Source organism: Nitratireductor sp. ZSWI3 (assembly GCF_024655565.1).
Taxonomy (GTDB): Bacteria; Pseudomonadota; Alphaproteobacteria; order Rhizobiales; family Rhizobiaceae; genus Nitratireductor.
The window spans coordinates 1-54752 of the sequence record NZ_JANKOF010000019.1; the positions used below are offsets into that span (position 1 = coordinate 1).

General features: G+C 66.8%; 51 protein-coding genes (1 of these 51 running past the window's edge). 31 read left to right on the forward strand and 20 right to left on the reverse strand.

Going from position 1 to position 54752, the window contains the following annotated elements:
- Positions 1–420, forward strand: a 420-nt coding sequence (locus NUU27_RS08530) for an energy transducer TonB (protein WP_257761665.1), incomplete at its 5' end; no start/stop codon positions are given.
- A gap of 65 nt (positions 421–485) precedes the next feature.
- Here NUU27_RS08530 and putA read toward each other — a convergent pair.
- Positions 486–4103, reverse strand: coding sequence for a bifunctional proline dehydrogenase/L-glutamate gamma-semialdehyde dehydrogenase PutA (gene putA, locus NUU27_RS08535; protein ID WP_257761666.1), 3618 nt, complete (start codon positions 4101–4103; stop codon positions 486–488).
- A 160-nt stretch (positions 4104–4263) separates the two neighbouring features.
- On the opposite strand from putA, the gene NUU27_RS08540 reads away from it, so the two are divergent.
- Positions 4264–4716 carry an Lrp/AsnC family transcriptional regulator gene (locus NUU27_RS08540; RefSeq protein ID WP_257761667.1) on the forward strand — a complete coding sequence of 151 codons (453 nt, stop codon included), beginning with the start codon at positions 4264–4266 and terminating at the stop codon, positions 4714–4716.
- Here NUU27_RS08540 and NUU27_RS08545 read toward each other — a convergent pair.
- The 3 genes from NUU27_RS08545 to NUU27_RS08555 form a co-directional block, all read right to left on the reverse strand.
- Positions 4703–5929, reverse strand: a complete 1227-nt coding sequence (locus NUU27_RS08545) for a cytochrome-c peroxidase (RefSeq protein ID WP_257761668.1) — start codon at positions 5927–5929, stop codon at positions 4703–4705. The two genes, NUU27_RS08540 and NUU27_RS08545, sit on opposite strands and share 14 nt — an antisense overlap.
- Positions 5930–5945: 16 nt before the next feature.
- A complete protein-coding gene (locus NUU27_RS08550) occupies positions 5946–6401 on the reverse strand; it encodes a FixH family protein (protein ID WP_257761669.1) in 456 nt (151 codons plus the stop codon).
- Between the two features lie 274 nt (positions 6402–6675).
- On the reverse strand, positions 6676–8133 hold the full coding sequence (locus NUU27_RS08555; RefSeq protein WP_257761670.1) for an NAD-dependent succinate-semialdehyde dehydrogenase: 1458 nt from the start codon (positions 8131–8133) through the stop codon (positions 6676–6678).
- Between the two features lie 380 nt (positions 8134–8513).
- Here NUU27_RS08555 and NUU27_RS08560 point away from each other — a divergent pair, with 380 nt between their 5' ends.
- The 6 genes from NUU27_RS08560 (at position 8514) to NUU27_RS08585 (ending at position 14052) form a co-directional block, all read left to right on the forward strand.
- A complete protein-coding gene (locus NUU27_RS08560) occupies positions 8514–9065 on the forward strand; it encodes a histidine phosphatase family protein (protein ID WP_257761671.1) in 552 nt (183 codons plus the stop codon).
- A gap of 106 nt (positions 9066–9171) precedes the next feature.
- Positions 9172–9450, forward strand: a complete 279-nt coding sequence (locus NUU27_RS08565) for an acyl carrier protein (RefSeq protein WP_257761672.1) — start codon at positions 9172–9174, stop codon at positions 9448–9450.
- Positions 9451–9489: 39 nt separating this feature from the next.
- Complete coding sequence (locus tag NUU27_RS08570) at positions 9490–10677, forward strand: beta-ketoacyl-ACP synthase (protein ID WP_257761673.1); 1188 nt, start codon at positions 9490–9492, stop codon at positions 10675–10677.
- 82 nt (positions 10678–10759) lie between these two features.
- Positions 10760–11980, forward strand: coding sequence for a beta-ketoacyl-ACP synthase (locus NUU27_RS08575; protein ID WP_374566168.1), 1221 nt, complete (start codon positions 10760–10762; stop codon positions 11978–11980).
- A gap of 114 nt (positions 11981–12094) precedes the next feature.
- Entirely contained in the window at positions 12095–13123 is a 1029-nt protein-coding gene (locus NUU27_RS08580; RefSeq protein ID WP_257761675.1) for a zinc-binding dehydrogenase, read from the forward strand.
- 8 nt (positions 13124–13131) lie between these two features.
- Positions 13132–14052 (forward strand): lipid A biosynthesis lauroyl acyltransferase, encoded by a 921-nt coding sequence (locus NUU27_RS08585; protein WP_257761676.1) that lies wholly within the window; start codon positions 13132–13134, stop codon positions 14050–14052.
- 19 nt (positions 14053–14071) lie between these two features.
- Here NUU27_RS08585 and NUU27_RS08590 read toward each other — a convergent pair whose 3' ends face one another.
- Positions 14072–14503, reverse strand: coding sequence for a L,D-transpeptidase (locus NUU27_RS08590; protein WP_257761677.1), 432 nt, complete (start codon positions 14501–14503; stop codon positions 14072–14074).
- 185 nt (positions 14504–14688) lie between these two features.
- Between NUU27_RS08590 and NUU27_RS08595 the strand changes: the two genes are divergently transcribed.
- From NUU27_RS08595 to NUU27_RS08615, 5 genes are all read left to right on the forward strand, one after another.
- A complete protein-coding gene (locus NUU27_RS08595) occupies positions 14689–15972 on the forward strand; it encodes an acetylornithine deacetylase/succinyl-diaminopimelate desuccinylase family protein (RefSeq protein ID WP_257761678.1) in 1284 nt (427 codons plus the stop codon).
- Between the two features lie 82 nt (positions 15973–16054).
- Entirely contained in the window at positions 16055–17536 is a 1482-nt protein-coding gene (locus tag NUU27_RS08600) for an ABC transporter substrate-binding protein (RefSeq protein WP_257761679.1), read from the forward strand.
- 59 nt (positions 17537–17595) lie between these two features.
- Positions 17596–18543, forward strand: coding sequence for an ABC transporter permease (locus tag NUU27_RS08605; protein ID WP_257761680.1), 948 nt, complete (start codon positions 17596–17598; stop codon positions 18541–18543).
- Positions 18540–19412 carry an ABC transporter permease gene (locus NUU27_RS08610; RefSeq protein WP_257761681.1) on the forward strand — a complete coding sequence of 291 codons (873 nt, stop codon included), beginning with the start codon at positions 18540–18542 and terminating at the stop codon, positions 19410–19412. Before NUU27_RS08605 ends, NUU27_RS08610 begins: the two co-directional genes overlap by 4 nt.
- Positions 19409–21037: an ABC transporter ATP-binding protein gene (locus NUU27_RS08615; protein WP_257761682.1), complete on the forward strand. Its 1629-nt coding sequence runs from the start codon at positions 19409–19411 to the stop codon at positions 21035–21037. The genes NUU27_RS08610 and NUU27_RS08615 overlap by 4 nt, the downstream gene beginning before the upstream one ends.
- A 105-nt stretch (positions 21038–21142) precedes the next feature.
- Here NUU27_RS08615 and NUU27_RS08620 read toward each other — a convergent pair whose 3' ends face one another.
- A complete protein-coding gene (locus tag NUU27_RS08620; protein ID WP_257761683.1) occupies positions 21143–21568 on the reverse strand; it encodes a TerB family tellurite resistance protein in 426 nt (141 codons plus the stop codon).
- Positions 21569–22031: 463 nt separating this feature from the next.
- Between NUU27_RS08620 and NUU27_RS08625 the strand changes: the two genes are divergently transcribed.
- The 3 genes from NUU27_RS08625 (at position 22032) to NUU27_RS08635 (ending at position 23727) form a co-directional block, all read left to right on the forward strand.
- Entirely contained in the window at positions 22032–22817 is a 786-nt protein-coding gene (locus NUU27_RS08625) for a TSUP family transporter (RefSeq protein ID WP_257761684.1), read from the forward strand.
- A gap of 28 nt (positions 22818–22845) precedes the next feature.
- Complete coding sequence (locus tag NUU27_RS08630; protein WP_257761725.1) at positions 22846–23037, forward strand: hypothetical protein; 192 nt, start codon at positions 22846–22848, stop codon at positions 23035–23037.
- Positions 23038–23313: 276 nt separating this feature from the next.
- Positions 23314–23727: a VOC family protein gene (locus tag NUU27_RS08635; protein WP_257761685.1), complete on the forward strand. Its 414-nt coding sequence runs from the start codon at positions 23314–23316 to the stop codon at positions 23725–23727.
- Positions 23728–23729: 2 nt separating this feature from the next.
- On the opposite strand, the gene NUU27_RS08640 is transcribed toward NUU27_RS08635, so the two are convergent.
- Positions 23730–25199 carry a cobyric acid synthase gene (locus NUU27_RS08640; RefSeq protein WP_257761686.1) on the reverse strand — a complete coding sequence of 490 codons (1470 nt, stop codon included), beginning with the start codon at positions 25197–25199 and terminating at the stop codon, positions 23730–23732.
- A 126-nt stretch (positions 25200–25325) separates the two neighbouring features.
- On the opposite strand from NUU27_RS08640, the gene NUU27_RS08645 reads away from it, so the two are divergent.
- The 4 genes from NUU27_RS08645 to NUU27_RS08660 all read left to right on the forward strand — a co-directional run bounded on the left by NUU27_RS08645 (position 25326) and on the right by NUU27_RS08660 (position 32232).
- Complete coding sequence (locus NUU27_RS08645; RefSeq protein WP_257761687.1) at positions 25326–26495, forward strand: isobutyryl-CoA dehydrogenase; 1170 nt, start codon at positions 25326–25328, stop codon at positions 26493–26495.
- Positions 26496–26634: 139 nt separating this feature from the next.
- Positions 26635–27528: a 3-hydroxyisobutyrate dehydrogenase gene (mmsB, locus tag NUU27_RS08650; protein ID WP_257761688.1), complete on the forward strand. Its 894-nt coding sequence runs from the start codon at positions 26635–26637 to the stop codon at positions 27526–27528.
- A 381-nt stretch (positions 27529–27909) separates the two neighbouring features.
- A complete protein-coding gene (locus tag NUU27_RS08655; protein WP_257761689.1) occupies positions 27910–29478 on the forward strand; it encodes a trimethylamine methyltransferase family protein in 1569 nt (522 codons plus the stop codon).
- Positions 29479–29658: 180 nt separating this feature from the next.
- On the forward strand, positions 29659–32232 hold the full coding sequence (locus NUU27_RS08660) for an FAD-dependent oxidoreductase (protein WP_257761690.1): 2574 nt from the start codon (positions 29659–29661) through the stop codon (positions 32230–32232).
- Positions 32233–32485: 253 nt separating this feature from the next.
- On the opposite strand, the gene NUU27_RS08665 is transcribed toward NUU27_RS08660, so the two are convergent.
- A complete protein-coding gene (locus tag NUU27_RS08665) occupies positions 32486–33217 on the reverse strand; it encodes a phosphate/phosphite/phosphonate ABC transporter substrate-binding protein (protein ID WP_257761691.1) in 732 nt (243 codons plus the stop codon).
- 43 nt (positions 33218–33260) lie between these two features.
- Positions 33261–34277, reverse strand: coding sequence for a fatty acid desaturase (locus NUU27_RS08670; protein WP_257761692.1), 1017 nt, complete (start codon positions 34275–34277; stop codon positions 33261–33263).
- Between the two features lie 176 nt (positions 34278–34453).
- Between NUU27_RS08670 and NUU27_RS08675 the strand changes: the two genes are divergently transcribed.
- The 3 genes from NUU27_RS08675 (at position 34454) to NUU27_RS08685 (ending at position 38000) form a co-directional block, all read left to right on the forward strand.
- A complete protein-coding gene (locus NUU27_RS08675) occupies positions 34454–35305 on the forward strand; it encodes a helix-turn-helix domain-containing protein (protein WP_257761693.1) in 852 nt (283 codons plus the stop codon).
- A gap of 111 nt (positions 35306–35416) precedes the next feature.
- Positions 35417–36436 carry a betaine--homocysteine S-methyltransferase gene (gene bmt / locus NUU27_RS08680; RefSeq protein ID WP_257761694.1) on the forward strand — a complete coding sequence of 340 codons (1020 nt, stop codon included), beginning with the start codon at positions 35417–35419 and terminating at the stop codon, positions 36434–36436.
- A 154-nt stretch (positions 36437–36590) separates the two neighbouring features.
- Positions 36591–38000 carry an MATE family efflux transporter gene (locus NUU27_RS08685; protein WP_257761695.1) on the forward strand — a complete coding sequence of 470 codons (1410 nt, stop codon included), beginning with the start codon at positions 36591–36593 and terminating at the stop codon, positions 37998–38000.
- On the opposite strand, the gene NUU27_RS08690 is transcribed toward NUU27_RS08685, so the two are convergent.
- The gene (locus NUU27_RS08690; RefSeq protein ID WP_257761696.1) at positions 37966–38421 is read right to left on the reverse strand and encodes a hypothetical protein; all 456 of its coding nucleotides are present in this window, start codon (positions 38419–38421) and stop codon (positions 37966–37968) included. The two genes, NUU27_RS08685 and NUU27_RS08690, sit on opposite strands and share 35 nt — an antisense overlap.
- Before the next feature lie 219 nt (positions 38422–38640).
- On the opposite strand from NUU27_RS08690, the gene NUU27_RS08695 reads away from it, so the two are divergent.
- The gene (locus tag NUU27_RS08695) at positions 38641–39660 is read left to right on the forward strand and encodes a DUF1176 domain-containing protein (protein WP_257761697.1); all 1020 of its coding nucleotides are present in this window, start codon (positions 38641–38643) and stop codon (positions 39658–39660) included.
- Positions 39661–39666: 6 nt separating this feature from the next.
- Here NUU27_RS08695 and NUU27_RS08700 read toward each other — a convergent pair whose 3' ends face one another.
- Genes NUU27_RS08700 through NUU27_RS08730 form a run of 7 tightly spaced genes read right to left on the reverse strand, consistent with a single transcriptional unit; the run spans position 39667 to position 45925 of the window.
- Complete coding sequence (locus NUU27_RS08700; protein ID WP_374566148.1) at positions 39667–40563, reverse strand: alpha/beta hydrolase; 897 nt, start codon at positions 40561–40563, stop codon at positions 39667–39669.
- Positions 40560–42170: a molybdopterin-binding/glycosyltransferase family 2 protein gene (locus NUU27_RS08705; RefSeq protein WP_257761698.1), complete on the reverse strand. Its 1611-nt coding sequence runs from the start codon at positions 42168–42170 to the stop codon at positions 40560–40562. The genes NUU27_RS08700 and NUU27_RS08705 overlap by 4 nt, the downstream gene beginning before the upstream one ends.
- On the reverse strand, positions 42167–42871 hold the full coding sequence (locus tag NUU27_RS08710) for an XdhC family protein (RefSeq protein WP_257761699.1): 705 nt from the start codon (positions 42869–42871) through the stop codon (positions 42167–42169). The genes NUU27_RS08705 and NUU27_RS08710 overlap by 4 nt, the downstream gene beginning before the upstream one ends.
- Positions 42871–43209: an XdhC family protein gene (locus tag NUU27_RS08715; protein ID WP_257761700.1), complete on the reverse strand. Its 339-nt coding sequence runs from the start codon at positions 43207–43209 to the stop codon at positions 42871–42873. Before NUU27_RS08715 ends, NUU27_RS08710 begins: the two co-directional genes overlap by 1 nt.
- The gene (locus tag NUU27_RS08720; RefSeq protein WP_257761701.1) at positions 43202–44479 is read right to left on the reverse strand and encodes a VWA domain-containing protein; all 1278 of its coding nucleotides are present in this window, start codon (positions 44477–44479) and stop codon (positions 43202–43204) included. Before NUU27_RS08720 ends, NUU27_RS08715 begins: the two co-directional genes overlap by 8 nt.
- A gap of 1 nt (position 44480) precedes the next feature.
- On the reverse strand, positions 44481–45395 hold the full coding sequence (locus NUU27_RS08725; RefSeq protein WP_257761702.1) for a MoxR family ATPase: 915 nt from the start codon (positions 45393–45395) through the stop codon (positions 44481–44483).
- Positions 45396–45430: 35 nt separating this feature from the next.
- Positions 45431–45925, reverse strand: coding sequence for a flavin reductase (locus tag NUU27_RS08730; protein WP_257761723.1), 495 nt, complete (start codon positions 45923–45925; stop codon positions 45431–45433).
- Positions 45926–46171: 246 nt separating this feature from the next.
- On the opposite strand from NUU27_RS08730, the gene NUU27_RS08735 reads away from it, so the two are divergent.
- The 5 genes from NUU27_RS08735 to purB all read left to right on the forward strand — a co-directional run bounded on the left by NUU27_RS08735 (position 46172) and on the right by purB (position 50902).
- Positions 46172–47242 carry a branched-chain amino acid ABC transporter substrate-binding protein gene (locus NUU27_RS08735; protein ID WP_257761703.1) on the forward strand — a complete coding sequence of 357 codons (1071 nt, stop codon included), beginning with the start codon at positions 46172–46174 and terminating at the stop codon, positions 47240–47242.
- Complete coding sequence (locus NUU27_RS08740) at positions 47239–48270, forward strand: P1 family peptidase (RefSeq protein ID WP_257761704.1); 1032 nt, start codon at positions 47239–47241, stop codon at positions 48268–48270. Before NUU27_RS08735 ends, NUU27_RS08740 begins: the two co-directional genes overlap by 4 nt.
- Complete coding sequence (locus tag NUU27_RS08745; protein ID WP_374566155.1) at positions 48267–48995, forward strand: DUF2259 domain-containing protein; 729 nt, start codon at positions 48267–48269, stop codon at positions 48993–48995. The genes NUU27_RS08740 and NUU27_RS08745 overlap by 4 nt, the downstream gene beginning before the upstream one ends.
- 37 nt (positions 48996–49032) lie before the next feature.
- Positions 49033–49533, forward strand: a complete 501-nt coding sequence (locus NUU27_RS08750; RefSeq protein WP_257761706.1) for a hypothetical protein — start codon at positions 49033–49035, stop codon at positions 49531–49533.
- Positions 49534–49594: 61 nt separating this feature from the next.
- Positions 49595–50902, forward strand: coding sequence for an adenylosuccinate lyase (gene purB / locus NUU27_RS08755; RefSeq protein ID WP_257761707.1), 1308 nt, complete (start codon positions 49595–49597; stop codon positions 50900–50902).
- 146 nt (positions 50903–51048) lie between these two features.
- On the opposite strand, the gene NUU27_RS08760 is transcribed toward purB, so the two are convergent.
- Positions 51049–51864, reverse strand: coding sequence for a VOC family protein (locus NUU27_RS08760; protein WP_257761708.1), 816 nt, complete (start codon positions 51862–51864; stop codon positions 51049–51051).
- 352 nt (positions 51865–52216) lie between these two features.
- Here NUU27_RS08760 and NUU27_RS08765 point away from each other — a divergent pair, with 352 nt between their 5' ends.
- Entirely contained in the window at positions 52217–52765 is a 549-nt protein-coding gene (locus NUU27_RS08765; RefSeq protein WP_257761709.1) for an alpha/beta hydrolase, read from the forward strand.
- 73 nt (positions 52766–52838) lie between these two features.
- Here NUU27_RS08765 and NUU27_RS08770 read toward each other — a convergent pair whose 3' ends face one another.
- Positions 52839–53612: an HpcH/HpaI aldolase/citrate lyase family protein gene (locus NUU27_RS08770; protein WP_257761710.1), complete on the reverse strand. Its 774-nt coding sequence runs from the start codon at positions 53610–53612 to the stop codon at positions 52839–52841.
- Positions 53613–53619: 7 nt separating this feature from the next.
- The gene (locus NUU27_RS08775; protein WP_257761711.1) at positions 53620–53940 is read right to left on the reverse strand and encodes a DUF1476 domain-containing protein; all 321 of its coding nucleotides are present in this window, start codon (positions 53938–53940) and stop codon (positions 53620–53622) included.
- Between the two features lie 274 nt (positions 53941–54214).
- Here NUU27_RS08775 and purC point away from each other — a divergent pair, with 274 nt between their 5' ends.
- A protein-coding gene (gene purC, locus NUU27_RS08780; protein WP_257761712.1) for a phosphoribosylaminoimidazolesuccinocarboxamide synthase crosses the window boundary here: on the forward strand, positions 54215–54752 show its 5' portion. Its footprint extends 251 nt past the window's final position; only the first 538 of its 789 coding nucleotides appear in the window; it begins with the start codon at positions 54215–54217; its stop codon lies beyond the right edge, outside the window.

Here is a 54752-nt window from a genome sequence, read left to right on the forward strand (position 1 = left end):
CCCAAGCAACGCAGCGCCGGCTCGCAGGGACGCGACCGGCAGGATGCGCGGCGCGGCACCGCCAGCAACCGCAACACCGACGGCGAGGCGACGCAGGGCCGGCAGACGGCCCGCGCGACCCGGTCGGGCAACGCAAAGGTGTCCAACTATCCAGGCAAGGTCGTCGCCAAGCTGCGGCGTTCCCTCCGCTACCCGAGTGCCGCCAAGCGCGAGCGGCTGCGCGGCGAGGTCCAGGTCCGCTTCACCGTGGCCCGCAACGGGTCGGTGAGCGGGATCAGCGTCGTGCGCAGCTCCGGATCGCCGGTGCTCGACCAGGCGGCGCTCGAAACGGTGCGCCGCGCAGCGCCCTTCCCGCAGATTCCCTCGGAAGCGGGGCGCGCCTCCTGGCCGTTCACCGTCCCACTCGCCTTCATCCGCTGATCGCGTTCAAAAAGTCAGAGCGGGATGCGGACGGAAAACCGCTTCACACTTTTCCTCATCCCGCTCTATACGGCGGCGAGCAGGCTGGCGTTGCCGCCGGCCGCCGTCGTGTCGACGCAGATGGCCCGCTCGTGCGCATAGGCGGCCGGGTAGAGCGTCTCCGTCACCAGCGGCACCACCGCCCCTTCCCGGCCGGCAAGCGCGCCGCGTAGCACCTTGAGCCAGGCAGTGCCGCCGGACGCCGCCACCAGATCGAGCGGAAGCCGTGTGAGCCCCTCCGGCGATGCGACCCCGTCGGCCGCGGCGAGCGGCAACCCCTGCCCGAGAAGCGGCTTCAGGATCCGCGATGCATCGGGATGGACGGCCAGCACTGCATTGCCGGTGGCAAGCGCCTGGATAACCTCGGCCAGAAGAGCGTCCTCGTCGCCGCCAAGGCATAGAACCCGCCCGCGCGGCGCCAGCATCAGCGTGTTGGCCTCGCCGGTCGGTCCCGGCAGGTCGATCGGCCCCTGGTCGAGCGCCGCGGCGGCCGCCATCGCCTCCTGCCCCTTGCCGCGCAGAAGCTTGCGCAACACACCCAGCCGGTCCGCACGCTGCGCCCAGCCTTCGTCCAGCATCGGCATCAGGGGCTCAAGCACCTCCGCCGACAGAGCCGCACCGCCCGGCGCGGCCTGGTGCGGCGTCTCGGCAGCGCGGCGGAACCGGCGCAGATAGTGCGGGCCGCCGGCCTTGGGGCCGGTGCCGGACAGGCCTTCGCCGCCGAAAGGTTGCGAGCCGACCACGGCACCGATCTGGTTGCGGTTGACGTAGATGTTGCCGGCATGGACGTGATCGACCACATGCTGGGCGCGTGCATCGATGCGTGTGTGGAGCCCGAAGGTCAGGCCATAACCCTTTGCGTTGACGGCAGAAATGACATCGTCGATGGCATCGGCCTCGAAGGTCGCCACATGCAGGATCGGACCGAACACCTCGCGTTCGAGCTCACCGATGCCCGACACCTTGAAAGCCGCGGGGGCAACATGGCGCCCCCCGTTGGGGGCTTCGAGCGCGGCGATCAGACGACCCTTCGCGGTCATCTCCTGCGCATAGGCGCTGATGTTTCGCAGCGCCTCGTCGTCGATGACGGGACCGACATCCGTCGCCACCCGCCACGGATCTCCGACGGTCAGGGCACGCATCGCCCCTTCAAGCATCTCCGTCACGCGCTTTTCGACATCCTTCTGCACGTAGAGCATGCGCAGCGCCGAGCACCGCTGGCCGGCGCTTTGGAAGGCGGAGGCGACGATGTCGCGCACCGCCTGCTCGGGCAGTGCCGTGGAATCGACGATCATGGCGTTGAGGCCGCCGGTCTCGGCGATCAGCATGGCATCGGGATCGGCATTGGCGGCGAGCTGCCGCTCGATCAGCCGCGCCACCTCGGTGGAGCCAGTGAAGCAGACGCCGGCGATGCGCGGATCGGCCGTCAGCGGCCCGCCGACAGACGGGCCGTCGCCGGTCAGAAGCTGGATCACGTCGGCCGGCACGCCCGCCTCGTGCATCAGCGCCACGGCGCGGGCGGCGATGAGCGAGGTCTGCTCGGCCGGCTTGGCGATCACCGCATTGCCGGTGACGAGCCCGGCCGCGATCTGCCCGGTGAAGATGGCGAGCGGAAAGTTCCAGGGCGAGATGCAGACGATGACGCCGCGGGCCTCGGTGCCCTTCTCGGCGTGCCGCGCCTCCTGCGCGTAGTAGCGCAGGAAATCCACCGCCTCGCGCACCTCGGCGATGCCGTCGGCGAGCGTCTTGCCGGCCTCGCGGGCGGCCAGCGCGAAGAACTCGGGCGCCTGCCTCTCATAGAGGTCGGCAATGCGCCGGAGGATCGCGGCGCGCTCCGACACGGGCCTTGCCGCCCAGGAGGGCTGCGCGGCAAGGGCGAGGCCGACCGCCTCGTCCACCTGCCGGCGCGTCGCATCGCGAACGCTGCCGACGCTCTCACTGATGTCGGCCGGGTTCACCACCGGTCGCTCGGCACCATCGCCCGCAGCGCGAGTCATCGGCCCTGCCCGCCAGCGGTGCGGCGCCGAGAACGGCGCCCGCGCCTCCTCGATAGCTGCGAGCGTGACCGGATCGGTGATGTCCCAGCCCCTGGCGTTCAAGCGCGCCTCGCCAAAAATGTCCGCCGGACGCTGGATCGCCGGATTTGCGGCAACGGCCTGCCGCTCGACGGCCGCGAAGGGATCGCTGGCGATGGTCTCGGCGCTGACCGACGTGTCGACGATCTGGTGCACGAAGGACGAGTTGGCGCCGTTCTCCAGGAGCCGGCGGACCAGATAGGCGAGCAGGTCCTGATGCGCACCGACCGGCGCGTAGATGCGGCAACGCGTGCCGGCGCGCTTGCGCACCGCCTCGTGCAGCGCCTCTCCCATGCCGTGCAGCCGCTGGAACTCGAACGCCGCGCGTTCGGGCGCCATGGCGAGAATCGCCGCCGCCGTGTGCGCATTGTGGGTGGCGAACTGCGGATAGATGCGGTCCGTCATGCCGATCAGCTTGCGGGCGCAGGCGATGTAGCTGACGTCGGTGTTGACCTTGCGCGTGAAGACCGGGAATCCGTCGAGCCCCATCACCTGGGCGCGCTTGATCTCCGTGTCCCAGTAAGCGCCCTTGACGAGGCGGACCATGATGCGCCGGTCGAGCCTGGTCGCCAGATCGTAGAGCCAGTCGAGCACGAAGGAGGCGCGCAGCCCGTAGGCCTGGACGACGACGCCAAACCCGTCCCAGCCGGCAAGTGCGGGATCGGACAGCACCTGTTCGATGACATCGAGCGACAGGTCGAGCCGGTCGGCCTCCTCCGCGTCGACATTGAGCCCCATCTGCGCGTCGCGCGCGGCGAGCGCCAGGCTTTTCAGCCGCTCGACCATGACCGGCAGCATGGTCGCCTTCTGGGTTTCCTCGTAGCGCGGGTGCAGGGCCGACAGTTTTACCGAAATGCCCGGATTGGCACGGATATCGTCCCGGCCGGCACTGCGCCTCAAGGCGGCGATCGCATCGGCATAGGCCTTGTGGTAGCGCAGCGCATCGGCCTCCGTGCGTGCCGCCTCGCCCAGCATGTCATAGGAATAGGAATAGCCCTTGGCGATCAGCAGCTGGCCGCGCTTCATCGCCTCCTCGATGGTGCGGCCGAGAACGAATTGCTCGCCCATCTCGCGCATCGCTTTCGACACCGCCTTGCGGATCACCGGCTCGCCGAGGCGGCGCACCAGGCCGCGCAGCGTCGCCTCGACGCCCTCGCCCTCGTCGTCGAGCACGCGCCCCGTGAGCATCAGCGCCCAGGTCGAGGCGTTGACGAAGATCGAGGCGGAGCCGCCCGAATGGGCCGACCAGTCGTGCGGCGAAATCTTGTCGCGGATCAGATCGTCCATCGTCTCGGCGTCCGGCACGCGCAGCAGCGCTTCGGCAAGGCACATCAGCGCCACGCCCTCGCGCGTCGACAAGCCGTATTCGGAGAGGAACGCCTCCATCAGATGCGTGTCGCCGGAGCCGCGCACCGCCCGCACGAGATCGGCGGCATCGCGCGAAATCCCCTCGCGGGCGGAAGGCGAAAGGTCCGCCAGCCCGACCAGCCTTTCAAGCACCGTCGCCTCGTCGGCAAGATAATGGGCGCGAATGTCGGTCCTGAGCGATGCGGACGCGGGTCTGGGCATGATGTCCTCGATTGTCGATTGGCGAAAGACTGCCGGCACCTGCCGGCCTTGTTGAATCATAGCACAGGCGATCTGGATTTTTGGGCTGTTTGGAGCGCGTCGATGGTGTAAATGTCCTATCGTTGCCCGCCATAATGACGATCAAGGACTATTCTAGCGCATGTCGACAGAACGAGTGGACCGCATAGACCGCAACATCCTGAACGCGCTGACCCAGGACGGCCGCCTTTCGATCGCCGAACTGGGGCGGCGCGTCGGGCTTTCCAAGACGCCGGTGCAGGCCAGGCTGCGACGCCTTGAGAAGGAGGGCTACATCCGTGGCTATGCGGCGATCATCGACCGGGCGCGCATCGGCGAAGGCCACATCGCCTTCGTCCAGGTGGAGCTGTCAGACACCCGGTCCTCGGCGCTCGCCGCCTTCAACAAGGCAGTGCTTGGCGTGCCGGAGATCGAGCAATGCCACATGACGGCGGCGGATTTCGACTATCTTCTCAAGGTGCGCACGCGCGACATCGCCAGCTACCGCAAGGTCCTCGGCGAGAAGATCTCCTCCCTGCCGCATGTGGCGCGCACCTCCACCTTCGTCACCATGGAAACGGTCAAGGATCGCTAGCTCTCTGCGGATCGAGCGTTTTTAAGAATGCGACGAGCGCCTTGCGGCCGCGTTCGGTGAGCACCACGCCGCGCAGTTCCGTGCGGCCGGAAACGGCCGCCGGGGCGCGGCTGTAATGGTCGATCACCTCGTCCAGCGAGGCGAACTGCCCGGCATGCATATAGGGCGGACGGCTCGCCGCGCCGCGCAGTGACGGCGTCTTGTAGGCGCGCTGCATGGCCGCCCGGTCGCGCCGCATGAAGCGCAGCGCCGTGCAGGCATCCGGCTCGGCGTCGCTGTAGGTCCCCAGGCAGTTGAACGGGTCGGCGAGCACCTCGGCGATGCCGTCGGCGCGGCCGGCATCGTCGGCACGCCCGGCGACCGGCGGCACGCCGGTGTTGTGGAAATGATCGTCGGTGAAGCGCGGGCCGTTATGGCATTCCAGGCAATTCGCCTTGCCGATGAAGAGCTTCAGCCCCTCCCGCTCCAGGTCGGAAAGATCGTTGCCCGCCTCGGGCTCCCGCCCTTCCAGCATGGCGGCCGCAAACCGGTCGAACCGCGTCTGCGGCGGCCGAAGCGTCTCCTCGAAGGCGGCGAGCGCCTTGCCGAGATTGGAAAACACCCGGTTCACCGCCTCGCGGTCGTCCGGCGACATCGCCGCCCAGGCGGCGCGCTCGGCCGGCGTTCCCTTCGGTCCGGCATCGGCGGGAAGATGATCGAGTGCCGGCAGCGGGCCGAAGAGCTCCGCATAGCGCCGTGCATGGCGGGCTGCCAGATGATGCGCGAAGGCGGTGCGGTTGCCGGCATGCTCGCGCGCGTCCTCGAGCGGTGCCAGCGCCTGCGCCCAGAGGCTGTCGCGGCGCCCGTCCCAGAACTGCCAGGGGCTCCAGGCGACGCCGGCAAGCGGCATGGTCCGCCGGTCCGTCTCTGCGGCGCCCACGCCGCGCGGCAGGTCGTCCTGGAACTGCCGCTCCGGCTTATGGCAGGTGGCGCAGGACATGCTCGCGTTGCCGCTCAGCCCGGTGTCCGTGAACAGGAGAGCGCCGAATGCGGCCGCCCGCGGATCGCCCGAGACGCGGTTGCTTGGGTCGATCGGCCGTTCGGGCAGAGCGGCGAGCGACAGAGACCGGATGGCCTTCTTCTCGTTCTCGTCGAAATCGTCCGCGCCGCAAGCGGCCAACAGCAGCAGGCTTCCCGAGGCAAGGAGAAAAGCGGCTGCCCGGCGCGCCTGCATGGCGAGGGTCCTGACCCTAGAGATCGATGTTGAACTTGGCTTCGTCGAGGCCGGGCGTCGCGCTGATCCCGACACGGATTTCCCAGTGCCCGCCCATGTTAAAGCGCATGCCTTCGACGCGGTAGCGACCCTCCCCGAGGTTTTCGGTGACCTTCGGCTCGGTCGGCAGCCCGTGCCCGTGCGCCGGCATGCCGCCGTCAACGGCGATCTCGGCGTCGCTGACCGGCGCCCCGTCGGGCGTCGTCACAGTCAGAATCCACGCATGGGTCTCGCCGACGGGAACCGGCTGCAGATCGGTTTCGAACGTGACCTGGTAGAGCCCGTCGGCGCTGACCGTGTTGTAGGTGACGTCGATCTGCGGCGGAGGCGGCGCGAGAAGCCGGTAGCCGGCATAGACCGCGACCGCCGCGATCACCAACCCGAACAGGGCGAGGATGAAGCGGTTCTTTCCGGTTTCGGCCTGTGACGACATTCTGTCCCTCCGACTCGTTGGGCATATCTAGAGCGGGATGAGGAAAAGTGTGAAGCTGTTTTACGCCTGCGTCCCGCTCTAATTTCTAGAATCGATCGCGTTTATGATTTTGGATTGCTTCAATCCAAAATCATCACGATCTCGCGCAGCCCGGCGGGCAAGCGCCACCGAAATGGATAGCACCGCCTCCTCCCGCAGGGGCCCGCGACAAATGCGCCGGTGCTGGGCACCGGCGCCGGATCGTGCTGGACTTCAAGATGGATGGGCGCGCTCCCTACAACCCAAGCCCGCCGATGCAGACATATTTGGTGTCGAGATAATCCTCGATCCCCTGATGCCCGCCTTCCTTGCCAAGGCCGGATTCCTTCAGGCCGCCGAAGGGCGCCTCGACGGTGGTGATAATGCCCTCGTTGACGCCGACAAGGCCGTATCTCAACCCTTCCATGACGCGGAAGGCGCGGCCGAGATCGCCGGTGTAGAAGTAGCAGGCAAGGCCGAATGCCGTGTCGTTGGCGAGCCCGACCCCTTCCTCTTCCTTGTCGAAGCGGAAGACCGGGGCGACGGGCCCGAAGATCTCCTCCTGCATGAAGCGCATCTGCGGGGTGGCCTCGGCAATGACCGTCGGTTCGAAGAAGGTGCCGCCCAGCGCATGCCGGGCACCGCCGGCAGCCAGCCTGCCGCCCTTCCCGGTTGCGTCGGCGATCAACTCCTCCACCTTCTCGACGGCCTTGCCGTCGATCAAGGGGCCCTGCTGCGTGCCCTCCTCCAGGCCCGGCCCCACCTTCAGCGCCTTGGCCGCGCCGGCGAGCTTCTCGACGAATTTGTCGTAGATGCCCGCCTGCACGAAGAAACGGTTGGTGCAGACACAGGTCTGGCCGGAGTTGCGGTATTTGGCGGCGACGGCGCCAGCCACGGCGCGATCGAGATCGGCATCGTCGAAGACCAGGAACGGCGCGTTGCCGCCGAGCTCCATCGACACCTTCTTGACCGTCCCGGCCGCCTTCTGGATCAAGAGCTTGCCGACCTCGGTCGAGCCGGTGAAGGTGATCTTGCGCACCAGCGGGTTGCCACACAGCTCGTCACCGATCTCGGAGGCCGAGCCGGTGACGATGTTGACCACCCCTTTGGGAAAGCCGGCCTCTTCGCACAGCACGCCCCAGGCAAGCCCCGAATAGGGGGTCTGCGAGGCCGGCTTGGCGACCGCGGTGCAGCCCGAGGCGAGCGCCGGGCCGAGCTTGCGGGCGAGCATCGAGGACGGAAAGTTCCAGGGCGTGATGGCGCCGATAACGCCGACCGGCTCCTTCGTCACCAGGATGCGGCGGTCGGCCCAGGGGGACGGCACGACGTCGCCATAGACGCGCCGGCCCTCCTCCGCGTACCACAGCACATAGGCCGCCGACATGCCGACCTCGCCCTTGGCCTCGGCAAGGGGCTTGCCCTGCTCCATGACGAGAAGCTCGGCGAGCGCATCCTGATTGTCCATGATCGCATCGTGCAGCTTGCGCAGCAGCTTTGCCCTGTGGTCGGCGGAGGTCCGCTTCCAGGACTGGAAGGCCGTTTCCGCCGCCTCGATGGCGCGCCGCGTTTCAGCCGTCCCCGAGCGGGGCACGGTGCCGATTTTCGAGCCGGTGGCGGGGTTGATCACGTCGATGGTGTTGCCGGAATCAGCCTCCACCCAGGCACCGTCGATGAAATTCGCCTGACGCAGGAAATGGCTGGTTTTTTGAAGCATGTCCTTCTCCTCTCATTCGCGGCAACCTGAAGGTCAGATCCCCGGGCAAGTGTCGGGTTTGTCCACTAGCGCACTCGACCGCGGCCGCTAGAGGCTGTCTGGCTCCATTGATAGGCCCAATGGATCGCAGAACGCCAGAGCGCCGTGGGGATCAGGCAGGGACAAGGCCGGACCGCCCGGACGCTGCCGACGGGCAGCACGATCTGCTTCGCAGTCAGCAGAGCAACGGCCGGCATCGGGAAAAGTTTCAGGGCAATGAAACCGATGAGGACTGCTTGCAAAGAGCTCTGCGCGAGCGGCGATCCGCCCCCGGCGGTTGTGCCTTTCATGATCCACCGAACAGCCTATATGCTATGAAGCCTTGGTTTTAGGATTTCCGCATGCTTCGTTTGCTTCTTGCCATTGCCCTTTTCCTCAGCGCCGTTCCGGCGCAAGCGACGGAGGCCGGTTGGGCCTTGCTGCGCAATGGCGGACAGGTCGTCCTGATGCGCCATGCCGATGCCCCCGGCAGCGGCGACCCCGGCAATTTCGACATCGAAGCATGCGGCACCCAGCGCAATCTGTCCGACCGCGGACGGCAGCAGGCGCGCCGCATCGGGGCTTTGTTCCAGGCGCGCGCCGCGCCGATTGAACGGGTGTTGACCAGCCGCTACTGCCGCACCCGCGATACCGCGGTCCTTGCCTTTGGCGCCGATCTGGTCGAGCCGCTCGCGGCCCTCGACGTTCCCGCCGACGAGGCGGCGCTCAAAGCCCAGAAGGCGGAGCTGCTCGAGCGAATCGAGGGCTATTCCGGCTCCGGCAATCTGATCATGGTCACGCATCTTGCCGTCATCCAGGCGCTGATCGGCGGCCGGGCGCGCGAGGGTGAGGCCATTATTTTGTCACGAGGAGGCGGCAATCTGCATGCCGCCGCGCGCATAACATTCAACTGATCGACGGTTCAGTCCGCAAGGAACACCCTTTTCCTGCCGGCAAAAACCGATTAGAGACCCCACGATCATCTCATAGCAAAGAATCTCCCCAGACGAGGGCCCCGCAGTGACGACATTCGACAAGGTTGCCGACATCATCGCCGAGACGAGCGAGATCGACCGCGAGAAAATCACGCCAGAAAGCCACACGATCGACGATCTGGGCATCGACAGTCTGGATTTCCTGGACATCGTCTTTGCCATCGACAAGGAATTCGGCATCAAGGTTCCGCTCGAGAAGTGGACGCAGGAGGTCAATGACGGCAAGGTCTCGACCGAAGAATACTTCGTCATGAAGAATCTTTGCGCCAAGATCGACGATCTGGTCGCGGCGAAGGCTGCCTGAGTTCTTGCCTGCATCTGAAGCAGTATCGACGAGGATAGGATGAGCCCACGCGACGTTGTCATCACCGGCATGGGCATCGTCTCCTCGCTCGGCGAAGGGGTCGACGCCCATTGGCAGGCCCTCACGGCCGCCCCGCCCTCTCCCGTGCTCGACCGCGAGCGCTTCGCGCCCTACATGATCCATCCCCTGCCGGAGATCGACTGGAGTCGGCAGATCCCGCGCCGTGGCGACCAGCGGCAGATGGAGACATGGCAGCGGCTCGGCACCTATGCCGCCGGGCTGGCGCTCGACGATGCCGGCCTGAAGGAGAACGAGGGCCTGTGCGCTTCGATGGACATGGTCGTGGCGGCGGGCGGCGGCGAGCGTGACGAGACCGTCGACGAGGTGATCCTCAACGCTTCCCTGGCGCGCAACGACCAGGACGTGCTGCTCAACGAAAAGCTCACCACCGAGCTTCGCCCGACGCTGTTCCTCGCCCAGCTTTCCAACCTGCTCGCCGGCAACATCTCCATCGTCCACAAGGTGACGGGCTCGTCGCGCACCTTCATGGGCGAGGAAGGCGCCGGCGTCTCGGCCATCGAGACCGCGGCGGCGCGCATCCGCGCCGGACAGTCCTCGCACATTCTGGTGGGCGGTGCCTTCCAGACCGAGCATTCCGACATGCTGCTCGCCTACGAGCTGGCCGGCTTCCTGCACCGCCAGGACTGGAAGCCGGTGTGGCAGCGCGGCGGCTCGCAAGGCGGCGGCGTGGTCACCGGCTCGGGCGCCGCCTTCCTCGTCCTGGAAGCGCGTGAACACGCCGAAAAACGGGGCCGTGAGGCCTATGCGGCGATCGGACCCGTGGTCTCGCGCCGCGTGCGGCGCAACCGCGAACCGCTGGCCGAGGGCATCGCGGCGATGCTCGACGCGCTCTCCCTGCCTGAAGGGCCGCTGCTCACCGTTTCTGGCGCCTCCGGCGCCCACGCGCCGACCAAGGCGGAGGCGGAAGCATTGGGCACGCGCGGCACGCCCGTCGTGCGCGGGTTCTCCACGCTGACCGGACACATGAAGGAAGCGCAGTTCCCGTTTGCCGTGGCGCTGGCCGCGCTGGCCGTCCACCACGGCAAACCCTATCCCGCTTTCGATCCGCAGAACGAGGCGGCGTTCGAGGGGGCCCCGCAGGCTGCGCTGGCGACGGCGATCGGGTATCATTGCTTTGAAGGAATGGGGCTCGTCACCAAGGCCTGAGCCGGCTTGCCCCGCAGGATAAGAGATCGATCAGGTGAAAACGACCGACAGTTTTGGAAGACCCGTGGTTGCCGTGACCGGCATGGGCGTCGTCACGTCGCTCGGACAGGGGCGAGAGGACAATTGGAACGCGCTGATCGGCGGCCGCTCCGGCATCCATCCGATCACGCGGTTTCCGGTCGACCATCTGGCGACGACCATCGCCGGCACGGTCGATTTCCTGCCGTCGAGCCGGGATGGCGCCAGCGCCCTCACCTTCGAGCTCGCCGATCTCGCCGCCTCAGAAGCGGTGGGGCAATCGTGCCTTCCCGGGAGCGATTTCGGCGGCCCGCTGTTCCTGGCGGCCCCGCCCGTGGAGCTCGACTGGCGCCATCGCCTGTCGCTCTATGCGGGAGCCAGAGAGCACAACGGCAACAAGAGCCTGATCGAAGCCGCGCGCATCGCCAAGGCGATCGAGCTGTTCGACGAAAGCCAGTTCGCAACGATCGCCGACAGGCTGGCCGACAGGTTCGGCACGCGCGGCCTGCCGATCACGCTGTCGACCGCCTGCGCGTCCGGCGCGACGGCGATCCAGCTCGGCATCGAGGCGATCCGCCGCGGCGAGTGCGAGCGCGCGCTGTCGATCGGCGCCGACGGCTCGGCGACCGCCGAGGCGCTGATCCGCTTCTCGCTGCTTTCGGCCCTGACCACGCAGAACGAATTTCCCGAAAAGGCCTCGCGCCCCTTCTCCAAGGATCGCAGCGGCTTCGTGCTGGCCGAGGGGGCCGGCGCGCTGGTGCTCGAATCGCTCGACAGCGCGCTGGCCCGCGGCGCCGAGATTCTCGGCATCATGCGCGGCTGCGGCGAGAAGGCCGACGACTTCCACCGCACCCGCTCCAAGCCGGACGGCTCGCCGGCGATCGCCGCCGTGCGGGCGGCGCTTTCCGATGCCGGCATGGCCGAGGACGCGGTCGAGTACATCAACGCGCACGGCACCTCGACGCCGGAAAACGACAAGATGGAGCATCTGTCCCTGTCGACGGTTTTCGGCGAGCGCATCAAGTCCGTGCCGATCTCCTCCAACAAGTCGATGATCGGACACACGCTGTCGGCGGCCGGCGCCGTCGAGGCCGTCTTCTCGATCATGACGATGCGCGAGGGCGTCATTCCGCCGACCATCAACTACGACACGCCCGATCCGGCGATCGAGCTCGACGTGGTGCCGAACGTCAAGCGCCAGGCCCAGGTCTCGACCGTGCTGTCGAACTCCTTCGGCTTCGGCGGGCAGAACACCTGCCTTGTCATGGCGCGCGAACCGGAATGAAAAGAGAGCGGATGGTGAATGGTCAACAGTGAATGGAAGACGGGATTCTCACCATTCACTATTCACCATTCACCATTCACCAACTACAACGCACTCTCCACGGAACCTGAACTCATGCGCGCATTGCAACTCGTCGCGGACCGGAAGCTCGAAACCGTCGATCTTGCGCCGCCTCCGCCGCCCGGCCAAGGCGAAGTGACGCTGAGGATTCGCGCCGTGGCGCTGAACCACATCGACGTGTGGGGCTGGCGCGGCATGGCGTTCGCCAAGCGCAAGATGCCGCTGGTGGTCGGAGCCGAGGCATCCGGAGAGGTCGAGGCGGTCGGCCCCGGGGTCGGCAATCTCCTGCCGGGGCAGCTGGTCTCCATCTACGGTGCGCGCACCTGCGGCCTGTGCCGTCCCTGCCGCGAGGGACGCGACAATCTGTGCGAGCACGTCTCAGGCGTCCACGGCTTCCACCTCGACGGTTTTGCGCAGGAGAAGATCAACCTGCCGGCGCGGCTCCTGGTGCCCGCCCCGCCCGGCGTCGACGAGATCGGCGCGGCGGTGGCCCCCGTCACCTTCGGCACGGTCGAGCACATGCTGTTCGACAACGCCAGGCTGGAGCCGGGGGAAACGATCCTCATCCAGGCCGGCGGCTCCGGCATCGGCTCGGCGGCGATCCAGCTCGCCAAGCGCATGGGCTGCACCGTCATCACCACGGTCGGCTCGAACGACAAGATCGACAAGGCCAAGGCGCTCGGCGCCGATCACGTCATCAACTACCGCGAGGACCGCTTCGAGGGCGTGGTGCGCAAACTGACCAGGAAGCGCGGCGTCGACGTGGTGTTCGAGCATGTCGGCGCCGACACCTGGGCCGGCTCCATGCTGTCGCTGAAACGCGGCGGGCGGCTCGTCACCTGCGGCTCCACCTCCGGCGTCTCGACCAACATGAACCTCATGCAATTGTTCCAGCAGCAGTTGAAGCTGCTCGGCTCCTTCGGCTGCCGGATGGAGAACATGGCCGACGCCATGCAGAAAATGGCCGCGGGCCTCGTCTCCCCCGTGGTCGATACGGTGGTCGGCTTCGACGACATCGACACCGCGCTGGCGCGCATGGAAGGCCGCGACGTGTTCGGCAAGATCATCCTGCGGATCGCCTGACCCGGCAGATGAAGCGCTTCCTCCTCCTTCTCGGCAGGCGGTTGAAGGCCGCGGAATACTGGCTGACAGCTCGCCTCGTCATCCTGCTTTTAGGCCTTTTGCGTCGCCTCCCGCCGCAAAAGGCGCTGCAGCTGGCCGAGCGGATCGCCCGCCGCGCCGGCCCCTGGGTCGGCCGGCACCGGCTCGCCGTCAGCAATCTGCGCCAGGCCTATCCGGAAAAGAGCGACGCCGAGATCGAGACCATCGCCTCGGACATGTGGGCCAACATGGCCCGGCTCGCCGTCGAATACGTGTTTCTCGACAAGCTGTTCGATTTCGACCCCGACAGCGACAAGCCGGGCCGCGTCGAGGTCTGCGGCATCGACGTGTTCGTCAAGCTGCGCGAGGAAAAGGGTGTGCCGCACATCTTCTTCACCGCCCATCTCGGCAATTTCGAGTTCCTGCCGATCGCCGCGGCGAAGTTCGGGCTCGAGACCACCTCCCTCTTCCGCCCGCCGAACAATCCCTATGTCGCCGACTACATCCTGAGGACTCGCCGCAGCGCCATGGGTGGCCTCGTGCCCTCGCAGGCGGGCGCTGCCATGCAGCTTGCCCGCGTCCTCGACGAGGGCGGCAATGTCGGCGTGCTGGTGGACCAGAAGTTCCGCAAGGGCGTGCGCACGCACTTCTTCGGCCGCGCCTGCCGGACCAACCCGCTGGTGCCGAAGCTTGCCCGGCACTATGGCTGCGACGTCTATCCGGCGCGCTGCATCCGCCTGCCCGGCGGGCGCTACCGGCTGGTGGTGGAGGACAAGATCTCGCTTCCGCGCACCACCGACGGCACCGTCGATGTCGAGGCGGGCGCGCAGATGCTCAACGACATCGTCGAACGCTGGGTGCGCGAAGACCCGGGCCAGTGGATGTGGTTCCACAAGCGCTGGGCGATGTAGCCGGACACTGCCGGGGGCTTCAATCGGTGACGACGATCCGCGTGTTGGCCGGGCCGACCTGCTTCACGAGCGCATAAAGCCGCGCCGCATTGGCCGTGTCGAGGCGGACGCATCCATGCGAAGCCGGGCGGCCGAGCCTGGAGACCGCGTTGGTGCCGTGGATCGCATAGCCGCCGTGATAGAAGATCGAATAGGGCATCGGTGACATATCGTATTTGCGCGAATACCACATGCGGTGCATCCGCTTCGGCCGCCACTGGCCGCGCGGGGTGACATAGCCGCGTCTTGCTGTGGATACGCGCCAGCGATGCAGCACGCGGCCGCGATGAGTGACAGTCATCGTCTGCGTCGAAAGACTGACCTTGGCGACCAGATTGGCCGCAATACCATCCGCGGTGGCGCCAGCCAAGAGCATCCCCGCGACGGCCAATGCATAAAAGAAGTTTTTCATGAGCGCCCCCGCTCTCTGCGTCAAGTTCACGCCTGTTGAATTTCAATCTTACTTGAAAAGGATAACAAAACCTCAAATGACCTTTTCATGTTGAGCGCATTCGCCTCAAACGCGCAAGAACGCGGCGCTCACAATTGCGTGTATACGGCCTTGCCAAGCGTCTTTCGGGCGGTTCTATTGCCGGTATGAACGAACATCTTGCCCTCGCCGTCCGCGGCCGCGTCGATGACCTGGTCGCCCTCACCGCAGACCTGATCCGCTTTCCGACGGTGAACCCGCCGGGCGAAGCCTATACGCCCTGCGCCGAATACATCGCCGCGCGCCTCAGCAAGCGCGGCTTTTCCACCCAGCTCATCCGCGGCACCGGCGCGCCGGGCGATTCGGACCGCTACCCGCGCACCAATGTGGTGGCGCGGCGCGAGGGTCGCAGCCCCGGCGCGACGGTCCATTTCAACTCGCATATCGATGTCGTCGAGGCCGGCGAAGGCTGGACCGTCGATCCCTATGCCGGCGTGGTGCGCGACGGCAAGGTGTTCGGCCGCGGCGCCTGCGACATGAAGGGCGGGCTCGCCGCCTCGATCATCGCGGCCGAAGCCTTTCTCGAGGTCTATCCGGACTTTCCCGGCGCGATCGAGATCTCCGGCACGGCCGACGAGGAATCCGGCGGCTTCGGCGGCGTCGCCCATCTGGCGCGCCAGGGCTTCTTCTCCAAGCCGCGCGTCGACCATGTGATCATCCCCGAGCCGCTCAACAAGGACCGCATCTGCCTCGGCCATCGCGGCGTGTGGTGGGCAGAGATCGAGACCCACGGTGCAATTGCCCACGGCGCGATGCCATTCCTCGGCGATTCGGCAATCCGCCACATGGGCGCCGTGCTGCACGCCTTCGAGGAGGAATTATATCCCGCTCTCGAGCACAAGCAGACGCGCATGCCGGTGGTGCCGGAAGGGGCGCGCCGCTCCACCCTCAACCTCAACTCAGTCCATGGCGGTCAGACGGAAGACTTCTTCCCCGGCCTCCCCTCGCCCAACGTCGCCGATTCCTGCCGCCTCGTACTCGACCGGCGCTTCCTGATCGAGGAAGACATTTCCGAGGTGAAGGGCGAGGTCGTCTCGATCCTCGAGCGGCTGAAACGCGAGCGGCCGAAATTCGACTATCACCTGCGCGACCTGATGGAGGTGCTGCCGCTGATGACCGAGCGCGACGCGCCGGTTCCCACCGCCATCGCCGCCGGCATCCGCGAAGTGTTCGGCAAGGAGCCCGAATACATCATCTCGCCCGGCACCTACGACCAGAAGCACATCGCCCGCATCGGCCATCTGCACGACTGCGTCGCCTATGGCCCCGGCATCCTGGATCTGGCGCACCAGCCCGACGAATGGGTCGGCATCGAGGACATGGTGCAGTCGGCCATCGTCATGGCGATGAGCCTCGACGCGCTCCTGCGCGGAGCGCGGCCGGCGCCCTGACGGCGGCACGAACACTTCGATTTACTCGCGCGGAAATTCGCGCTTCAATCCTCCGGAATCGGAGGTTCCCCGGGAGAAAGCCATGAAAACGATCAAGTCCATCCTCGGCGGCGCGGCGCTGTTATTGGTCGCCGGGACGGCGGCCCTGGCCGCGCGCGCCGACCTCGTCGTCGGCGTCGTTCTGGAGCCTCCGCATCTCGACCCGACCGCGAGCGCCGCGGCGGCCATCGACGAGATCCTTTATGCCAACGTCTTCCAGGGCCTGACCCGCATCGGCCGCAACGGCGAGGTGCTGCCCGCCCTTGCCGAGAGCTGGACAGTCTCCGACGACGGCAAGACCTACACCTTCACGCTGCATTCGGACGTCAAGTTCCACGACGGGACGAGCTTCGACGCCGAGGACGTGAAATTCTCCCTCGACCGGGCGCGGGCCGACGATTCCACCAATGCGCAGAAGCAGCTTTTCGCGGCCATCGACAGTATCGAGGTGGTCGATCCGATCACCGTCAAGGTGACCCTGAAGACGCCGCAGGGCGGCTTCCTCTACAATATGGGCTGGGGAGACGCCGTCATGGTGGCGCCCGAATCGGCCGACGGCAACAAGGAGAAGCCGGTCGGGACCGGGCCCTTCACGTTCGAGAGCTGGGCCAAGGGCTCGGCCGTCAAGCTGGTCAGGAACCCCGACTACTGGGGCAAGGCGGCCGCTCTCGAAAAGGCCGAATTCCGCATCGTGCCGGATGCGGCGGCAGCGATCCCCGCCCTCCTCTCCGGCGACGTGCAGGCTTTTCCGCAAATGCCCGCCGGCGACGCGCTGGTGCAGATCGAGACCGACCCGCGTTTCGTCGTCAAGATCGGCTCCACCGAGGGCGAGACAATCCTTGCCATCAACAACGGCAAGGAGCCGTTCAACAATCTGAAGGTCCGCCAGGCGATCGCCCACGCGCTGAACCGCGATGAGATCATCGCCGGCAACGGCTCGGGCTACGGCACGCCGATCGGCTCGCATTTCTCGCCGGCCAACGAGGCCTATGTGGACCTGACCGGCACCTATCCCTACGATCCGGCGAAATCCAAGGAGCTGCTCGCCGAGGCCGGCTATCCGGACGGCTTCAAGGCGACGCTGAAGCTGCCGCCGCCGCTCTATGCCCGCCAGGGCGGCGAGGTGGTCGCTTCCGAGCTGCGCCAGGTCGGGATCGAGCTGGAGATCATGCCGGTCGAATGGGCGCAGTGGCTGGAGCAGGTCTTCAAGGCCAAGGACTATGACCTCACCATCGTCTCGCACACCGAGCCCAACGACATCGACATCTATGGGCGCGACGACTACTACTTCAACTACGCCAATCCGGCCTTCAAGGAAGTGATGAACACGCTCGCTGCCACCGCCGATCCGGCCCGGCGCATCGAGCTCTACAAGACCGCGCAGAAGATCATCGCCGAGGATGCGGTGAACGGCTTCCTGTTCCAGTTGCCGAAAGTCGGCGTGTGGGATGCGAAGCTCGAAGGCCTATGGGAGAACTCGCCCATCCAGGCCAACGATCTGACAGAGGTGAAGTGGGCAGACTAGCCCATTGAGAAGGCCTGCCTGCGGGTCGCCAAGACGACGCCGCGGGCGGGACGCCCCTCATGACCGCCTATCTCGCCAAACGATTAGCCACCGGCCTCGCGACGCTGCTCGTCGCGTCGGTCGTGGTCTTCTGCGTGCTCGAGATCATGCCCGGCGATCCGGCACTGCTGATGCTCGGCATGAACGCCGAACCTGAGGCGCTGGCGACACTGCGCGAGCAGATGGGCCTCAACCAGCCCGTCGTGCTGCGCTATCTCGACTGGGTTTGCGGGATGGCGGTGGGCGATTTCGGCCGCTCCTATACCTATTCCACGCCGGTCCACGACCTGATCGGCGAGCGCATCCTGGTCTCTCTGCCGCTCGCCATCCTGTCGCTCATCCTGTCGACGGCGATTGCCATTCCGGTCGGCATCTTCGCCGCCGCCCGGCGCGGCCGGCCGGCCGACACGGTCACCATGGGCGTGGCGCAGGTGGGCGTCGCCATTCCCAATTTCTGGTTCGCCCTGCTTCTGATCTACCTCTTCGCCGTGTGGCTGCAGCTGGTGCCGGCCGGCGGCTTTCCCGGCTGGAGCGCCGGCCTGTGGGCCGGCCTCAAGGCGCTCATCCTGCCGGCCGTCGCGCTGGCCCTGCCGCAGGCGGCGATCCTTGCCCGCGTCACCCGCTCGGCGATGCTGGAAGTGCTCGGCGAGGACTATATCCGCACCGCCCGCGCCAAGGGGATGCCGCGCCGCGTCGTCCTCTGGCACCATGCGCTACGCAACGCCATGATCCCGGTGCTGACCATCCTCGGCCTGCAATTCGCCTTCCTCCTGGCCGGCACGATCATCATCGAGAACGTGTTCTACCTACCCGGCCTCGGCCGCCTCGTCTTCCAGGCCATCACCCAGCGCGACCTGATCGTCGTCGAGGGCGTGGTCATGCTCCTTGTCGCCGCCGTCGTCGCCGTCAACATCCTGGTGGACATTGGCTATGCCATCGTCGACCCGCGCCTGAGGACCCGCCGATGAGCCTCGATCCGACCTTACGCGAGGATCCGGCCGAGCCGCATTTCCTGTGGCTCGTCCTGTCCAACCGGTCCTTTCTGATCGGCGCCGCCGTCACGCTCGCCGTGGCGGCGATGGCGCTCCTCTCCTTCGTGTGGACGCCGCACGACATCACCAACCTCGTCGTCGCCGACCGCCTGCAGGGCTTGTCCTGGAGCCATCCGCTCGGCACGGATCATCTCGGCCGCGACATCCTGTCGATGATCATGATCGGCGCCCGCAACTCCATCGCCGTCGCCATCGTCGCCGTCGTCATCGGCATGGGCGTCGGCGTGCCGCTCGGCGCCTGGGCGGCGGCGCGCGGCGGCTGGCTCGACGACGTCCTGATGCGCTTCAACGACCTCGTCTTCGCCTTCCCCGCCCTGCTCTCGGCGATCATGATCACCGCCATCTTCGGGCCCGGCGCCGTCAACGCCATCATCGCCATCGGCATCTTCAACGTGCCCGTCTTCGCGCGGGTGGCGCGGGCCGGCGCGCTTTCGATCTGGCCGCGCGAATTCATCCTGGCTGCGCGCGCCGCCGGCAAGAGCAGGACGCTCATCACCATCGAGCACATCCTGCCCAACATCACGGCGCTGCTGCTCGTTCAGGGCACGATCCAGTTCGCGCTCGGCATCCTCGCCGAAGCCGGCCTTTCCTATCTCGGCCTCGGCGCCCAGCCGCCCATGCCGTCCTGGGGCCGCATGCTGTTCGAGGCGCAGACCCGGATGATCGTCGCGCCGCATCTGGCGATCTTTCCGGGACTTGCAATCGTCGTCACCGTGCTCGGCCTCAACCTGCTCGGCGACGGCCTGCGCGACCTGCTCGACCCACGCCTGAGGCGCCAGCGATGAGCCTGCTCTCCATCGAAAACCTGTCGCTCGACATCGCCGGGCTGCCGATTCTCAAGGATGTCGACCTGTCCGTCGAGCCGGGCGAGGTTTTGGGACTCGTCGGCGAATCGGGATCGGGCAAGTCCATGACGGCGCTGACGGTCATGCAGCTCCTGCCGGAGGCGGCGCGCACGCAAGGCCGGGTCACCTTCGACGGGATCGATATCCTGGCCGCCCCCGAGGAGGCCATGTGCCGCCTGCGCGGCGACGATATCGGCATGGTGTTCCAGGAACCGATGACGGCGCTCAACCCGGTCAAGACCATTGGCGAGCAGGTGGCCGAGGGCATTCGCTGGCACACCGGCGCCAACCGGGCCGACGCCGAGGCGCGGGCCCGCGCTATCCTCGACCGGGTCGGACTGCCCGAGGCAAAATTTCCGCTGACGCGCTTCCCGCACGAACTTTCCGGCGGCCAGCGTCAGCGCGTCGTGATCGCCATCGCCTGCGCACTGAAGCCCAAGCTTCTGATCGCCGACGAGCCGACCACGGCGCTCGACGTGGTGCTGCAGGCGCAGATCCTGGATCTCCTGCGTGATCTGGTGGACGAGAACCGGATGGGCCTGCTGCTCATCTCGCACGATCTCGCGGTCGTCGCCGAGATGGCCGACCGGGTGACGATCATGCGGCACGGCGAGGTCGTCGATGCCGGTCGCACGGCCGGAATTCTGACCGAGCAGCGCCACCCTTACACGCGCCGGCTCGCCGAGGCATCGACGCATGTGCCGGCGCGAGCGCGCACCGAACCCTCCGGCGAAGACCGGAAAGCGCTGCTCGACGTCTCCGGCGTCACCCGCGACTACCCCGGTCGCCGCAAAGGCTTCTTCTCGCGGGCCGAGCCCTTCCGCGCCGTCGACAATGTCAGCTTCTCCCTGGCGCCCGGCCACGCCGTCGCGCTGGTCGGGCGCTCCGGCTGCGGAAAATCGACGCTGGCGCGCATGATCCTGGCGCTCGACCGGCCGACCGCCGGCGAAATCCGCCTGGCGGGAGAAGCCCTGGGCGACAAGAGCGAGGCGGAACTGCGCAGCGCCCGCCGCAACATGCAGGTCGTGTTTCAGGACCCCTACGGCTCGTTCAACCCGCGCCACCGGGTCGAACGGCTGGTGGCCGAGCCGCTGCATCTCCTCGACAAGCGGCCCACGGCCGCCGAACGGCGCGAACAGGTGGCCGAGGCGCTGCACGATGTCGGCCTTTCTCCCTCCGACATGGACAAGTTCCCGCACCAGTTCTCCGGCGGCCAGCGCCAGCGCATCTCGATCGCCCGTGCCATCATCACCCGCCCCAGGCTCATCGTCGCCGACGAGCCCGTCTCGGCGCTCGACGTGTCGATCCGGGCGCAGATCCTCGATCTGTTCGCCGACCTCAACCAGCGGCTCGACCTCACCTATCTCTTCATCACCCACGACTTGACCGTTGCCCGGGCGATCACCGACGAGGTGATGGTCATGGATGAGGGGCGGATCGTCGAGCGCGGCCGGACGCAGGAAGTGCTGAAGCATCCACGGACGGCGCCGGCACGGGCGCTGGTCGACGCGGCGCCGGACCTTGAACGTGCGCTAGCGGCTCGGCGCGGCGATAAGGCGCTCTGACCCGATCATTGCGCTATTCGCCTTTCCCGGCATGAAAGGATCGCAAGGCACTGGAAAATAAAAATAATCCGGAACTCGTGGAAGCGCAAAAACTCGGGCAGACGGCTACCCGTTCTTGCCGGTGATCTCGGCGAGGTCGGCGTCGCCCAGCGCCAGGATCTCGCCGACCCGTGCCGCCAGACGTTCATGTCGCGGTTTCAGGTCGGGATCGCCGGTGGCGATCTGCAGGAGCAGCTTCGCCAGGATCAGCCGGTGTCCGCGCCCGCTTCCGCGCAGCCCGATGCGGGCCTGGGCCACCTCACGGTCGCCCTCGAGCATGGTGACGGCCGATACGATCTCACCGGCATCGGCCTCGGCGACGCCGAACGCGCTGATGGCGATCCGTTGCAAAACCGCCGTTTCGCGTTCTCCGGGAGCCTCGTCGGACATTGCCAGGCGCAGCAACAGGAGCGATTCCGCGACAAGCACATGCGCCGCGGCCGTCTTGTCGGTGTTCGAGGGCCCGGCGCCCGAGGATGGCGTTGCTGACATCGCCCGTTTCCTGTTCTTCTGGCGCCCTGAGGTCGCGACCCGTTGATCTTGAGCCTAGCGCATCGGCCCGAAAATCGAAATCGATTTTCGGAAAGCACGGTGCGCAGATTCAAGGACTTACAGCATTCTTGGTGCATGGTTCGGCAAGGTCACTATGAGGGAGGCAGTGGTTGCAAAACCGTTTGCAAATACCTCGGTCCTGCCGCCCCCCCCTCATAGTGACCGTGTCGAATCACGCACGACGCTGTTGCCACGAGACCAGACATCACCGAAATCGTCATATGTCCCGCATTGTGCGGCTTGCGCAAACCCATCCTTTGTGGTGCAACCGCGCACCTTCCCGCCTGGCTACAGCATTCTGCAGTCAGGCGGACTCACCTGACATCCGCGGAAATGCGGAAAACAACGCAATGGAGCGTCCCTTGTGCGTCCAAACGGACGCACGGCGCTGTAGTCGTGCCTGATGTTTGAAGCAAGCCTCGAAATTCTTCTTCTTCTGATTTTGGTCGGATTCTTTGCCGGTTTCATGGACGCCATCGCCGGTGGCGGTGGCCTGATCACCATTCCGGCCCTGCTGCTCGCCGGCTTTCCCCCGGTCCAGGCGCTCGGAACCAACAAGCTCCAAGGCCTGTTCGGAACGGGCGCGGCAGCCTATGCCTATGCCAAGGGCGGACACGTCAACATCGGCGGCCAGTTGCGACCGGCGCTGCTCGCTTTTATCGCGGCGATCGCCGGCGCATCGGTCGCCACCATCCTGCCCGCGGCGCTTCTGTGCGGCATGATGCCGGTGCTGCTGATCGCTGTCGCCGTCTATTTCGCCTTCAAGCCGAATCTCAACGACATCGATCGGGCACAGCGCCTCTCGCCTGCCCTGTTCGGCTTCACCGTAGCGCCCTTTCTCGGCTTCTACGACGGCGCCTTCGGCCCGGGAACGGGATCGTTCCTGATGCTCGCCTTCGTCGGCCTGGCCGGCCAGGGCGTCCTCAAGGCCACCGCGCACACGAAATTCCTCAATTTCGCCTCCAATGTCGGCGGCTTCGCCGCCTTCGCCGTTTTCGGCGCCATTTCCTGGAAGACGGGGCTTCTGATGGGCATGGCGCAGATCGCCGGAGCGCGGATCGGCGCGGCCTTCGCCATGAAGAAGGGCGCACGCGTGATCAAGCCCCTGCTGGTGCTCGTCTGCCTGGCGCTGGCCGCGCGGCTTCTGAGCGACCCGGACAACCCGTTGCTGCGCTCTATTGGTCTATAAGTCGCCGGCCCGGCTAGGGTTCTGTCTCATGACAGAATTCGAGGACCACATGACACTCAACCCACCCACCAAGCTCGTCTTCCTGCTGAGTCTCGTGATCGCCATCGTCGCGATCGTCGCAGCCTTCAACGTGCTTCCGTTCCTGCCCGTCCCGGCCATGTGGATCATGGCGATCGCCTATGTGCTGCTGGCGGCGGGCTGCGTCTTCAAGGGAATGTAGACCGACGCGCTTCGTTTTTCGTCGGCTGCAAGTTCCCCTGCAGCGCCCTTTATGCGCCTGAGCGGACGCACAAAGGACGCTGCAAGTTCTCGAATATGCGCATCGAATTCTCCGAAAGGCTGATTCGGCTTTCGACCCCAAGTCCGGCCGCTTCCGCCATTGCCAGGCCGCACCGCCGGGCGACCCACTTGCCAAAGGATGGCGGGTGACATTTCTTGAAGACTGGCGGGCCGCGCCATGCGAGGCTGCGACGCGTTCAAGAATGGGAGACCGAGCATGATCGAGACCGTTGCCGAACCACCACGGATCTATCCCACCTTCCGCTACCGCGATGCCGCCCGCATGACGGACTGGCTTTGCGAGGCCTTCGGCTTCACCATCCATTCCAGGCACGAGAACCGGGGGCGCCTGGTGCACGCCGAACTGGCGTTCGGTTCATCCATGATCATGCTCGGCGAGACCGCAGAGGACGAATATGGTGCGATGATCGGCGGCCCCGGACATGCCGGCGGAAAATCGGTCTATATCGCGATCGACGACCCCGACCGCCTCTTCGCCCGCGCCACGCAGGCGGGCGCAAAGATCCTGCAAGGTCTGACCGAGCGGGACTACGGCAGCCGCGAGTTCATCTGCGCAGATCCTGAAGGCAATATCTGGTGCTTCGGCACTTACTGGCCGAAGGCCGGCTGACTTCAGCGCGCCGCAGCCAGCAGCGCATCGCAATCGAGATGGGCTTCCAGCCTGGCCGCGACGGCGTCGAGCGCCGCCTCCACCGACCGGCGGTGATCGGCGCCGCCGGTCTCGATGCCGAAGTCGCGCAGGAACCGGGCGCGGAACCGGTCGGAACCGAACAGCCCGTGGAGATAGGTCCCGAACACCTTGCCGTCGGCCGACATCGCACCGTCCAGGCGGTCATCGATCAGTGCCACCGGCCGGCCGCAGTCCGGCCCTTGCGTGCGTCCGATGTGGATCTCGTAACCCGAGAGCGGCACGTCGTAGCGCGGCGAGTGCGCCAAAACCTCGCGCACGGCCTTGTGCGGCTGCATCGTGGTTTCGACATCAAGCAGCCCCAGCCCCTCGGCCCGCCCCGCCTCGCCCTCCAGCCCCTCCGGGTCGTCGACGAAGCGGCCGAGCATCTGATAGCCGCCGCAAAGGCCGGCGATGTGACCGCCGCGCGCCCGGTGCGCCCTCAGGTCCTCGTCCCAGCCCTGCCGGCGCAGGAAGGCGAGATCGCCCACCGTCGACTTGGAGCCGGGGATGACGACGAGGCCGGCATCGCGAGGCAGCCGCTCGCCCGGCGGCACGAACACCACCTCGACCTCCGGTTCCGCCGACAACGGGTCGAGATCGTCGAAATTGGCGATGCGCGACAGCATCGGCACGGCGACCTTCAGCTTCGCGGCCAGCGGGCTCGCGCGGCGCGCCAGCGTCACCGAATCCTCGGCCGGCAGGCGGGCCGCCTCATGCAGCCACGGCACCACTCCGAAGGACCGCCAGCCGGTGAAGCGGTTGATGGCGGCAAGCCCCTCGTCGAACAGCGAGAGATCGCCGCGGAACTTGTTGACGATATAGCCGGCGATCATCCGCCGGTCCTCCTCGTCGAGGATGAGATGGGTGCCGGCGAGCGCGGCGATCACCCCGCCGCGGTCAATGTCTCCGACCAGCACCACCGGCACGCCGGCGCGCGTGGCAAAGCCCATATTGGCGATGTCGCGGGCCCGCAGGTTGATCTCAGCCGGCGAGCCCGCCCCCTCGACGATGACGAGATCGGCTTCGGCGCGCAGCCGCTCGAACGATGCCAGCACCGCCTCCAGAAGCTCGCCCTTGCGCTGCTGATAATCGTGCGCCCTGGACGAGCCGCGCGCCTTGCCGTGAACGACGAGCTGCGCGCCCGTGTCGGTCTCCGGCTTGATCAGCACCGGGTTCATGTCGACGCTCGGCGCCACGCCGCAGGCCAGCGCCTGCAGCCATTGGGCGCGGCCGATCTCGCCCATCTCTCCGGTCCCCGGGATGGCCGCGACAGCAGCGTTGTTGGACATGTTCTGCGGCTTGAACGGGCGCACGGTGAGGCCGCGCTGGCGCGCCACCCGGCACAGGCCCGCCACCAGAACGGACTTGCCGACATCCGAGCCCGTCCCCTGCAACATGATGGCTCGCGCCATGGTTTCTGCCTCTTGTCGATCGTCCGTGTTTGACGCACAGCGCCTTTGTCGCGCCTCGCGTTGCGCGGACCACTCAATGCACTAAACTCGGCCGACAGGGAAGGAATTCCATTTCGGGAGGTCGTCATGGATGCCAGCGTTTCGCAAGGCGCCGAACAGTTCGAGCTGAACGCCGATCAGCGCGCCATACAGGAAATGACGCAGAGTTTCGCCGCCGACCGGGTGGCGCCCCATGCGCTCGACTGGGATCGCGACAAATATTTCCCCGCCGACGTGGTGCGCGAGACCGGACCGCTCGGCTTCGGCGGCATCTACATCCGCGACGATGTGGGCGGCTCCGGCCTCGGCCGGCTCGACGCGGTGCTGATCTTCGAGGCGCTGGCCGCCGCCTGCCCCGGCTTCTCCTCCTTCATCTCGATCCACAACATGGCCGGCTGGATGATCGACACCTTCGGCAGCGAGGAACAGCGGCAGCGCTTCCTGCCCAAGCTGACCTCGATGGAATGGCTGGCGAGCTACTGCCTGACCGAGCCGGGTTCCGGCTCCGATGCGGCGGCGCTCAAGACGAAGGCGGTGAAGGCGGGCGGCGACTATGTGCTGAACGGCACCAAGCAGTTCATCTCCGGCGCCGGCGACAACGATCTCTATGTGGTCATGGTGCGCACCGGCGAGGACGGACCGAAAGGCGTTTCCACCCTCGTCGTGCCGAAGGATGCGCCGGGGCTTTCCTTCGGGCCGGCCGAGCACAAGATGGGCTGGCACATGCAACCGACCCGCCAGGTGATCTTCGAGAACTGCAAGGTTCCGGCAGAGAACCTGCTCTCCCGCGAGGGAGCCGGGTTCGGCATCGCCATGGCGGGGCTCGACGGCGGCCGGCTCAACATCGCCGCCTGCTCCCTCGGCGGCGCGCAATCGGCGCTCGACAAGGCGCTCGCCTATACGGGCGAACGGCAGGCCTTCGGTCAGGCGATCAACCGTTTCCAGGCGCTGCAGTTCAAGCTCGCCGACATGGAAACCGCCGTCCAGGCCTCGCGGATGATGCTTTACACGGCTGCATCCAAGCTCGACGCCAAGGCAGCGGACGCCTCAAAATGGTCGGCCATGGCCAAGCGCTTCGTCACCGACACCTGCTTCGATGTCGCCAACGACGCCCTGCAACTGCATGGCGGCTACGGCTATCTGCATGAATACGGCGTCGAGAAACTGGTGCGCGATCTGCGCGTGCACCAGATCCTCGAAGGGACCAACGAAATCATGCGTGTCATCATCGCCAGGCATCTGGTGGGAAAGGGATGAAGAGCGAATAGGGAATAGCGAAGTAGCGAATAGGGATTAGGGTGATCTTGCTTCTGGGTTGTCGATGAGTTCTCCACTATTCGCTATTCCCTATTTCGCTATTCCCTATTCGCTTTTCATCTTCCGGAGGACGCTTCACATGGCCACCATCGCATTCATCGGTCTCGGCAACATGGGCAATCCCATGGCCGCCAATCTGGTCAAGGCCGGGCACACGGTGAACGGTTTCGATCTCGTCACCGAAAATCTCGAAACCGCCGCGAAAAACGGCGTCACCGTCATGGCCAGCGCCCATGCGGCGGTGAACAAGGCGGATGTCGTCGTCACCATGCTGCCCGCCGGCCGACATGTGCTCGCGGTCTACCGTGACATCGCGCCGAAGGCCGCAAAGGGAGCGCTGTTCATCGATTCCTCGACCATCGACGTCGATTCGGCCAAGCAGGCCCATGCGATCGCCACCGAACACGGGCTGCTGTCGATCGACGCGCCGGTCTCCGGCGGCGTCGGCGGGGCGCAGGCCGGCACACTCACCTTCATGGCCGGCGGCTCGAAGGACGCCTTCGCCAAAGCCGAGCCGATCCTGGAACCGATGGCCGGCCGCATCGTCCATTGCGGCGAGGATGGAGCCGGACAGGCGGCGAAGATCTGCAACAACATGATCCTCGGCATCTCCATGATCGCGGTCGGCGAGGCCTTCGTCCTGGCCGAGAAACTCGGCCTCTCGCACCAGGCGCTGTTCGACGTCGCCTCCACCTCTTCCGGACAGTGCTGGTCGCTGACCAGCTACTGCCCGGTGCCGGGACCGGTGCCCGCCTCACCCGCCAATCGCGACTACAAGCCCGGCTTTGCCGCCGGCCTGATGCTGAAGGATCTGCGGCTGTCGCAGGAAGCGGCGCAAAGCGCCGGCGCGGCGACACCGCTCGGCGCCGAAGCCACGCAGCTCTACGCGTTGTTCAACGCGATGGGCCACGAGGGCACCGACTTTTCCGGCATCATCAACTTCCTGCGCGGGCAGACGGAGGCGAAAAAATAGGACGCCGGCAAAAAATATTCGAATTTAAGCTTCGCGCTAACTTCCCGGTAACCATGAGCCGCTAAAAGTTGGGACGAGGCGGCGTTGAAGCCTCCCCGGCCCCGGATAAGGTCTCGCGTACCGGAGCGGGAAGCTTTCGCAGCGTATCAGTCCCGTGAAAGCCACTGTTTGCGTAACGTAAAACCGCGTCTCTTCCATCTCGAAGAAGCGCGGTTTTTCTTTGCCCGCATCGCGCTTGCCCGACATCGTCATCCGCCTCATCGGGCGCGCCTGAAGCGACGGCCGAATGTCGCATCTCTGGCGCAACGGGTCGCCAGGCCGGTCATGACCCGGCGCTTTTGACCGCATCATGTGGACGAGCGCAGCAGCCGGGAGACCATCATGACGGACGACCTTGCCACCGCGGAACAGCTTCCCGGCCGATCGCGGCGCGGCGGCCGCGCGGGAAAGCGCAGCGGCGGCTCCACCTTCGAGCAGCCGCCCTTCCGCCGCCTCGTCAACCCGTATGAGCCGACCAGGATCGTCTCCGACGACGAATTGGAAGCGATCCACCTCGCCTCGCTCACCGTCCTGCGCGACATCGGCCTGGAGGTGCTGCACGACGAGGCGCGCGCCATCATGAAGGCCAACGGGGCGGATGTGCGCGAGGACACGCACCGCGTCCATTTCGATCCCGACCTGGTGCTCGAACTGATCGCCCATTGCCCGAGCGAATACGAGGTGCACGCCCGCAACCCCGCGCACAATCTGCGCATGGGCGGCCGCAACCTCCTCATCGCGCAGATGGCCTCGGCGCCCAACTGCTCGGACACGGACCGCGGCCGGCGGCCGGGCAACCGCGAGGATTTCCGCAACTTCATAAAGCTCTCGCAGATGCACAACATCGTGCAATGCCAGGGCGGCTATCCGGTGGAGCCGGTCGACATCCACCCCTCGATCCGCCACCTCGAATGCCTGCGCGACATCGTCACGCTGACCGACAAGGCCTTCCACATCTATTCGCTCGGCAGGGAGCGCAATCTCGACGGCCTGGAGATCGCCCGCATCGTGCGCGGCGTCAGCCACGAGGACTTCGTCAACGAGGTGTCCTGCTTCACCATCATCAACACCAATTCGCCGCTGAAGCTCGACATCCCGATGATGGAGGGCATCATCCAGATGGCGCGCCACGGCCAGGCCGTCATCGTCACGCCCTTCACGCTGGCCGGTGCCATGGCCCCGGTCACCATCGCCGGCGCCGTCGTGCAGCAGAACGCCGAGGCGCTGGCGGCGATCGCCTTCGCGCAGATGGTCCGCAAGGGCGCCCCGGTCGGCTATGGCGGCTTCACCTCGAATGTCGACATGCGTTCCGGCGCGCCCGCCTTCGGCACGCCCGAATACATGAAAGCGCAGCTTCTGGGCGGACAGCTCGCCCGCCGCTACCGCATCCCCTACCGCAGCTCCAACACCTGCGCTGCCAACACGGTGGACGCGCAGGCCGCCTATGAAAGCGTCTTCTCGCTGTGGGGCTGCATCCAGGGCGGGGCCAACATGATGAAGCATGGCGCCGGCTGGCTCGAGGGCGGCCTGTGCTGCTCCTACGAGAAGATGATGCTCGACATCGATCTCCTGCAGATGATGGCCGAATTCCTCGAGCCGCTCGATCTGTCCGAGGAGGCGCTCGGCGTGGAGGCGATCCGCGAGGTGGGACCGGGCGGGCACTTCTTCGGCTCGCCGCACACCCAGGCCCGCTACAAGACCGCCTTCTATTCGCCGATCATCTCCGACTGGCGCAATTACGAGACCTGGGCGCTGGCCGGCTCGCCGACCGCCATCGACCGCGCCAACCGGCTCTGGAAGGAACGGCTCGCCCTCTACGAGCCGCCGCCCATGGACGCGGCGATCCGCGACGAACTCGACGCCTTCGTCGAACGCCGCATCCGCGAAGGCGGCGCACCGACGGATTTTTGAGATGCCGGCGCCTGTCCTCGCCCCTCACCCTTACCCTCTCCCCGCAAGCGGGGAGAGGGAGGGGTCAGCGTCGCCACCTCGCCCTTCTCCCCGCCTGCGGGGAGAAGGTGCCGGCAGGCGGATGAGGGGTCGCGCCGGCATCGGACGTAAGCACGCACCCTAATTGACAGGCAGAACCTCATGAAATCTCATGCAAAAGCAGTGGTCATCGGTGGCGGCGTCGTCGGCTGCTCGGTGCTCTATCACCTGGCGCGCGCCGGCTGGAGCGACGTCATGCTGATCGAGCGCTCCGAGCTCACCTCCGGCTCTTCCTGGCATGCCGCCGGCGGCTTCCACACGCTCAACGGCGATCCGAACGTCGCCAAGCTGCAGGCCTATACGGTGCAGCTCTATCGCGAGATCGAGGAGCTTTCCGAGCAATCCTGCGGGTTGCACCTGACCGGCGGCGTGATGCTCGCCGACAGCCCCGAGCGCATGGACTTCCTGCGCCTCGCCCACGCCAAGGGGCGTTATCTCGGCATGGAGACGGAGCTCATCACGCCATCGGAGGCGAAGGCGATGTTCCCGCTGATGGATGAGCGCCACTTCGTCGGCGCCATGTGGGATCCCGTGGAAGGCCATCTGGACCCGTCGGGCACCACCCACGCCTATGCCAAGGCGGCGCGCAAGCTCGGCGCCGAGATCGTCCTCAGGAACAGAGTCACGGAACTCACGCAAGCCATTGACGGGACATGGAACGTGGTCACCGAGCAAGGCACGGTGAAGGCCGAGCACGTGATCAATTGCGGCGGCCTGTGGGCCCGCGAGGTGGGCCGCATGGTCGGCCTCGAACTGCCGCTGCTCGCCATGGAGCACATGTATCTGCTCACCGAGCCGATGGCGGAGGTGGAGGAGTTCAACCGCGCCACCGGCCGCGAGATGATCGGCGTGATCGACTTCAAGGGCGAGATCTACACCCGCCAGGAGCGCAACGGCATCCTGCTCGGCACCTATGAGAAGGCGGCCAGGCCCTGGTCGGAGCGAGAGACCCCCTGGGATTTCGGCCACGAGCTTCTGGAGCCGGACATCGACCGCATCGCTCCGTCGCTGGAGGTGGGCTTCCGCCATTTCCCGGCGCTGCAGAACGCCGGCATCAAGCAGGTCATCAACGGCCCCTTCACCTTCGCGCCGGACGGCAACCCGCTGGTCGGCCCGGTGCAGGGCCTCACCAATTTCTGGGTCGCCTGCGCGGTGATGGCCGGCTTCAGCCAGGGCGGCGGCGTCGGCCTGGCGCTCGCCAACTGGATGGTCGAGGGCGATCCCGGCTTCGACGTGTGGGGCATGGACGTGGCGCGCTTCGGCGAATGGGCGAGCCTGCGCTACACCAACGCCAAGGTGCGCGAGAACTATTCGCGCCGCTTCTCGATCCGCTTCCCCAACGAGGAGCTGCCGGCCGCCCGGCCCGCCCAGACGACGCCGCTCTACGACATCATGACCCGCGACAACAACGCGGTGATGGGCGACAGCTGGGGCCTTGAGACGCCGCTCTGGTTCGCGCCGAAAGGCACGGAGGCCAGGGACATCGTCTCCTTCCACCGCTCCAACGATTTCGAGCATGTGGGCAACGAGGTGCGCGCCGTGCGCGAGCGCGTCGGCGTCACCGAGATCGCCAACTTCGCCAAATACGAGATCTGCGGCCCCGGCGCCGGAGCCTATCTCGACCGGCTGATGACCAACCGCATGCCGAAGCCCGGCCGCATCGTGCTGTCGCCGATGCTCAACGAGTTCGGCAAGCTGATCGGCGACTTCACAATCGCCAACCGGGGCCCCGCGGCTGGCGGCGAGCGCTTCATGATCTGGGGATCCTCGGCCGCGCAGATCTACCACATGCGCTGGTTCGAAAGGCACCTGCCGCCCGACGGCTCGGTGCGCATCCACCGCTTCGACCAGACCCTGGTCGGCCTGTCGATCGCCGGCCCGCAATCCCGCGCCGTGCTCGAAAAGCTGGTCGACACCGACGTGTCGAAGGATGCCTTCCGCTTCATGGATTTCCGCGAGATGGCCGTCGCCGGCGCGCCCTGCATGGTCAACCGCCTCACCTATACCGGCGATCTCGGCTACGAGATATGGATGCCGCCGGCCTATCAGCGCCGCGTCTATGAGGCGATCAAGGAGGCGGGCGGCGCATTCGGCATCGCCGATTTCGGCATGCGGGCGCTGCTGTCCATGCGGCTGGAGAAGAACTTTCCCACCTGGTTCCGCGAGTTGAGGCCGATCTACGGCCCCTTCGAGGGTGCCATGGAGCGCTTCGTCCGGCTCGACAAGAACGATTTCATCGGCCGCGAGGCAGCCGCCAGGGAAGAGGCTGAAGGGCCGAAGCTGCGCCGCGTCTCCTTCCTGGTCGAGGCCGAGGGCGCCGACGTGATGGGCGACGAACCCATCTGGGCGCGGGTTGGAGACAAGGATTTCGGGACGGTCGAGAAGCCGCACGGCTTCGGCGCGCCGCGCTTCGAGGCGAGCGGAAAGGCGGTCAACGGCAGCAGCGGCGCCGTCAAGGGCATCGCCGACGGCGACTGGCGCGTGGTCGGCTGGATCACCTCCGGCGGCTATGCGCATCACGTCGGCCGGTCCATGGCGCAGGGCTACGTGCCGGCCGGGCTCGCTACGGACGAACGCGACGGCCTGTTCGAGATCGAGATCCTGGGCCAGCGCCGCCCTGCCCGCATCAACCTCCTGCCCCCGTTCGACCCCGAAGGCGAGCGGATGCGCGGATAGGGGGACCGACCACGCTCACCGCTCAGCCATCGTGCGCGATGCCCGGTTGCACCGATGCCGTGCGTGGTTCGACAAGCTCACCATGAGGGAGGTAGCGCTTGGCGGGAAGCCTTTTCCGGGACGTCGCGGATCGGTTCTGCAGCCGCTATCTCCCTCATGGTGAGCTTGTCGAACCACGCACAACGCCAATGCCACAAGACCAGGCATGACCAAAATCGTTATCGTTCGAGCGGTTCAACCTACATGGGTGAAGTCAAGCGCCGTCCGCGACGACGCCCAGCACCGCGCGCAGCGCTTCAAGCGTTGCGGGATCGGTGCTGCGGCTGGTGATGTAGGGCAACCCCGGCCGCCGTGCCGTCCATCCCACAACACACAGAGCCGATGCCGCCGGCTCGTGTTCCCGGGCCAGCACCCAGCTGCGGCAATCGACGGCGCAAACATCCGCCCGCCCTTCGGCAACCGCGACGATCGATGCCCGGTGCGCTCCCGTCGCGAGGCGGGCGGCAAAGATCGCCAGGCTTTCGCCGGCCGCGTTGAGGTCGCGCGAGATGCCGAACAGGCCCGACATGGAGTTCATGTCGTTATAGGCGAAGCGCACCCCGCGCAGTCGGCCGAGCGGCAGACGGGCGGCCCCATCCTGCGGCGCCGGCACGCCTTCGCCGTCGCGCATCAGGATGACGCTCGAATAGAGCGGCCCCTCGCCGCCTTCGAAATCCGAATAATCGGGCTGACCGATCACCTGGACGTGCTCCTGCAGCCCCGCCTCCATCGGCCCCCAGCAGGTCTGCCCGAGAAGCAGGCGCGGGTCGCGCCACAGGGCCTGCAGATCGTCGGAGCGCGTCAGGTCCTCGGGCACGCCGATGCCCCTGCCGCTGAGCGCATCGCGCCATTGATGCCATTGCGCATCCGTGGCCGCGCGACATTCGGGCCAATCATACATCGGCAGGGTCGCAAGACCGGGCGCAGCGGCGGAAAAGGTTCTCATGCAGATAGTGTCGGCGGAGGGGGGTGTGTTGGCAAGAAAAAGCTTAGTCTTTTGCCGGCTTTGCCGGAACCGGGACACTGCTGCCCACGCCGCCGAGCGCGCGGCCATGCGCCCTCGGGCGGAAGGCGCGCGGCTTGTCGGGCTCGCGCCTCAGCACCGGGTGCGGCACGGGCTCCTTGGCGCGAAAGGCGAAGTCCTTGAACAGCGCCAGATAGTTGGCATAGGCGTAACCGCCATTCATCGCCAGCCATTCGGCGCGGCGGGCGCGGAACTCGGCCGGCAGCCGATACCAGGGCACGCCCGGCATCTTGTGATGCACGAGATGCAGGTTGTTGTTGAGGAACAGAAGCGCGAGCGGCGAGCGCTCGACGATGATGGTGCGCCCGTCCGGCCGCTCCGACCATTGGTGTTCGGCGAAGGTGCGCACCGAGATCAGCGATTGGCCGAGCCAGCCCGGCACGAGAATGTAGAGCCAGAGCGGCATGGAAAAGCCGTAGGCGATGACCGGCAGCACGAGTGCCAGCCCCGCGAAATGCAGGATCCAGGCGGTGCGGACGCCCTTGGCGCCGTCGCGGACGAGCTTCGCCTCGGAGGCGAAGAAACCGATGTTCATGATCAGCGGGCCAAGCACGAAACGGCCGAGCATCGTGTTGTTGATCTCCAGCACGAGGCGCGCCCAGCGCGGCAGCTCGCGGTAGTGCCACAGGGCCTTGTAATAGCTCTCCGGATCCTCGAACGGGTCGGTCAGCCGCTCGTCGGCATGGTGGCGCAGGTGCAGCGCCTTGAAGCGGCGATAGGGATAGACGAGACCGATGGGCAGGAAGACCAGCGCTTCGTTCAGCCGGGCATGGCGTGTCGGGTGTCCGTGCAGGCATTCGTGCATCAGGGAGGAGTGCAGCGCGACAGCGATTGTCAGGAGGGCCATCGCTGCCAACGGCCATTGCGGCCAGAGCAGATACCCCGCTGCCGCCCACAGGCCGTAGCAGGCCAGGATCAGCGCAAATGTAGGCCATTCAAGCGCCGGACGGCTGCCGCGCCGGCGTTTGTCGTTCATGCTCATTGCTGTCCCAATTCCGCGCCGCACCCAAACCCGACTCGGCGGCGCATTCTTGTTTCTGACAGGAGAATGTCAGGAGCGGGCTGCAATCTCAACGCGAGAAAGCGTACAATTCGTTGACAATGAGCACCAAGCCTTTCATTTGTTTACTAAAGTCAACAAATGATGGCATTTGCGGAATGGAAAAGGCGGTCATCGACAAACGCGATCTTTCCGGAACGTTCCGCGAGCGCCTCAAGGGTCTCGTGCAGCGCTCGGGCCTCAACCAGTCGGCCTTCGCGGCCGCCGTGGGAATCGACCGCTCCGCCCTCTCGCAGCTTCTCTCCGGCGCCTCCACGCGTCTGCCGCGTGCCGAGACGCTGCTCAACATCGCCGCCGAGCACAAGGTCTCGCTCGACTGGCTGCTCGGCCTCAGCCAGGACGAGGGCATCACCGGCGAGCTGCGCGAAAGCCTCGAGATCGCCGAGGCGCAGGGCGGCTTCAACGACACGCTGCTGGCCAAATGGCATGCCGAGGCCGTGGGCACCAAGATCCGCTACGTGCCGGCCGGCATCCCCGACCTGCTGCGCACCGAATCGGTGATCCTCTACGAGGCCGACGCCATGCCGCAGAGCCGCACCACCCAGATCAGCGAGGCGCAATATCGGGTCGATTACAACCGCCGGCCCGAGACGGACATGGAGGTGTGCATGCCGCGGCAGACGCTGGAGCTGTTCGCCAAGGGCGAAGGGCTGTGGCGCAACCTGCCCGAACAGGCGCGTGCCGAGCAGGTGGTGCATATGGCGCGGCTGATCGACGATCTCTATCCGACCTTCCGGCTCTTCCTCTACGATGGCCGCAAGCGCTACTCGGCGCCCTACACCATCTTCGGCCCCTATCGCGCCGCGCTCTACATGGGCGGCATGTATCTGGTGCTCAGCGCCACCAGCTCCGTCACCACGCTGACGCGCCATTTCGACGGCCTCATCCGCGCCGCCGAGATCAACGCCCACGAAGCGGCCGAATTCGTGAAGGGGCTGCGGCTCGGATGATGCCGACGAGACCGGCCGGCATCGCGCAAGTCATCGGCGATTGACCGCATATAAAGATTTCTTTATATCGTCACCATCAGTTTCAACGAGCCAGAACCAGAGGCGGCCGCCATGCAAAACCCGATCGACGCGCTCATCGCGGAAAAGGGAATCCTGCTCGCCGACGGCGCGACCGGCACCAATCTCTTCGCCATGGGGCTGCAATCCGGCGAGGCGCCCGAATTGTGGAACGAGGACGCGCCGGAGAAGATCGAGGCGCTGCATCAGGGCTTCGTCGATGCGGGTGCCGACATCATCCTGACCAATTCCTTCGGCGGCACGCGCCACCGGCTCAAGCTACACAACGCGCAGGACCGGGTGTTCGAATTGAACCGGAAGGCGGCCGAGATCGCCGGCCGGGTCGCCGCAAAGGCGGGGCGGCGCGTCATCGTGGCTGGCTCGGTCGGGCCGACGGGCGAGCTTCTGGAGCCGCTCGGCGCGCTGACCTATACCGACGCCGTGGCCGCCTTCGCCGAGCAGATGGAGGGGCTGAAGGCGGGCGGCGCCGAGGTCGCGTGGATCGAGACCATGTCGGCGCCGGAGGAGATCCGCGCGGCGGCGGAGGCGGCGATCAAGGTCGGCCTGCCCTACACCTATACCGGCTCCTTCGACACGGCCGGCCGCACCATGATGGGGCTGGCGCCGAAGGACATCCACGGCGTGGTCGACGGCCTCGGGGAAAAGCCGCTGGCGGTCGGCGCCAATTGCGGCGTCGGCGCACCGGACATCCTGGCGGCCCTTCTCGACATGTCCGAGGCACGGCCGGACGCCACGATCGTGGTGAAGGGCAATTGCGGCATCCCCGAATTCCGCGGCACCGAGGTTCATTACTCCGGCACGCCGGAGCTGATGAGCGACTATGTGCGGCTGGCCGTGGACGCAGGCGCCAGGATCATCGGCGGCTGCTGCGGCACCTCGTTCGAGCATCTCAAGGCGATGCGCGCCGCCCTCGACGGCCACAAGACACCCGATCACCGGCCAAGCATCGACGAGATCGTGGCGCGTGTCGGCCCGTTGCGCAACAAGCCCGCCTCCGAGAGCGGCGCGGCAGCCGCTTCGAGCGCCCGGCGCTCTCGCCGCGTCCGCGGCTGAGGTCCGCTCCGTCCGGGAAAATATTCCTGGACCAATCGAACCCTCCTTGCCTGTCGCGGGCAAGGTTTTAAAAGCATTCATGCGCCGAAGGCATTTTCCTTCCGCGCAGCCGGCCGGCGTCGATCGTTCCGCCCGCCGCCACGAGGTAGACGACATGACGGTGCTTGCTTCCGGCGCTCGCGCGCCGGTCAATCCCTGGTTTGCCGAGGTGCGTGCAACGGTGGCGCTTGCCTGGCCGATGGTGCTCACCAACCTGGCGCAGATCGCCATGACCACCACCGACGTCATGATGATGGGGCGCCTCGGACCTGAGGCGCTGGCCGCCGGCACGCTCGGTTACAACCTCTATTTCGCGCCGATCATCTTCGGCCTCGGCCTGCTTCTGGCCACCTCGCCGATGATGGCGAGCGCGCTCGGCCGCAAGCTGCATTCGGTCCGCGACGTGCGGCGCACCGTGCGCCAGGGGCTGTGGCTCGCCACCGCCGTTTCGGTGCCGATCTGGGCGATCCTCTGGCACGCTGAGACCTTCCTCGTGTGGATGGGGCAGGAACGGCCGCTGGCCGAGACCGCCGGCAGCTATGTGCGGGCGCTGCAATGGGCCGCCCTGCCCTTCTTCGGCTATGTGGTGCTGCGCTCCTTCATCTCGGCGCTCGAGCGGCCGGGCTGGGCGCTCACCATCATGTTCGCGATGGTCGCCTTCAACGTCCTTGCCAACTGGTGCCTGATGTTCGGCAATCTGGGCTTTCCCGCGCTCGGCGTTCCCGGCTCGGGCATCGCCACGACATTGTCGAGCGCGCTGATGTTCCTCGGCATGGTGATCATCGTCTCGACGCAGCGCCAGTTCCGCCGCTTCCAGCTCTTCGGCCGCTTCTGGCGCTCCGACTGGCCGCGCTTCCGCGAGCTGCTGCGGCTCGGCCTGCCGATCGCCGGCGCCATGACCTTCGAGGTGACCATCTTCAACGCCGCCGCCCTGCTGATGGGCCTGATCAGCGCGCCGGCGCTGGCCGCGCACGCCATCGCCATCCAGATCGCCTCCATCAGCTTCATGGTGCCGATGGGCCTCAGCCAAGCGGCGACCGTCCGCGTGGGACGGGCCTTCGGAGCGCAGAACCTCGACGGCATCACCCGTGCCGGCTGGACGGCGTTCGCGCTCGGCATCGGTTTCATGAGCCTGATGGCGCTCACCATGGTCCTCGTCCCGCGCGTGCTGATCAGCGGGTTCATCGATCTCGGCAGGCCGGAAAACCAGGTGGTGATCGAGCTTGCCGTCACCTTCCTGGCGCTCGCCGGCCTGTTCCAGATCTTCGACGGGGCGCAGGCCGTCGCCGCCGGCATGCTGCGCGGGCTGCACGACACCAAGGTGCCGATGATCTATTCGCTGCTCGGCTACTGGGGGCTGGGCTTGAGCTCGGGCGTCCTGCTTGCCTTCCCGCTCGGCTTCGACGGCGTTGGAATCTGGATCGGCCTGGTCAGCGGCCTCGGGATCGTCTCGCTGCTGCTGTTCCTGCGCTGGCGCCGCCGCGACCGGCTCATGCCTTGGCTTCACCGCCCCTCCAGCGCTTGAGCCGGCCGCGCTTGGCCTCGTCGATCAGCATGTTGGCGACCTGCATGCGGATCATGGCGTTGGCGCGCAGATGCGCCGGCACCCGGTCGGGGTGGTTGCGGAAGGCGAAGTCGCGCCGCAACCGGTCGAGATTCTTCGGCATCTGGCGTGCCGAAAGCCCCAGTTCGCGGGCGATCTCGTCCGGATCGGTCGAAGGCAGCGGCGCGGGCTCCTCGATCCTCTCCGCCCGCGCACCCTCATGGGCCCGGTATTCGGCCTGCGCCCGCCGGTCGGTGAAGTTGATGCGGCCCGAGTGAAGCTCCTCGGCGACGGAGAGATAATCCAGCGAGGCCGGGCGGGCCGGCGCCTCGCGGTGCCCGGTGTCCTCGCTCAGAATCTCGTCGAGCAACGACGCGAAGTCCCGATGCGCGCCCCTGGCCATTCCTCTCCCGCTCCCGGCACATGGGCCGAACCTGTTACAGCAAACCCTTAGCCGGGACCGGTTAAGAAACATCTGCCGCAGGGCAGTGTATTTGAAGCAACGGCGCAATGCACCCGTTCCACAAGCCGACATAGTCTGCCCATGGTTCGCGCCTTAACATGAGGTGCGAGTCGCGAGCGCCCGGAGTGGCACTCGCCGCCTGAAGCCGAAGAGGTGATGATGAGATCCGCAGCTCTTGCCGCCGCATTGCTTGCAGCGATGCAGATGCCAGCCCTTGCAGAAGACACCTATATCGACGACCGCTCGACACCCGAAGCGCTGCTGCGCTCGCTCTACAACGCGATCAACCGCAAGGAATACGCGCGCGCTTTCGATTATTTTTCCACCCCGCCCGCCAAGAGTCTCGAGGCCTATCAGGAAGGCTATGCCGACACGGAGAGCGTCGACTTGCTGACAGGCCCGGCGACCAGCGAGGGTGCGGCCGGCAGCATCTACTACTCGCTCCCCGTCGCCATACGCGCCACGGCCGCCGACGGCGGCGAACGCGTCTTCGCCGGCTGCTACACGCTGCGGCTCGCCAATCCGGCGATCCAGGGTACGCCGTATCAGCCCCTGCACGTCGAAAAGGCCGCCATGAAACCTGCCGAGGGCGACCTGCCGGACGTGCTGCCGCCAAGCTGCGGCGAAGGACAAGCGGTGGCCGGCGACACGGTTCTCGCCGAGGCCGAGGCGCTCTTCGCCGCTGCCTACGGGCGCAGCTGCACGCCGCCGCAGGACGAGGCGGAGCCGCAAAGCTACACGATCCCCTTCAACTATTCCTATGACGACGAAGACGCGCCGAAACGCGAGGCCCGCCTGTTCCGCTTCTTCTGCAGCCGCGGCGCCTATAACGAGACACATGTCTATCTTTTGGCCGATGCGGAAGGCGCCGTGACGCCGCTGCAGTTCGCGACGCCCGAGACCGACATCCAGTACGAGAACGGCGATACGGAAGGCAAGGTGGAGGACATCCGCGTCATCGGCTACACGGCGCAGGACAAGCTCGTGAACTCGGATTTCGATCCCGACACGCTGACGCTCTTCTCGCACGCGAAGTGGCGCGGCGTGGGCGATGCGTCGTCGACCGGCACCTGGATCTTCCGCGAGGGCACCTTCACCCTCGTCAGATATGACGTCGATGCGTCCTACAATGGCGAGATCGACCCGGTGACCCTGCTCGACTACAACACCGGCCCATGACCGAGCCTATCTGAGGGCGAGCATCCAGTTGAGCGTCTCGCGCCAGTCGGTCATGCGGATGGGCGTGCCGTGCGTGCCCGTCTCGAAGCGGACGAAGCGTGCCGGATAGCCCGGCGCGCCAGCCCTGATCCGCTCGAAGAAGGCCTCTTGCCCGGCGATGGGAAACACCGTGTCGCGGCTGCCATGACCGAAGAAGACCGGCACGCGCGCTGCGTGGGCGGGACTTTGCAGGAAGGTTGCGTCCCACATGGAGCCGAGCAGAATGAGCCCGCCGAGACGCTTTGCCGTGTCGCCGTCGCGCGCCAGGGCCCAGCACAGCGCGCCGCCCATCGAGCCGCAGGCGACGAACACCGGCGCGCCCGGCGATGCCTTCGCATAATGGCCGATCAGCGCGCCGATCTCGCGCGCGCCGCGTTCGCCGAAATCGGAGAAATCGGGCGACAGATACAGCCCTCCGCTCTTCACCATCAGGTTCTTGATGCGGTTGAAGTTGCCGCCGAAGGTGAAATCGTCGACGCCCTGGCGGCGGCTGCCGCCCTGCCCGTGCAGATAGACGACGATGGCCCGGGCGCCGCGCGTCTTGCCGACGGCAAAATGGCGGACGGCGCCGGCGGCCGTCTCGACCGTCAGATCCTTCTGCACGCCGCGCACGCCGGTCGACACATACTGCCCCTGCACCCGCCGCTCGGGCACCGCGTCGCGACCGTTTATGTCGCGCGCCTCGCGATAGTCGACGACGCGATACGCTCCGTCGGCGCCGGACGACAGGATCCCCGGATAGGCGAACAGGCGGTCCTTCTGCGAGGCGAGCTCGAAGGCCGCAACGGGCAGGATCGAGCCGGCCATCGATGCCGCGACGAAAACGATTTTCAAACAATAACTTGCGGAAAAAATCGTGTTCATTGAGTCAGGATGCCGCCGGCGTCTTCCAGCGCCTCCGGCGTATCCACGTCGATGTGGGCGGCGGCGCCGATCTCGACGTCGACGACGGTGAACAGCCCCTGTTCCACGACATGGCGCGCGCCGGTGTCGCCTTCAAGGCGCGCCACCTCGGCGAACAGCGCCCGCGGCAGCAGCACCGGGTTGCCGCGCTTGCCGTTGTGCGTGGCGCGCACCACGCAGTTGCCGCCGGCCTTGCGGAACGCCTCGACCAGCCGGTCTAGATCGGCCGCAGCGATCTCAGGCATGTCGGCGAGAACGACGAGCGCGCCCGCTGCATCGTCCGGCAGCGCGGCAATGCCTGTCCGCAACGAGGTCGACAGGCCATCCGCATAATCGGGATTGAGGACGGTTTGGAGATCCAGGCCGTCGAGCGCGGCGCCGATGCGGTCCGCCTGGTGGCCGAGCACCGCGACGGCGCCGTCCACGCGGCTCTGCGCCAGCGCGGCTCCCGTGCGGCGCACCAGCGGCACGCCGTCGAAGGCGGCGAGAAGCTTGTTGCCGGCTCCGATGCGCCGCGACTGACCGGCGGCGAGCAGGACGCCCCATACGGGCAAAGGCCGTTCGCCCCTTGCCTGTTCGCGCGGCTGCGGGCGCGACGGGATTTCCGCCAAAAGCCCGCCGACGCCCATGCCGGCAATGTCTGCCGAGGAGACGTCTAGCCCGGCCATGATGCGGTCGAGCACCCAGTCGAAGCCATTGATCCTGGGGCTGCGGGCGCAGCCCGGCGCGCCGATCACCGGCTTGCCATCGATTTCGCCGAGCACCAGAAGGTTGCCGGGATCGACCGGCATGCCGACGCGCTCGACACGGCCACCGGCCAGCCGGATGGCCGCCGGGATCACATCGTCCTCGTCGCAGACCGCGGACGCCCCGAAGACCAGCAGCAGTTCGCTCTCGCCGATCAGCGCACGCAGGGCGCGGGCGACCGCCTGCGCGTCGTGCCCGGGGCGCAATTCGCGCCCGGCCGTGCTTCCCGAGCGGGCCAGCCGCTCGGCGGTGATGCGCGCCGTCTTGTCGAGCACGCTGCCCTTGAGGCTCGGCAACACCGTCTGCACGATCCCGACGCGGCGCGCTTCGAACGGATGCAGCGCGACGGCCGGTGCCGCCCCGGCGAGCGCGGCGGTCTCGGCAATCCGCGCCTCCGCCACGGCAAAGGGAATGATCTTGACCGTCGCCACCATCTGCCCCGCCCTGACCGCGGTGAAGGCGGGCAGCGTGGCAATTGTGATCGCCGGATCCACGGCGTTGACGGCATCGATGACGGCCTTGTCGGCGGTGAACAGGCCGGCAACGGTCGCATGGAGATTGACGCGGCCCGTCGACGGCGCGCGGGCCTCGATCGCACGGGTCGCAAAGCTTTGCGCCAGCCGTTCGGCCGCCTGGTCCTCGTCCAGATCGCCGGGAGCGAGCCGGGCAGCGATCACCTCGGTGACACCGGCCGCCTGCAAGGCCGCAAGATCCTGCTCCGTCAGCCGATGCGCCTTGCGCAGCCTTGTCGCCCCGGCCAGCGTCGCATGCGCCAGCACGGCGCCCAGGGCTTCCTCGAGCGCGACAGGTCCGAACCTCACGCTGCCTCTTCCTTTGCCACCAGGCCGCGCGAGCGCAGCGCGGCAATGACCGAGCCGAGCACCGCCACCGCGATCTCCGCCGGGCTCGCCGCTCCGATGTCGAGGCCGATCGGCGCCTCGATGCGGTCGATCGCCTCGCTCGAGGCACCGGCCGCCAGAAGCCGCTCGACGCGTCTCGCATGGGTCTTCCGGCTGCCCAGCGCGCCGATGTAAAAACACTCCGCCTTCAGCGCGGCCAGCAGCGCCGGGTCGTCGATCTTCGGATCATGGGTAAGCGCGGCCAGCGCCGTATAGGCATCGAGCGGCGCGCGCGCCAGCACCTCGTCGGGCCACTCCGCGTGAAGCGTCACATCGGGAAAGCGCTCGGGCGAGGCGAAGGCCGTGCGCGGGTCGATGACCGTCAGGTCGAAGCCGGCGATCCTCGCCATCGGCGCCAGCGCCTGGCTGATGTGGACAGCGCCGATCACCACGAGCCGCGGCGCCGGCAGATGCACGTTGAGGAAGAAGCTGCGTCCGTCGATCTCGACCGTCGCCGATCGGCCGGACCGGAAGGCGCGTGCCACGGCCTCGCCCAGCGCGCCGGCCACCGTATCGCCCTCGCGGATCACGCGGTCGCGGCCGTCGCCGAGATCGGTCAGAAGGACCGCAGCCCTGCGTTCGCGGCGCAGCGCGTTGAGCTTCTTGAGAGACAGCGGATCCACTAGCCGAGCCTTTCCACATAGACCTTGATGCGGCCGCCGCAGGACAGGCCCACCCGCCAGGCCGTCTCGTCGGCGACCCCGAATTCGAGCATGCGCGGCGTGCCGTCCGCGAGCACCTCGGCGGCCTCGGCCACCACCGCACCCTCGACGCAGCCTCCGGAGACCGAGCCTTCGAAATTGCCCTCGACATCGATCACCAGATGGCTGCCGACGGGCCGTGGCGCCGATCCCCAGGTCTCGACCACCGTGGCGATCGCCACGTCGCGGCCGGACTTCATCCATTCTTCGGCGATCATCAGCGGATCGCCTTCGCGCGATTGCAGGTCTGCTTCAGACATTGGCAGTACTCCCGCCCTTCATATGGGCATGCTGAAAGCCCGATGCCAAGTCCCCGCCCCTGTCCCCCGTGCGATGCGCCGGCGCCACCAGCGCCGCACAGAGATCGGCAAGCGCATCGAGCGAATGGACCGGGCGCAACTCGTCCACATGCGGCAGCATGGCGCGCATGCCGCGCGCCTTCGGCTCAAACCCGTCATAGCCGAGCAGCGGGTTGAGCCAGATCAGCCGACGGCAGGATTTGTGCAGCCGTTCCATCTCGCGCGACAGCACCTCGATGTGGTCGCGCTCGAGCCCGTCGGTGATCAGCAGCACGACGGCACCCTGGCCCAGAACCCGGCGCGACCACAGGCGGTTGAACGCTTCCAGAGCCGTGCCGATGCGCGTGCCGCCCGACCAGTCGCGCACCGCCGCCGATGCTTCCGCCAGGGCCTCGTCGGAGTCGCGGCGGCTGAGCGGCCGGGTGATGTTGGTGAGCCGCGTGCCGAAGGTGAAGCTGTGCACACGGCGGCGCTTCTCCGTCAACGCATGCAGGAAATGCAGGAAAATGCGCGAATATTGGCTCATCGAGCCCGAGACGTCGACCAGCGCCACAAGCGGCGGGGCGATGCGGCGCGGCGAGCGGAATTTCGGCAGGATCAGGCCGCCGCCGGTTCTCAGGCTCGAGCGCAGCATGGCGCGCGGATCGACCCGGGCACCGCGCGGATCGGGCCGGAAGCGGCGTGTGGCGACCCGGTCGAACGGCAGCACCAGATCGCGCATGGCAAGCCGCGCCTCCGCCACCTCGGCGGCCGACATCTGCGCAAAATCCTTCTTGCGCAGGACCTCCATCGCCGCGAAAGACAGCCGCGCGTCGAGCTCGAATTGCGGCCGCTTCTTGATGATGGCGCGGCGTTCCTCGTCAAGGGCGTCCTCGGCGCGGCGGTTGCCCGGCTGCGGCTTCTCGGGCAGCACCTCGGCCTCTTCGGCATCGTCGTCGATCGGGGCGTCGTCACGGTCTTCGCGACGCGCCCAGTAGAGCCGGAAGGCGGCGTCGAACAGCGCGTGGTCCTCATGCCGGGTCAACAGCGTCGAATGCAGCGTCCAGTAGAAATCCTCGCGCCGTTCGATCCCGACGGTGAGCACAGCCTGGATCGCGTCCATCACGGCGGCGGGGCCGACACGCATGCCGGCGCGGCGCAGCATGCGGGCAAAGCCGACGATGCGGTCGGCAAGCCGCGCGCCTTCGCGCCCGTCGCCGGCCGTCGCCCTGGCTTTGCCGGCGGAAGCCATCTCAGCCTCCCTTCACCTCTTCCAGGATGCGCTTGCCCTCGCCTTCGTCCAGCCGCGCGATGTCGTCCTGATATTTCAGCAGGACGCCCATCGTGTCGGCGACCGTTCCGGCCTCCAGCGCCTCCTGGCCGAGGGCCGTCAAAGCCGTCGCCCAATCGATCGTCTCGGCCACGCCCGGCGCCTTGAACAGGTCGATCTCGCGCAGCTTCTGCACGAAGGCGACAACCTCGCGGGCCAGCCGCCGGTTCGCGTCCGGCACCTTGCGGGAAAGAATCTCGAGCTCGCGCGCGGCATCCGGGTAATCCACCCAGTGATAGAGGCAGCGGCGCTTCAGCGCATCGTGGATCTCGCGCGTGCGGTTGGTGGTGATGACCACGATGGGCGGCTCGGCGGCGCGGATCGTGCCGAGCTCGGGAACGCTGACCTGATAATCGGACAGAACCTCCAGAAGGTAGGCTTCAAAGGCCTCGTCGGCGCGGTCGAGCTCATCGATCAGGAACACCGGGGCGCCACCGATGCCGCTCTCCAGCGCCTCCAGGACCGGCCGGCGGATCAGGTATTTTTCCGAGAAGACGCTGCTCTCCATCTCGGAGCGGTCGTGAATGCCGGCCGCCTCCGCCATTCGGATCTCGATCATCTGCGCGGCGTAGTTCCACTCATAGACCGCCGAGGAGACGTCGAGCCCCTCATAGCATTGCAGGCGGATCAGCCGGCGGCCGAGGCCGGCCGCCAGAACCTTGGCGATTTCCGTCTTGCCGACGCCCGCCTCCCCCTCGAGGAACAGCGGACGCTTCATGCTCAGGCTGAGAAAGAGGACGGTTGCCAGCGCACGGTCCGCCACATAGCCGCCGTCGGTGAGCAGTGAGAGCGTTTCGTCGATGGATTGCGGCAGTGCGCGCGGATTGGCCTTTGACATCCTGTCCCTCGGGTTCGAGGTGCTTGTACCAAGTGTTACAATATCCGGTAACCGCGCTCATGGTAGAGGAGCGGATGCGATTTCTCGCCGATGCTGAGGCCGGCGACCCGGCCGAAATAGACGCGATGCGTGCCGAGTTCCACCGTCTCGACCACATGGCAATCGAAAACGGCCAGCGCATCGGGCAGCGTCGGCGCGCCGGTCGCGATCGTCTCCCAATCGGCGAGCGCGAAACGGTCTTCCGGCGCCAGGCCGGTGAGACCCGAAAAGGCGTTCGACAGGTCCTGATGGTCGGCGGCGAGCGTGTTCAGCGCGAAGACGCCGTTCTCGACGAAACAGTCGTTGGCCGGGTTCTCACGGTTGAGACAGACCAGGACGGTCGGCGGGTTGTCGGAAACCGAGCAGGCCGCGATAGCGGTCACGCCGCGCCGGCCGGCGGGTCCGTCGGTGGTAACGATGTGGACGGCGCCGGCAAAACGGGCCATGGCGTCGCGATAGTGACGCGGCTCGATCTCGTTGGTCTTCAGCACATTCAAATCTTTCAACTCTTCGCCTGCGATATAGGCCTCGCCACGAGCCTTACCAAGGAGGAGACCTCGCCGACAGACCAAATTCGCAAAAAGCGATACGCCAGCCGCACCGGCAGGGTGCCGCCGGACTTGTGCACGCGGGCCGGGCAGCTTACCAGTTTGGCGGCTTTGGCGTTAAGCTCACCGAAAGACGCTCTTTGAGTCTCCTGCCGGTGCGTGGCCATCAAAGGACGAATCGAACCCACAATGCGGTGCCTTGCCCTGATCCTCGCCTTCTGCCTCACCTCGTGGCCGCTTGCCGCGCACGCTCAAGAGGTGAGCATCGGCGTTGCGGCCCCTTCCAGCGGCAATTTCTCCATTTTGGGCAAGCAGTTGCTCGACGGTGCTCGTGTGGCGTCCGAGGCGGCGGAGGCTAGGGTGACGATCGTCGAAGCGGACACGGGCTGCAGCGCCGAGGGCGGGCAAGCGGCCGCGCGCGCCTTCGCCGAGCACGCGGTTTCCGCGGTCGTCGGCTTCCTGTGCACCGACGCCATCGAGGCCGCCCTGCCGCTTCTCAAGGAGGCCGGCATTCCCGTCGTCACACCCGGCGTGCGCACCGCTACGCTGACGGATCAGCGCCAGCGTAGCGGCTGGCCGGTGTTCCGCGCGGCCCCGCGTGCCGATGCCGAGCGCGACGCGGTGGCCGACCTTCTGGTGCGACGCTGGCGTCGGGAGTTCTTCGCCATCGTCGACGACGGCACGATCTACGGCCGCGAACTGGCCGAAACGCTGCGCGCGGCGGCCGAACTGCAGGAGCTGAAGCCGGTTTTCGTCGATACGTTCCGACCGCAGCTTGACAATCAGATCGGTCTTGCCGGCCGCCTGCGGCGAGCCGGCGCCACGCATGTCTTCGTCGGCGGAGACCGCAGCGACATCGCCATCCTGGCGCGCGACGCGAAGGCAATGGACTATATGCTGACCATTGCCGGCGGCGAGGCGCTGCGCGCCGAAACCAGCACCGTGCCGCTGGCCGCCGGCACGCTGATGGTCGGCCTGCCGCAGTGGGCCGACGTCGCCGCGCCCGAGGCGCTGGCAGCCCTTTCGGATGCCGAGGTGGTGCCGGACGGCTACGTGCTGCCGGCCTTCGCCGCCACCCAGATCGCTCTCGCCGCGGCGCGCGATGCACGGGCGGAAGAAACGACGGTCGGCGAAGCGCTGGCCTCCGGCACGTTCGAAACGGCGCTCGGCTCGCTGTCGTTCGACGCCAAGGGCGATCTTTCGACCGGCTTCTACCGCCTGTTCCGGTTCGACGGCGAAACCTTCGTGGAGGCCGAATGAGGCAGCGCACAGGACCGCTCAATCTCATCACCGACGTCGCCGGGCTGACGGTCGGCAACCATTCCGATGGCAGGGTGAAATCCGGCGTCACGGCGCTCCTGTGCGAGACGCCGGCCGTCGCCTCGGTGCAGGTGCTGGGCGGCGCGCCGGGAACGCGCGAAACCGACCTCCTGGAGCCGCACAATCTCGTCGGCGCGGTCGATGCGATCGCTTTGTCCGGCGGTTCCGCCTTCGGGCTCGATGCGGCCGCCGGCGTGCAGGCAGCGCTGCGCGAGATGGGCCGCGGCTTCGAGATTCTCGGCTTCCGTGTGCCGATCGTTCCGGGCGCCATCCTGTTCGACCTGCCGAACGGCGGCGACAAGGATTGGGGCCGCTTTCCGCCCTACCGCGATTTCGGTTTCGCCGCGGCCATGGCGGCAGCGGAAACCTTCGGTCTCGGCAGCGCCGGCGCGGGAACGGGCGCCACCACCGCCGGCCTCAAGGGCGGGCTCGGCTCGGCTTCCACCGTGCTGGACAACGGCCTGACCGTCGGCGCCCTCGTCGCCGTCAACGCGGTCGGTTCGGTGACGGTCGGCGACACGCCGCATTTCTGGGCCGCCCCCTTCGAGATCGGCGACGAATTCGGCGGGCTCGGCCTGCCCCATCCCCTGCCCGAAGATGCACAGCGCGTGACGACCAAGACGCGCGCGGCGGCCGGCGGCAACACGACGATCGGCATCATCGCCACCGATGCGCGGCTCGACAAGGCAGCGGCGAAACGGCTGGCGATCGCCGCCCATGACGGCTTTGCCCGTGCCATCTGGCCGGCCCACACGCCGGTCGACGGGGACCTCGTCTTCGCGCTCGGCACCGGACGCAACGAGACGGCGCTCGACCTAGAGACGCTGATCGACCTCAACGCCGCGGCGGCGAGCACGATGGCGCGCGCCATCGCGCGCGGCGTCTTTGCCGCGACGGCGGCCGACGGCGACAAAACGCCGGTGTGGACGACGCGCAGCCCGCGTGGCGGAATGGGAAAGGACCGATGAGAATGAGCATTTTGCGAGCGGCCGCCCTTGCGGCCCTTTTTCTGATCCCGGCCGAGGGCCGGGCCGGCGATGCGGCGACCGCGGAGATCCTCGGCTTCAGCGCCGATGGCGGCATCTTCGCCTTCGAGGAATACGGCGTCCAGGACGGCTCGGGCTTTCCCTACGCCAACCGCTATTACATCGACACGGCGAACGACAGCTTCCTGCCCGGCACGCCGGTGCGGGTGCGCCTCGAGCAGGACGGAGCCAGCCTCGCCGAAGCGCGCGCCCAGGCGAGAAACAAGGCGCAGACGATCATCGACGATGCCATCCTGGTGGAGAATCGCGGCTTCACCGCCGGCTGGAACACCGTCACGGAGCGCTCGGCCGATCCGTTCCGGCTGGAGGTCGACCCGCGCCCGGTCTTTCCGGCCATCGACGCTCCGCTCGAATTCCGCCTGACCGAGCTGCCGATGCCGGACGCCGCGCAGTGCCACGGGCTCGGCGAGGCGGCCGGTTTCCGGCTTGTCCGCGCCGCAATCGCGCCCGGCGCGCAGGCCGACCTGCTGCACGAGGATTCATCCATCCCGACCAGCCGCGGCTGCCCGCTCGGCTACCGGCTGGCCGGTGTCCAGACGCTTTATCCGGCCGAGGGCGCGCCGGTGTTCGCGGTGATCATCGCCATCCGCGCCCTCGGCTTCGAAGGCCCGGATCACCGCTACATCGCCGTCACCGGACGGTTTTGAGGGTGGCGGCGCGGGCCGTCCGGCGCCGGACCTGACCATGGGGGATCGTTTGTCCGCCGCCCTGTGGCGCGCGCTTCCCTCGCCCAGCCATGCCGTGTTCGGCGCGCTGCTCTGGGGGGCGCTCATGGGAGCGAACGCCTTCCTCTTCCTGTGGCTCGCCGACTGGCGGCCCGTCTCGCAACTCGCCGGCCTTGCCGGGATCTTCGCGCTCGGCGGAGCGATCGGCTTTCCCGCCGGCCACACCGCCTGTCGCCTCCTGTCGCGGCACGAGCGCACCGAAACGCGCTTTGCGGCCGCCTTTCTGGCCTTCGCGACGGCAACGCTCGGCGCCACGGCCATGGTCTATGCGCTGCAGTACCGGGCCTACTACGCGCAGTGGCACGGCCCGCTGTTCTCGCTCCGGTGGATCCTGGAGTTCGTCTTCACCACCGCCGGCGCGCTCTACCAGTTCGCGGTGCTTGGCCTGCGCATCTATTTTCCCTGGGGATTCGCCGCCCTTTTCGCCCTGAGCCTCTACTATGCGGCCAAGCCGCGTTGAGCAAAGCGCCCGCCTCTGATACGGAGACGCCAAATTCAATCGTAACGAAGGCAAGGCCCGCATGATCCCGCGCTATTCGCGGCCGGAAATGGTCGCCATCTGGTCGCCCGAGACCAAGTTCCGCATCTGGTTCGAAATCGAGGCACATGCCGCCGATGCCATGGCCGAGCTCGGCATCGTGCCGAAGGAAGCGGCGAAAATCATCTGGGAGAAAGGCGGCAAGGCGACCTTCGACATCGAGCGCATCGACGAGATCGAGCGCGAGACCAAGCATGACGTCATCGCCTTCCTGACGCATCTGGCCGAGATCGTCGGCCCCGAGGCGCGCTTCGTCCACCAGGGAATGACCTCCTCCGACGTGCTCGACACCTGCCTCAACGTGCAGCTCGTGCGCGCCAGCGACATCCTGCTTGCCGATCTCGACGCCCTGCTCGCCGCCCTCAAGAAGCGCGCCTACGAGCACAAGGACACGGTCACCATCGGCCGCAGCCACGGCATCCACGCCGAGCCCACGACCTTCGGCGTCAAGCTGGCGCAGGCCTATGCCGAATTCGCGCGCTGCCGGACGCGGCTCGTCAACGCCCGCGAGGAGATCGCCACCTGCGCCATCTCGGGCGCCGTCGGCACCTTCGCCAACATCGACCCGCGCGTCGAGGCGCATGTCGCCGAGAAGATGGGGCTGAAGCCCGAGCCGGTGTCCACCCAGGTGATTCCGCGCGACCGGCATGCGATGTTCTTTGCGACGCTCGCGGTGATCGCCTCGTCCATCGAGCGCCTGGCCGTCGAAGTGCGCCACCTGCAGCGCACCGAGGTGCTGGAAGCGGAGGAGTATTTCTCGCCCGGCCAGAAAGGCTCGTCGGCGATGCCGCACAAGCGCAATCCGGTTCTTTCGGAAAACCTGACCGGCCTTGCCCGCATGGTGCGCGCCTATGCCGTGCCGGCGCTCGAGAACGTGGCTCTGTGGCACGAGCGCGACATCTCGCACTCCTCCGTCGAGCGCATGATCGGCCCGGACGCAACCGTGACGCTCGACTTCGCCCTGGGCCGGCTGACCGGCATGATGGAAAAGCTGCTCGTCTATCCGCAAGCCATGCAGAAGAACATGGACCGCTTCCGCGGTCTCGTTCACTCGCAGCGCGTCCTGCTCGCGCTCACCCAGGCCGGCGTCTCGCGCGAGGACTCCTATCGCCTGGTGCAGCGCAACGCCATGAAGGTGTGGGAACAGGGTGCCGACTTCCTGAGCGAGCTTCTGGCCGACAAGGACGTCCGCGCCGCATTGTCCGAAGACGAGATCCGCGACAAGTTCGACCTCGGCTACCACACCAAGCATGTCGATACGATCTTCAAGCGGGTTTTCGGGGGGAGCTGAGGTCCCCGCATCCGCCCAACCGCTTCGGCATGGATGCCCGGCTCGGGGGCCGGGCATGACGAGTGGTGGGAACGTTTGCGATTGTAACCATCCCCCTCTGCCTTCGTCACCCTCGGGCCCCGACCCGAGGGTCCATGCCTGAGCACTCAATCCAGGAGCGCAGGCGCGACGCGGATCACCGTGCCCCAGGGGTCGGCGAATTCCTTCTCGGCCGCAACGTTCCGGCTGTTGAGCCTCACCCAGGAAAGCCCGGCCCGTTTGGGATCGCGCGCTCCCGCGCCGGCGCTGCGCCACGAATTGGCACCGATGTGGTGGTGGTAGCCGCCGGTCGACAAGAACACCGCCTGCGAACCGTAGCGCGCCATGGTGTCGAAACCCTGCGCCTCGTGCCACCAGGCTTCCGCGGTCGCCGGATCGCCGACGCGCAGATGCACATGGCCGACCACGGTCTTCTCGGGCGCCCCCTGCCAGCCGCGATCTTCCTCGGCAAGCGTGCCGAGCAGGCTCTGGAAATCGAGCGGATTGGTCGCCATCGCCATGCCGGTCTCGGTCCTGCGCCAGCTCTCCGGCGGCCGATCGGCATAGATCTCGATGCCATTGCCCTCCGGGTCGGACAGATAGATCGCCTCGCTCACCAGATGGTCCGACGCCCCTTCGAGGCGCAAACCGCTGTCGCGGGCGAAGAGCGCCCAGCGCGCCAGATCGGCCCGCTCGGGCAGCAGGAAGGCGGTGTGGAACAGGCCAGCCTCGCGCGGATCGTCCGGCATCGCCGATGCGTCCTCCTCGATCTCGAGCAGGGTTCGCCCGCCCGCCCCGAGGCTGATCCTGCCGGCGCCGCGCTCCGTCTCTGCAAGACCGAGGACCTGGCCGTAGAAGCGGGCCAGATTTCCGGCGTCCCGAGCCTTAAGCCCGACGCTGGCGACACTGACGGGTGTCGTGACCGCAAAGGGAAATTCGCTCATTCTCGTTCTCCTGGTGGGGCGATCCTGACAGGTGGTTCCCATCTGTCAGGGAAAATCGCCCCACCAGATGAACAGCTTAGGGGCTGACTTTTCCAAACAGATGGGGACCATCTGTTTGGGTCAGACCACCAGGAACCCGGCCGCACGGACAACCCGCGTTGCACCGGCGCCAGCCCGGAGGCCGGCGACGTTTCTCACCCTATAGCTGGGCCGAATCCGTCGGCATGGCAACAACACAGAAGCGAACACGCCGTTCACAAAAATAAGACAATACATCGCGTTTCGTTCGAAAATCGCAACTGCCCTCCGGATCGGGTTGCATCCGTTTCGCCGCATCGCTACATGCGCGGCCATGAAAGCTTCCGATGCCGATATCCTGATCATCCCGGGCTACACCAATTCCGGCCCCGACCACTGGCAGACCCGCTGGCAGGCGCGCCTGTCGACGGCGCGCCGCGTCGAGCAGGACGCCTGGTCCAAGCCCGTGCGCGAAGACTGGGTGGGGAAGGTGGCGACAGCCGTCAACGAGGCGGACAAGCCGGTGATCCTGGTCGCCCATTCGCTGGGCGTAGCCACTGCCGTTCAAGCGATTCCCGAGTTCCGCAAGCCGGTCGCCGGGGCCTTCTTCGTCGCGCCGCCGGATGTCGCCAATCCGCGGATCAGGCCGAAGCATCTGATGACCTTCGGGCCCTATCCACGCGATCCGCTTCCTTTCCCGTCGATCACCGTCGCCAGCCGCAACGACCATTTCTGCGCGTTCGGGGTCGCCGAGGACATCGCCGCGGCATGGGGCTCGCAGTTCCTGGATGCCGGCGCATCCGGCCATATCAATGCCGAATCGGGCTTCGGTCCCTGGCCCGAGGGCTCCTTGACCTTCGCCCGCTTCCTGCAAAGGCTCTGAATTCCGCATTGAAGCGGGGCCCCGGGGCACAGTTCCCCGCCGCGAAGGCGGCCCTGCCTCAACTCATATGCGTTTATCGGATCGAGGCCCTGGCCGCATCGAGCATCGCCGTCGCCCCGGTCGCCATATAGGCGGCTTCGGAGCCGAGGGCGAAGAAGCGGAAGCCCATCGCGTGATAGCGGCCCACCAGGCGCGGATCGACCACGTAGATCGCGGCGTGTTTACCGGCCGCCCGGGTCTTTTCCGCAATCGCCTCGATCGCCGGCATCATATCTTCCAGGGCCGGGTCGACGACACGGCCGTTGGACCAGGCGATCGAGAAATCCGACGGGCCGACCAGGACGCCGTCGATGCCTTCGACGCCGAGGACGGCGTCGAGCGCCGCCAGCGCCGCCCGCGTCTCGATCATCGCCAGCGCCAGCGTGTCGCCGTTCGCCTGTTCCAGCCAGCTCTGACCGTCGCCCGCGGCGGCGCTGCGCGGCATGGCGAAGGTCGGCCCCCAGGAACGGGCACCGACCGGCGGGTATTTCATCGCGGCGGCAAAAGCGCGCGCATCGTCGACCGAATTCACCATCGGCGCGATGACGGCCTGCGCGCCGAAATCGAGGGCGCGGCTCGCCATGTCGAAGCGTCCGACCGGGACGCGCACCACAGGGTGCGCATTCCTCAAAAGGATCGACCCGACACCGCGCACGACGCTGTCCTCGTGATGCCCGCCATGCTGCATGTCGAGCGTGACGGCGTCGAAGCCGAGTCCGGCGACGAGCTCGACCGTCAGCGAATCAGGCACGGAGGACCAGGCGGAAAACACCGCTTCCCCCGCCTTCAGGCGCGTCGCGAGCGACATGACGGGGCTAGCCGCCCTTCACCTGATCGACGGCCTTGCTGAGCAGCTCGTCCATGGTGCGGCGGATCTGGTGGTCGGACTGCTCGACGCCGGCGGCATCGAAGTCGCCCCGCACCTTACGGAACACGTCGTCGTCGCCGGCTTCCTCGAAATCGGCGTTCACCACCTCCCGCGCATAGGCTTCCGCCTCGTCGCCGCTCTTGCCGAGCTTTTCGGCAGCCCACAGGCCGAGCATTTTGTTGCGGCGCACCATGGCCTTGAACTTCAGCTCCTCGTCGAGGGCGAACTTTCTCTCGAACGTCTCTTCGCGGTCTTTCATGCTGGGCATCAGAATTCCTCCGGCTCGCGCACCGCGCGAGCGGTGCATAGAAACAAGTAGGGTCGTGAAGCAGAAACCAGAAGGCCCGCCCCGGGTCAATACGCTCATTCGGCGCATGAACGGCTTTGCAGAGCCCCAGAAACCCGCAGCTGCCGATAAATGGCAATTGTGGTGCGGCCAGGTTTGCGCTAGAGACCGCCTGAACCAACGCTTCTTTCAAAATGCCGCGCCGCGAAGCTTCCGCGCGAAGTCTCCCCGTCAAGGCAAGGGACCAGGAAAAGCCATGAACCGTCGTCGCCGCATCTATGAGGGCAAGGCCAAGATTCTTTACGAAGGCCCGGAGCCCGGCACGCTGATCCAGTTCTTCAAGGACGACGCCACCGCGTTCAACAAGAAGAAGCACGAGATCGTCGACGGCAAGGGCGTGCTCAACAACCGCATCTCGGAATACATCTTCGAGCATCTGAACCGGATCGGCATCCCGACGCATTTCATCCGTCGGCTCAACATGCGCGAGCAGCTGATCAAGGAAGTGGAGATCATCCCGCTCGAGATCGTGGTGCGCAACATCGCCGCCGGCTCGCTCGCGAAGCGCCTCGGCATCGAGGAAGGCACGGTCCTGCCGCGCTCGATCATCGAGTTCTACTACAAGGCGGACGCGCTGGACGATCCGATGGTCTCCGAAGAGCACATCACCGCCTTCGGCTGGGCGAGCCCGCAGGAGATCGACGACATGATGGCGCTCGCCATCCGCGTCAACGACTTCCTCACCGGCCTGTTCCTCGGCGTCGGCATCCAGCTCGTCGACTTCAAGATGGAGT

What these genes read in the sequence shown, in the direction of transcription:
- putA (WP_257761666.1), bottom strand. Translation starts at nt 4,103, where the DNA reads ATGCCCAGACCCGCGTCCGCATCGCTCAGGACCGACATTCGCGCCCAT.
- NUU27_RS08540 (WP_257761667.1), top strand. Translation starts at nt 4,264, where the DNA reads ATGTCGACAGAACGAGTGGACCGCATAGACCGCAACATCCTGAACGCG.
- NUU27_RS08545 (WP_257761668.1), bottom strand. Translation starts at nt 5,929, where the DNA reads ATGCAGGCGCGCCGGGCAGCCGCTTTTCTCCTTGCCTCGGGAAGCCTG.
- NUU27_RS08550 (WP_257761669.1), bottom strand. Translation starts at nt 6,401, where the DNA reads ATGTCGTCACAGGCCGAAACCGGAAAGAACCGCTTCATCCTCGCCCTG.
- NUU27_RS08555 (WP_257761670.1), bottom strand. Translation starts at nt 8,133, where the DNA reads ATGCTTCAAAAAACCAGCCATTTCCTGCGTCAGGCGAATTTCATCGAC.
- NUU27_RS08560 (WP_257761671.1), top strand. Translation starts at nt 8,514, where the DNA reads ATGCTTCGTTTGCTTCTTGCCATTGCCCTTTTCCTCAGCGCCGTTCCG.
- NUU27_RS08570 (WP_257761673.1), top strand. Translation starts at nt 9,490, where the DNA reads ATGAGCCCACGCGACGTTGTCATCACCGGCATGGGCATCGTCTCCTCG.
- NUU27_RS08575 (WP_374566168.1), top strand. Translation starts at nt 10,760, where the DNA reads ATGGGCGTCGTCACGTCGCTCGGACAGGGGCGAGAGGACAATTGGAAC.
- NUU27_RS08580 (WP_257761675.1), top strand. Translation starts at nt 12,095, where the DNA reads ATGCGCGCATTGCAACTCGTCGCGGACCGGAAGCTCGAAACCGTCGAT.
- NUU27_RS08585 (WP_257761676.1), top strand. Translation starts at nt 13,132, where the DNA reads ATGAAGCGCTTCCTCCTCCTTCTCGGCAGGCGGTTGAAGGCCGCGGAA.
- NUU27_RS08590 (WP_257761677.1), bottom strand. Translation starts at nt 14,503, where the DNA reads ATGAAAAACTTCTTTTATGCATTGGCCGTCGCGGGGATGCTCTTGGCT.
- NUU27_RS08595 (WP_257761678.1), top strand. Translation starts at nt 14,689, where the DNA reads ATGAACGAACATCTTGCCCTCGCCGTCCGCGGCCGCGTCGATGACCTG.
- NUU27_RS08600 (WP_257761679.1), top strand. Translation starts at nt 16,055, where the DNA reads ATGAAAACGATCAAGTCCATCCTCGGCGGCGCGGCGCTGTTATTGGTC.
- NUU27_RS08605 (WP_257761680.1), top strand. Translation starts at nt 17,596, where the DNA reads ATGACCGCCTATCTCGCCAAACGATTAGCCACCGGCCTCGCGACGCTG.
- NUU27_RS08610 (WP_257761681.1), top strand. Translation starts at nt 18,540, where the DNA reads ATGAGCCTCGATCCGACCTTACGCGAGGATCCGGCCGAGCCGCATTTC.
- NUU27_RS08615 (WP_257761682.1), top strand. Translation starts at nt 19,409, where the DNA reads ATGAGCCTGCTCTCCATCGAAAACCTGTCGCTCGACATCGCCGGGCTG.
- NUU27_RS08620 (WP_257761683.1), bottom strand. Translation starts at nt 21,568, where the DNA reads ATGTCAGCAACGCCATCCTCGGGCGCCGGGCCCTCGAACACCGACAAG.
- NUU27_RS08625 (WP_257761684.1), top strand. Translation starts at nt 22,032, where the DNA reads ATGTTTGAAGCAAGCCTCGAAATTCTTCTTCTTCTGATTTTGGTCGGA.
- NUU27_RS08630 (WP_257761725.1), top strand. Translation starts at nt 22,846, where the DNA reads ATGACAGAATTCGAGGACCACATGACACTCAACCCACCCACCAAGCTC.
- NUU27_RS08635 (WP_257761685.1), top strand. Translation starts at nt 23,314, where the DNA reads ATGATCGAGACCGTTGCCGAACCACCACGGATCTATCCCACCTTCCGC.
- NUU27_RS08640 (WP_257761686.1), bottom strand. Translation starts at nt 25,199, where the DNA reads ATGGCGCGAGCCATCATGTTGCAGGGGACGGGCTCGGATGTCGGCAAG.
- NUU27_RS08645 (WP_257761687.1), top strand. Translation starts at nt 25,326, where the DNA reads ATGGATGCCAGCGTTTCGCAAGGCGCCGAACAGTTCGAGCTGAACGCC.
- mmsB (WP_257761688.1), top strand. Translation starts at nt 26,635, where the DNA reads ATGGCCACCATCGCATTCATCGGTCTCGGCAACATGGGCAATCCCATG.
- NUU27_RS08655 (WP_257761689.1), top strand. Translation starts at nt 27,910, where the DNA reads ATGACGGACGACCTTGCCACCGCGGAACAGCTTCCCGGCCGATCGCGG.
- NUU27_RS08660 (WP_257761690.1), top strand. Translation starts at nt 29,659, where the DNA reads ATGAAATCTCATGCAAAAGCAGTGGTCATCGGTGGCGGCGTCGTCGGC.
- NUU27_RS08665 (WP_257761691.1), bottom strand. Translation starts at nt 33,217, where the DNA reads ATGAGAACCTTTTCCGCCGCTGCGCCCGGTCTTGCGACCCTGCCGATG.
- NUU27_RS08670 (WP_257761692.1), bottom strand. Translation starts at nt 34,277, where the DNA reads ATGAGCATGAACGACAAACGCCGGCGCGGCAGCCGTCCGGCGCTTGAA.
- NUU27_RS08675 (WP_257761693.1), top strand. Translation starts at nt 34,454, where the DNA reads ATGGAAAAGGCGGTCATCGACAAACGCGATCTTTCCGGAACGTTCCGC.
- bmt (WP_257761694.1), top strand. Translation starts at nt 35,417, where the DNA reads ATGCAAAACCCGATCGACGCGCTCATCGCGGAAAAGGGAATCCTGCTC.
- NUU27_RS08685 (WP_257761695.1), top strand. Translation starts at nt 36,591, where the DNA reads ATGACGGTGCTTGCTTCCGGCGCTCGCGCGCCGGTCAATCCCTGGTTT.
- NUU27_RS08690 (WP_257761696.1), bottom strand. Translation starts at nt 38,421, where the DNA reads ATGGCCAGGGGCGCGCATCGGGACTTCGCGTCGTTGCTCGACGAGATT.
- NUU27_RS08695 (WP_257761697.1), top strand. Translation starts at nt 38,641, where the DNA reads ATGAGATCCGCAGCTCTTGCCGCCGCATTGCTTGCAGCGATGCAGATG.
- NUU27_RS08700 (WP_374566148.1), bottom strand. Translation starts at nt 40,563, where the DNA reads ATGAACACGATTTTTTCCGCAAGTTATTGTTTGAAAATCGTTTTCGTC.
- NUU27_RS08715 (WP_257761700.1), bottom strand. Translation starts at nt 43,209, where the DNA reads ATGTCTGAAGCAGACCTGCAATCGCGCGAAGGCGATCCGCTGATGATC.
- NUU27_RS08720 (WP_257761701.1), bottom strand. Translation starts at nt 44,479, where the DNA reads ATGGCTTCCGCCGGCAAAGCCAGGGCGACGGCCGGCGACGGGCGCGAA.
- NUU27_RS08725 (WP_257761702.1), bottom strand. Translation starts at nt 45,395, where the DNA reads ATGTCAAAGGCCAATCCGCGCGCACTGCCGCAATCCATCGACGAAACG.
- NUU27_RS08735 (WP_257761703.1), top strand. Translation starts at nt 46,172, where the DNA reads ATGCGGTGCCTTGCCCTGATCCTCGCCTTCTGCCTCACCTCGTGGCCG.
- NUU27_RS08740 (WP_257761704.1), top strand. Translation starts at nt 47,239, where the DNA reads ATGAGGCAGCGCACAGGACCGCTCAATCTCATCACCGACGTCGCCGGG.
- NUU27_RS08745 (WP_374566155.1), top strand. Translation starts at nt 48,267, where the DNA reads ATGAGAATGAGCATTTTGCGAGCGGCCGCCCTTGCGGCCCTTTTTCTG.
- NUU27_RS08750 (WP_257761706.1), top strand. Translation starts at nt 49,033, where the DNA reads ATGGGGGATCGTTTGTCCGCCGCCCTGTGGCGCGCGCTTCCCTCGCCC.
- purB (WP_257761707.1), top strand. Translation starts at nt 49,595, where the DNA reads ATGATCCCGCGCTATTCGCGGCCGGAAATGGTCGCCATCTGGTCGCCC.
- NUU27_RS08760 (WP_257761708.1), bottom strand. Translation starts at nt 51,864, where the DNA reads ATGAGCGAATTTCCCTTTGCGGTCACGACACCCGTCAGTGTCGCCAGC.
- NUU27_RS08765 (WP_257761709.1), top strand. Translation starts at nt 52,217, where the DNA reads ATGAAAGCTTCCGATGCCGATATCCTGATCATCCCGGGCTACACCAAT.
- NUU27_RS08770 (WP_257761710.1), bottom strand. Translation starts at nt 53,612, where the DNA reads ATGTCGCTCGCGACGCGCCTGAAGGCGGGGGAAGCGGTGTTTTCCGCC.
- NUU27_RS08775 (WP_257761711.1), bottom strand. Translation starts at nt 53,940, where the DNA reads ATGCCCAGCATGAAAGACCGCGAAGAGACGTTCGAGAGAAAGTTCGCC.